The sequence below is a fragment of the Streptomyces sp. NPDC004838 genome (assembly GCF_053600955.1).
Map to the genome: position 1 here is coordinate 6,627 of NZ_JBSGAW010000009.1, position 57,671 is coordinate 64,297.

General features: G+C 71.5%; 39 protein-coding genes and 1 riboswitch (1 of these 40 only partly in view). Of the genes, 14 read left to right on the forward strand and 25 right to left on the reverse strand.

Annotated features, from left to right (window positions below; all coding sequences use genetic code 11):
* Window positions 1–724: 724 nt before the first annotated feature.
* A complete protein-coding gene (locus ACWEFL_RS12500) occupies window positions 725–1,417 on the forward strand; it encodes an RNA polymerase sigma factor (RefSeq protein WP_451710871.1) in 693 nt (230 codons plus the stop codon).
* Window positions 1,418–1,607: 190 nt separating this feature from the next.
* Here ACWEFL_RS12500 and sucD read toward each other — a convergent pair whose 3' ends face one another.
* The 5 genes from sucD to ACWEFL_RS12525 all read right to left on the reverse strand — a co-directional run bounded on the left by sucD (window position 1,608) and on the right by ACWEFL_RS12525 (window position 9,486).
* Entirely contained in the window at window positions 1,608–2,492 is an 885-nt protein-coding gene (gene sucD, locus ACWEFL_RS12505; protein ID WP_451710873.1) for a succinate--CoA ligase subunit alpha, read from the reverse strand.
* Window positions 2,493–2,507: 15 nt separating this feature from the next.
* The gene (gene sucC, locus ACWEFL_RS12510) at window positions 2,508–3,689 is read right to left on the reverse strand and encodes an ADP-forming succinate--CoA ligase subunit beta (RefSeq protein ID WP_451710875.1); all 1,182 of its coding nucleotides are present in this window, start codon (window positions 3,687–3,689) and stop codon (window positions 2,508–2,510) included.
* Window positions 3,690–4,124: 435 nt separating this feature from the next.
* Window positions 4,125–5,480, reverse strand: coding sequence for a VWA domain-containing protein (locus tag ACWEFL_RS12515; protein WP_451710877.1), 1,356 nt, complete (start codon window positions 5,478–5,480; stop codon window positions 4,125–4,127).
* Window positions 5,477–8,374 (reverse strand): DUF5682 family protein, encoded by a 2,898-nt coding sequence (locus ACWEFL_RS12520; RefSeq protein ID WP_451710879.1) that lies wholly within the window; start codon window positions 8,372–8,374, stop codon window positions 5,477–5,479. Before ACWEFL_RS12520 ends, ACWEFL_RS12515 begins: the two co-directional genes overlap by 4 nt.
* Window positions 8,371–9,486, reverse strand: coding sequence for an ATP-binding protein (locus ACWEFL_RS12525; RefSeq protein ID WP_451710881.1), 1,116 nt, complete (start codon window positions 9,484–9,486; stop codon window positions 8,371–8,373). The genes ACWEFL_RS12520 and ACWEFL_RS12525 overlap by 4 nt, the downstream gene beginning before the upstream one ends.
* A 117-nt stretch (window positions 9,487–9,603) precedes the next feature.
* On the opposite strand from ACWEFL_RS12525, the gene ACWEFL_RS12530 reads away from it, so the two are divergent.
* Genes ACWEFL_RS12530 through ACWEFL_RS12545 form a run of 4 tightly spaced genes read left to right on the forward strand, consistent with a single transcriptional unit; the run spans window position 9,604 to window position 13,792 of the window.
* Window positions 9,604–10,983 carry an SWIM zinc finger family protein gene (locus ACWEFL_RS12530; protein WP_451710883.1) on the forward strand — a complete coding sequence of 460 codons (1,380 nt, stop codon included), beginning with the start codon at window positions 9,604–9,606 and terminating at the stop codon, window positions 10,981–10,983.
* Between the two features lie 33 nt (window positions 10,984–11,016).
* Complete coding sequence (locus tag ACWEFL_RS12535; RefSeq protein WP_451710885.1) at window positions 11,017–12,645, forward strand: DUF5691 domain-containing protein; 1,629 nt, start codon at window positions 11,017–11,019, stop codon at window positions 12,643–12,645.
* On the forward strand, window positions 12,642–13,334 hold the full coding sequence (locus ACWEFL_RS12540; protein ID WP_451710887.1) for a hypothetical protein: 693 nt from the start codon (window positions 12,642–12,644) through the stop codon (window positions 13,332–13,334). Before ACWEFL_RS12535 ends, ACWEFL_RS12540 begins: the two co-directional genes overlap by 4 nt.
* Window positions 13,331–13,792 carry a MarR family winged helix-turn-helix transcriptional regulator gene (locus tag ACWEFL_RS12545; protein ID WP_451710888.1) on the forward strand — a complete coding sequence of 154 codons (462 nt, stop codon included), beginning with the start codon at window positions 13,331–13,333 and terminating at the stop codon, window positions 13,790–13,792. The genes ACWEFL_RS12540 and ACWEFL_RS12545 overlap by 4 nt, the downstream gene beginning before the upstream one ends.
* 260 nt (window positions 13,793–14,052) lie before the next feature.
* On the opposite strand, the gene ACWEFL_RS12550 is transcribed toward ACWEFL_RS12545, so the two are convergent.
* Window positions 14,053–14,466 carry a cobalamin B12-binding domain-containing protein gene (locus tag ACWEFL_RS12550; RefSeq protein ID WP_451711193.1) on the reverse strand — a complete coding sequence of 138 codons (414 nt, stop codon included), beginning with the start codon at window positions 14,464–14,466 and terminating at the stop codon, window positions 14,053–14,055.
* A 343-nt stretch (window positions 14,467–14,809) separates the two neighbouring features.
* On the opposite strand from ACWEFL_RS12550, the gene ACWEFL_RS12555 reads away from it, so the two are divergent.
* A complete protein-coding gene (locus ACWEFL_RS12555) occupies window positions 14,810–15,817 on the forward strand; it encodes an esterase/lipase family protein (RefSeq protein WP_451710890.1) in 1,008 nt (335 codons plus the stop codon).
* 252 nt (window positions 15,818–16,069) lie between these two features.
* Window positions 16,070–17,785, forward strand: coding sequence for a M23 family metallopeptidase (locus ACWEFL_RS12560; protein ID WP_451710892.1), 1,716 nt, complete (start codon window positions 16,070–16,072; stop codon window positions 17,783–17,785).
* A 157-nt stretch (window positions 17,786–17,942) separates the two neighbouring features.
* On the opposite strand, the gene pcrA is transcribed toward ACWEFL_RS12560, so the two are convergent.
* On the reverse strand, window positions 17,943–20,435 hold the full coding sequence (pcrA, locus tag ACWEFL_RS12565; RefSeq protein ID WP_451710893.1) for a DNA helicase PcrA: 2,493 nt from the start codon (window positions 20,433–20,435) through the stop codon (window positions 17,943–17,945).
* 272 nt (window positions 20,436–20,707) lie between these two features.
* Window positions 20,708–20,869, forward strand: a riboswitch (cyclic di-AMP (ydaO/yuaA leader).
* 10 nt (window positions 20,870–20,879) lie between these two features.
* Here pcrA and ACWEFL_RS12570 point away from each other — a divergent pair.
* Both ACWEFL_RS12570 and ACWEFL_RS12575 read left to right on the forward strand, forming a co-directional pair.
* Complete coding sequence (locus ACWEFL_RS12570; RefSeq protein WP_451710894.1) at window positions 20,880–22,085, forward strand: NlpC/P60 family protein; 1,206 nt, start codon at window positions 20,880–20,882, stop codon at window positions 22,083–22,085.
* 93 nt (window positions 22,086–22,178) lie between these two features.
* Window positions 22,179–22,553 carry a hypothetical protein gene (locus tag ACWEFL_RS12575; RefSeq protein ID WP_451710896.1) on the forward strand — a complete coding sequence of 125 codons (375 nt, stop codon included), beginning with the start codon at window positions 22,179–22,181 and terminating at the stop codon, window positions 22,551–22,553.
* A 257-nt stretch (window positions 22,554–22,810) separates the two neighbouring features.
* Here the strand turns inward: ACWEFL_RS12575 and ACWEFL_RS12580 are convergent, their stop codons facing one another.
* From ACWEFL_RS12580 to ACWEFL_RS12595, 4 genes are all read right to left on the reverse strand, one after another.
* Window positions 22,811–23,164, reverse strand: coding sequence for a hypothetical protein (locus ACWEFL_RS12580; protein ID WP_451710898.1), 354 nt, complete (start codon window positions 23,162–23,164; stop codon window positions 22,811–22,813).
* A 314-nt stretch (window positions 23,165–23,478) separates the two neighbouring features.
* Window positions 23,479–24,642: an alpha/beta hydrolase gene (locus ACWEFL_RS12585; RefSeq protein WP_451710900.1), complete on the reverse strand. Its 1,164-nt coding sequence runs from the start codon at window positions 24,640–24,642 to the stop codon at window positions 23,479–23,481.
* 166 nt (window positions 24,643–24,808) lie between these two features.
* On the reverse strand, window positions 24,809–25,513 hold the full coding sequence (locus ACWEFL_RS12590) for a LuxR C-terminal-related transcriptional regulator (protein ID WP_451710902.1): 705 nt from the start codon (window positions 25,511–25,513) through the stop codon (window positions 24,809–24,811).
* Window positions 25,510–26,805, reverse strand: coding sequence for a PspC domain-containing protein (locus tag ACWEFL_RS12595; protein WP_451710904.1), 1,296 nt, complete (start codon window positions 26,803–26,805; stop codon window positions 25,510–25,512). Before ACWEFL_RS12595 ends, ACWEFL_RS12590 begins: the two co-directional genes overlap by 4 nt.
* 163 nt (window positions 26,806–26,968) lie before the next feature.
* Between ACWEFL_RS12595 and ACWEFL_RS12600 the strand changes: the two genes are divergently transcribed.
* Window positions 26,969–28,459 carry a PspC domain-containing protein gene (locus ACWEFL_RS12600; protein WP_451711195.1) on the forward strand — a complete coding sequence of 497 codons (1,491 nt, stop codon included), beginning with the start codon at window positions 26,969–26,971 and terminating at the stop codon, window positions 28,457–28,459.
* A complete protein-coding gene (locus tag ACWEFL_RS12605) occupies window positions 28,446–28,769 on the forward strand; it encodes a hypothetical protein (RefSeq protein WP_451710906.1) in 324 nt (107 codons plus the stop codon). The genes ACWEFL_RS12600 and ACWEFL_RS12605 overlap by 14 nt, the downstream gene beginning before the upstream one ends.
* On the opposite strand, the gene ACWEFL_RS12610 is transcribed toward ACWEFL_RS12605, so the two are convergent.
* The 3 genes from ACWEFL_RS12610 to guaA form a co-directional block, all read right to left on the reverse strand.
* Window positions 28,676–29,206: a DoxX family protein gene (locus tag ACWEFL_RS12610; protein WP_451711197.1), complete on the reverse strand. Its 531-nt coding sequence runs from the start codon at window positions 29,204–29,206 to the stop codon at window positions 28,676–28,678. The two genes, ACWEFL_RS12605 and ACWEFL_RS12610, sit on opposite strands and share 94 nt — an antisense overlap.
* A 315-nt stretch (window positions 29,207–29,521) precedes the next feature.
* On the reverse strand, window positions 29,522–30,124 hold the full coding sequence (locus ACWEFL_RS12615; RefSeq protein ID WP_451710908.1) for a Uma2 family endonuclease: 603 nt from the start codon (window positions 30,122–30,124) through the stop codon (window positions 29,522–29,524).
* A 120-nt stretch (window positions 30,125–30,244) separates the two neighbouring features.
* On the reverse strand, window positions 30,245–31,831 hold the full coding sequence (gene guaA, locus ACWEFL_RS12620; RefSeq protein ID WP_451710910.1) for a glutamine-hydrolyzing GMP synthase: 1,587 nt from the start codon (window positions 31,829–31,831) through the stop codon (window positions 30,245–30,247).
* A 410-nt stretch (window positions 31,832–32,241) separates the two neighbouring features.
* Between guaA and ACWEFL_RS12625 the strand changes: the two genes are divergently transcribed.
* Window positions 32,242–32,628, forward strand: coding sequence for a chorismate mutase (locus ACWEFL_RS12625; protein ID WP_451710912.1), 387 nt, complete (start codon window positions 32,242–32,244; stop codon window positions 32,626–32,628).
* 909 nt (window positions 32,629–33,537) lie between these two features.
* Window positions 33,538–34,602: a hypothetical protein gene (locus tag ACWEFL_RS12630; protein ID WP_451710914.1), complete on the forward strand. Its 1,065-nt coding sequence runs from the start codon at window positions 33,538–33,540 to the stop codon at window positions 34,600–34,602.
* 297 nt (window positions 34,603–34,899) lie between these two features.
* Here the strand turns inward: ACWEFL_RS12630 and ACWEFL_RS12635 are convergent, their stop codons facing one another.
* The 7 genes from ACWEFL_RS12635 to ACWEFL_RS12665 all read right to left on the reverse strand — a co-directional run bounded on the left by ACWEFL_RS12635 (window position 34,900) and on the right by ACWEFL_RS12665 (window position 50,981).
* On the reverse strand, window positions 34,900–36,777 hold the full coding sequence (locus tag ACWEFL_RS12635; RefSeq protein WP_451710915.1) for a GMC family oxidoreductase N-terminal domain-containing protein: 1,878 nt from the start codon (window positions 36,775–36,777) through the stop codon (window positions 34,900–34,902).
* A 58-nt stretch (window positions 36,778–36,835) separates the two neighbouring features.
* The gene (locus ACWEFL_RS12640) at window positions 36,836–38,536 is read right to left on the reverse strand and encodes a succinic semialdehyde dehydrogenase (RefSeq protein ID WP_451710917.1); all 1,701 of its coding nucleotides are present in this window, start codon (window positions 38,534–38,536) and stop codon (window positions 36,836–36,838) included.
* Window positions 38,537–38,786: 250 nt separating this feature from the next.
* The gene (locus tag ACWEFL_RS12645; protein WP_451710919.1) at window positions 38,787–40,643 is read right to left on the reverse strand and encodes a serine/threonine-protein kinase; all 1,857 of its coding nucleotides are present in this window, start codon (window positions 40,641–40,643) and stop codon (window positions 38,787–38,789) included.
* Window positions 40,644–41,069: 426 nt separating this feature from the next.
* Window positions 41,070–42,875 (reverse strand): protein kinase domain-containing protein, encoded by a 1,806-nt coding sequence (locus ACWEFL_RS12650; protein ID WP_451710921.1) that lies wholly within the window; start codon window positions 42,873–42,875, stop codon window positions 41,070–41,072.
* Between the two features lie 134 nt (window positions 42,876–43,009).
* Window positions 43,010–46,066, reverse strand: a complete 3,057-nt coding sequence (locus ACWEFL_RS12655) for a protein kinase (protein WP_451710922.1) — start codon at window positions 46,064–46,066, stop codon at window positions 43,010–43,012.
* 192 nt (window positions 46,067–46,258) lie between these two features.
* The gene (locus tag ACWEFL_RS12660; protein ID WP_451710924.1) at window positions 46,259–49,024 is read right to left on the reverse strand and encodes a serine/threonine-protein kinase; all 2,766 of its coding nucleotides are present in this window, start codon (window positions 49,022–49,024) and stop codon (window positions 46,259–46,261) included.
* Between the two features lie 250 nt (window positions 49,025–49,274).
* Entirely contained in the window at window positions 49,275–50,981 is a 1,707-nt protein-coding gene (locus ACWEFL_RS12665; RefSeq protein WP_451710926.1) for a glycerol-3-phosphate dehydrogenase/oxidase, read from the reverse strand.
* Between the two features lie 416 nt (window positions 50,982–51,397).
* On the opposite strand from ACWEFL_RS12665, the gene ACWEFL_RS12670 reads away from it, so the two are divergent.
* Window positions 51,398–52,639, forward strand: a complete 1,242-nt coding sequence (locus ACWEFL_RS12670; protein WP_451710928.1) for a nucleotide sugar dehydrogenase — start codon at window positions 51,398–51,400, stop codon at window positions 52,637–52,639.
* Window positions 52,640–52,826: 187 nt separating this feature from the next.
* On the opposite strand, the gene ACWEFL_RS12675 is transcribed toward ACWEFL_RS12670, so the two are convergent.
* From ACWEFL_RS12675 to ACWEFL_RS12690, 4 genes are all read right to left on the reverse strand, one after another.
* On the reverse strand, window positions 52,827–53,951 hold the full coding sequence (locus ACWEFL_RS12675) for a GuaB3 family IMP dehydrogenase-related protein (protein ID WP_451710930.1): 1,125 nt from the start codon (window positions 53,949–53,951) through the stop codon (window positions 52,827–52,829).
* Between the two features lie 349 nt (window positions 53,952–54,300).
* Window positions 54,301–55,803, reverse strand: coding sequence for an IMP dehydrogenase (gene guaB / locus ACWEFL_RS12680; protein WP_451710932.1), 1,503 nt, complete (start codon window positions 55,801–55,803; stop codon window positions 54,301–54,303).
* A gap of 342 nt (window positions 55,804–56,145) precedes the next feature.
* Window positions 56,146–56,721: a sigma-70 family RNA polymerase sigma factor gene (locus ACWEFL_RS12685; protein ID WP_451710934.1), complete on the reverse strand. Its 576-nt coding sequence runs from the start codon at window positions 56,719–56,721 to the stop codon at window positions 56,146–56,148.
* Window positions 56,722–57,155: 434 nt separating this feature from the next.
* Window positions 57,156–57,671, reverse strand: the 3' portion of a protein-coding gene (locus ACWEFL_RS12690) for a response regulator transcription factor (RefSeq protein WP_003948568.1). It continues 96 nt past the right edge of the window; only the last 516 of its 612 coding nucleotides appear in the window; its start codon lies beyond the right edge, outside the window; the stop codon is at window positions 57,156–57,158.

A 57,671-nucleotide genomic window follows, 5' to 3' on the forward strand; every position in this document is an offset into this window, starting at 1 on the left:
GACGTCGGAGTCACAGACGTCGGAGTCACAGACGTCGGAGTCACAGACGTCGGAGTCACAGACGTCGGAGTCACAGACGTCGGAGTCACAGACGTCGGAGTCACAGACGTCGTCGGAGCGAGAGTCAGAGACAGAGGCCGGCGGGGACGCTGTCTCGGCCACTGCCACGGCCAAGGACGGCCGCCCCTCCGACGACGCGAACGACGCAGCCGACTCAGACGACGCGGACAGCCCGGCGAGTGCTGGTACACCTGCCCGCGCTGGTGCCGGAACCGGGGTCACGGCCCTGGCCAAGACCCCGGACCAAGCGCCGGACCAGCCGACGCGGCCCCGCGCGACCAGCGGCCCGGTCCCCGGCGTCAAGCCCGCGTCCCGCCCGGACCCGGACCCGGACCCGCAATCCCCTCCAGACTCACAGTCTCCCTCAGACTCACAGTCCCCTCCGGAGCCGCAGCAACCGCCGAAGACCGCCGTCCCGCTCGTACAATCCGCCGCCACCATCGAGCCCAAGTCCGGCTCCGGGCTCGCGGCCGGGTCGAGGTTCGGGTCGGGGCCGTACTCCGCATCCGTATCAGGGCCGTACTCCGGGTCCGCGCGCGCGTCCGCGCCGGGGCACGAACTCACCCCGGAAGAGGCGTTCGACGCCCTGTACGAGTTCGCCGCGCCCTCACTCGTACGACAGACCTATCTACTGACCGGTCGGCGCGGTCTCTCGCACGAGGCCATGGAACGCGCCTTCCACCACGCCTGGCAGCACTGGCCCGACGTCGCCTGTGACCGGGACCCGGTGGGGTGGGTGCGGGCCGCCGCGTACGAACACGCCATGTCCCCCTGGCAGCGGCTGCGCCCCGCCCACCGCCATCCCGACAGTCCGCCCCTGGACGAGGCCAACCGGCAGCTGCTCAACGTGCTGCTCCGGCTGCCGCCTCCCTACCGCCGTACGGTGCTCCTCTACGACGGGCTGGGCCTGAGTCTGCCCGACACGGCCGCCGAGACCGAGGCGAGCACCCCGGCGACGGCGAACCGGGTGGTGCACGCACGCCAGGCCATCGCCGAGCGGCTGCCGCATCTGGACACGCCAGAGGCCCTGCACGAACATCTGGTCGCCCTCGCGGCGGCCGGTCCCGTGCCGCAGCCGACCCCGGCCGCGTCCGTGCGGACGAGCAGTGAGCGCCGGGCCTGGTTCTGGACGCGGTTCGCGCTCAGCACGACCGCGCTGATCGTCGGCGCCGCGGGCATCACCCTGGCGGTCGCGCCGACGAAGTACGCCCCCGAAGCGGTGCCGAGCCACCAGGTCGGCGGCGTACCGGGGCACGCCGGGCCGCAACCGCTGACGCAGCAGGACAAGAAACTGCGCGAGCTGCTCCGGTCGGAGCCGGTGAAGGGGCCGGAACGACTGGTGCCCGTCGTCCGGTAGCACCATCGGCCAGCACCATTCGGGGCTCTCGTAAGGTGCGGCTTGTGCAGCGGCTCTTCTTGCGGCCGTGCTCGCGAGCGGTGCTCATGGCGGCCGTTCGGTTCGGCAGGCGGTCGTCACGCGGGTGGGCCCGCGCCTCGGTTCCGAGGCGCGGGCCCACCCGCGTGCGTGACGCTCTCAGGCCGCCGGATCAGCCGCCCAGGATCGCCCTGGCCAGCTCGGCCGTCTCGGTCGGCGTCTTGCCGACCTTGACGCCCGCGGCCTCAAGGGCCTCCTTCTTCGCCTGCGCCGTGCCGGACGAACCGGACACGATCGCACCGGCGTGGCCCATGGTCTTGCCCTCGGGGGCGGTGAAGCCCGCGACGTAGCCGACCACCGGCTTGGTGACATTGGCCTTGATGAAGTCGGCCGCGCGCTCCTCGGCGTCGCCGCCGATCTCGCCGATCATCACGATCAGCTCGGTCTCCGGGTCGGCCTCGAAGGCCGCGAGCGCGTCGATGTGCGTGGTGCCGATGACCGGGTCGCCACCGATGCCGACGGCCGAGGAGAAGCCGATGTCACGCAGCTCGTACATCATCTGGTAGGTCAGCGTGCCCGACTTGGACACCAGACCGATGCGGCCGGGCTTGGTGATGTCTCCCGGGATGATGCCGGCGTTGGACTGGCCGGGGGTGATCAGGCCGGGGCAGTTCGGACCGACGATGCGGGTCTTGTTGCCCTTGCTGATGGCGTACGCCCAGAAGGCGGCCGAGTCGTGGACGGCGATGCCCTCGGTGATGACGACGGCCAGCGGGATCTCGGCGTCGATGGCCTCGATGACGGCGGCCTTGGCGAAGGCCGGGGGCACGAAGAGGACGGAGACGTCGGCTCCGGTCTCCTTCATCGCCTCGGCGACCGAACCGAAGACGGGTACCTCCGTGCCGTCGAAGTCGACGCTCGTACCGGCCTTGCGGGGGTTCACACCGCCGACGATGTTGGTGCCGTCGGCCAGCATCAGCTTGGTGTGCTTCATGCCCGTGGCACCGGTCATGCCCTGGACGATGACCTTGCTGTCCTTGGTCAGAAAGATAGCCATGGTGGTCCGAATCCCTTACTTCGCAGCCGCGGCGAGCTCGGCGGCCTTGTCAGCCGCGCCGTCCATCGTGTCCACGCGCTGCACGAGCGGGTGGTTGGCGTCGGAAAGGATCTTGCGACCCAGCTCCGCGTTGTTGCCGTCGAGGCGGACGACCAGGGGCTTGGTGACGTCCTCGCCCTTGGACTTCAGCAGTTCGAGGGCCTGCACGATGCCGTTGGCGACCTCGTCGCAGGCGGTGATGCCGCCGAAGACGTTGACGAAGACGGACTTGACGTCCGGGTCGCCGAGGATGATCTCCAGGCCGTTCGCCATGACCTCGGCGGAGGCGCCGCCGCCGATGTCGAGGAAGTTGGCGGGCTTCACGCCGTCGTGGGCCTCACCGGCGTACGCGACGACGTCCAGCGTGGACATGACCAGGCCCGCGCCGTTGCCGATGATGCCGACCTCGCCGTCGAGCTTGACGTAGTTGAGGTCCTTGGCCTTGGCGGCGGCCTCCAGCGGGTCGGCCGCGGCCTTGTCCTCGAGCGCCTCGTGCTCCGGCTGGCGGAAGTCGGCGTTCTCGTCGAGGGAGACCTTGCCGTCGAGGGCGATGACCCGGCCGTCGGCGACCTTGGCCAGCGGGTTGACCTCGATGAGGAGCGCGTCCTCGGCGATGAAGGTCTCCCACAGGGTCACCATGATGTCGGCGACCTGGTCGGCGACGTCGGCCGGGAACTTCGCGGCGGCGACGATCTCGGCGGCCTTCTCACGGGAGACGCCTTCGTTGGCGTCGACCGGGATCTTCGCGAGGGCCTCGGGCTTGGTGGCCGCGACCTCCTCGATGTCCATGCCGCCCTCGACGGAGGCCATGGCCAGGAAGGTGCGGTTGGTCCGGTCGAGGAGGTACGAGACGTAGTACTCCTCGGCGATGTCGGGCGCGGTCTCCGCGAGCATGACCCGGTGGACCGTGTGGCCCTTGATGTCCATGCCCAGGATCTGGCCGGCCTTCTCGACCGCGTCATCCGGGGAGGAGGCGAGCTTCACGCCGCCGGCCTTGCCACGGCCGCCGACCTTCACCTGCGCCTTGACGACCGACTTGCCGCCCAGTCGCTCCGTCACCTCGCGCGCCGCCTCAGGCGTGTCGATGACTTCACCGGCCAGCACCGGTACACCGTGCTTGGCGAAGAGGTCCCTCGCCTGGTACTCGAACAGGTCCACGCGCGTCCGTCCCTTTTTCTGATGATCGCGGTTCGTTGTCTGCGTGGGCGTGCCGCGGAGGGCAACGTGACTGCGATGTCACAAGGGAGGCGCACACGGTGTCCGGGCACGCGGCATGTCCGTCTCGCAGGTTATCCCCGTGGAACGTGGCTCCCTAAATCCCAGCCCTTGCCCGGGTGGTGAGAACAGTCACAGATCGCACACCAGGCCATGTCGCGATGGGCTGCGGACCGCCCCCGCCCGCCCCGTGATCAGCACCCCCACCAGCGGCTTCTCTCATCTCCGGATCACGGAGTCACCGGTCCGGAGCCGTGGCCGGGTCATGGCCGGGCCGGGTCGGGGTCACGGCCGGGGTGGGGGTCGGGGCGGCTCCCGTCAGGGGCGGAGGCGGGTCCGGGGCGGCCGGGTCGGAAGGTCCGCTGAGGCCGGGCCGGGTCAGGACGTCGCCGGGTCGGGTATCGGCAGCGGACGCTTCTCGATCGCCGCCGCCATGACGTCCGGGAAGAGGTCCGGCGTACAGGCGAAGGCGGGCGCTCCCAGTGCGGCGAGCGCCGCGGCGTGCTCGCGGTCGTACGCCGGGGTGCCCTCGTCCGAGAGCGCCAGCAGCGCCACGAACTGCACGCCCGAAGCCTTCATCGCCGCCACCCGCTTGAGCATCTCGTCACGGATCCCGCCCTCGTACAGATCGCTGATCAGTACGACCACGGTGTCGGCGGGACGGGTGATCTGGGACTGGCAGTACGCCAGGGCCCGGTTGATGTCCGTACCGCCGCCGAGCTGGGTGCCGAAGAGGACGTCCACCGGGTCGTCGAGCTGGTCGGTGAGGTCGACCACGGCGGTGTCGAAGACGACGAGCCTGGTGGCGATGGAGCGCATGGAGGCGAGGACCGCGCCGAAGACGGAGGCGTAGACGACGGAAGCCGCCATGGACCCCGACTGGTCGATGCAGAGCACCACCTCCTTCTTCACCGACTGGGACGCACGCCCGTATCCGATGAGCCGCTCGGGGACGACGGTGTCGAACTCGGGGAGGTAGTTCTTGAGATTGGCCCGGATCGTGCGGTCCCAGTCGATGTCCCGATGGCGCGGGCGGCTGATCCTCGCCGAACGGTCGAGCGCCCCCGTCAGCGTCGACCTGGTCCGGGTGGCCAGCCGCTTCTCCAGATCGTCGACGACCTTCCGTACGACGGCCCTGGCCGTCTCCTTGGTGGTCTCGGGCATCGCCTTGTTGAGGGAGAGCAGGGTGCCGACCAGATGGACGTCCGCCTCGACGGCCTCCAGCATCTCCGGCTCCAGGAGCAGCGTCGACAGTCCGAGCCGGTCGATGGCGTCACGCTGCATGACCTGGACGACGGAGCTGGGGAAGTACGTGCGGATGTCACCGAGCCAGCGGGCGACGGAGGGCGCGGACGCGCCGAGCCCTGCCGAGCGGTTCTTCCTGGTGTTCCCGGCGCTGCCGCCGGGGCCCCGGCCGGTGCCTGAGCCGCCCTTGCCGTCGCCGTTTCCGTAGAGCGCGGCGAGCGCGCTGTCCATGGCCGCGTCCCTCCCGCCGAGGGAGCAGCCGGTGCCGTCGGCCGCCCCGCCGCCGAGGACGAGCCGCCACCGGCGCAGCCTCTCGTCGGCGCCTGTCCCCCCGTCCGCGCCCGTCCGCCCGGCCTGGGTCCGCTCGTCCCCGCCCGTCCGCCCGGCATCTGTCCGCTCGTCGTCGTGGCGCGGCCGGGGCCGGTCCCGCGTCTCCGTGCCGGCCGCCGTCCCGGTGCCGGGGCTCTCGTGTGCCGTCGTCGTGCTCATCGTCCCGCCCCCGCCAGATTGTTCGTACGGGCACTGTCGCCGCTGCGTGCACCGGTGTCGGTGCTTGTGCCCATGCCGTTGTGCGTGCCCATGCCGGTATCGGTGCGCTTGCCCGCGCGTATGCCCCCGCCCGCGTCTATGCCTGTGCTCGCGCCCGCGCCCGTGCCTGTGCCATCGGTGCCGAGGAGCAGCCGGAGTACCGGGAGCACGGCGTCCGCGCGCCGCTCGTCGAGGCCGGGGCCGAAACCGGGCAGCGCTCCCCCGATGGCCGCCCCGCCGCCCGGTGCCGCCACCGGGCCGCGCCGGACCAGCTCGCCCAGAGTGCGGCGCACCCCCGGTTCGTACGCGGAGAAGGTGCGGCGCAGCAGCGGCAGCACATCGGTGAACGCCTCCGGCGGCACGCCTGTCAGCCAGGCGTCGACCAGACCGAGCAGACGCTCGTCGTGGACCAGGAGCAGTCCGCCGCCGGACGCGCCGCCGACGAAGCCCTCGATCCACGCGGCCGACTCGGTGGGCGGGGTCCCGGGCGACAAGGCGAGGCTCATCAGCCGGGCGGCCCCGTCCTCCGTCAGCCGTCCGTCGTCGAGGAGGAGGCGGGCGGCCCGGCCCCGGATCACTCCGGCCACGGTGTCGCGGGCGGCGAGCCGGTGCAGTGCGGCTTCCCAGCGCCCGGCCAGCTCCCCGGCGGTCGGCAGCAGCCCTATAGCGGTGTGAACGGCGTCCAGGTGGCGGCGCATCGCGTCCGCCCCTTCGGCGTCGAGCCCGGTGCACGCGGGCGGCAGGCCGACGCAGACGCGCTCGGCGATACCGCTCGCGACCTCGGCGAGGGCGGCGGTGTCCGTGGATCTCACATCCCCGTACCGCAGGGAGCGGGCGAGGGCGGGCAGGGCCTCGGCGAGCCGGCCGACGTCCGTGTCGAGCGCGGCGCGGTCGGCGAGGGCGCGCATCACGACGGGGAGCGCGTCGGTCAGTCCGGCCGGCAGGCACTGCTCGGCGAGCGAGGTGACCTCGGCGAGGGCGGTGGCGGCGAGGGCCTGGTGCTCGGCCTTGGCCGTGGCGGCGGAGAGAACCGTGGTGCCCCACACCCCGGCTTCGGCGACCCGCACGAACAGCTCGGGCTCCCAGCGCAGCCGCCAGCTCTCCCGGAATGTGCCCGTGCTGCCGCGTCCCGCGACCGGCTCGCCCCAGCCGATGGAGAGCAGCCGCAGCCGGTGCAGCAGCCTGCTCTTCGCCGCGTCGGTCTCCTTGCGCAGATCCAGTTCCAGCTCGCGCTCCAGCGCCTCGGGCCTGAGCCGCAGGCCGCGCAGCGTGCGGTTCAGGTCCCGCTGCAACGGCACGGCGGGTGCCGTGTCGGGCACTTCACCGAGGACGTCCCCGACGACGAGCCGGTCGCGGACGAGATCCAGCGGCACATCGGAGCCGTCGCACATCACGGCCCGTACGGCGTCGGTCGTCTCGCTCAGCCCGGCGAGAGGGCGTCCGCGCATCACGGCCAGCGTCTCGGCGAGCCGGACGGCTTCGATGACGTGGGCCGACGACACGATCCGGTCCTCGTCCCGGAGCAGCCCCGCGACCTTGGTCATCCATCGTTCGATCGGCCGGTCCCGTGCCTGGAAGAGATGCCCGTACCAGCCGGGCGAGTCGATCCCCGCGCCGTATCCGCTGCGCCGGGCGAGCCTGCGGTGGGTCCAGGGCACCCAGGTCATCTCGACCTTGATCTTGGGCAATCCCTTGAGGAGCCCCTTGTCGGCGGAGACGGTGGCCTTCTCCGCCAGCGCGGGCACATGCCAGGCCCCGCAGACGACGGCGACATCGTCCCCGAACTCCTTGCGGGCGGCCCGCAGCTGGAGCCGCATATACGCCTCGCGGGCCAGATCCCGCTCATGCCCGCCGTGCCCGTACATCGCGCGGAGCGCGGTCATGGCTTCCCCGAGCGCGATGAACGGCTCGTACGCGTCGCTCCGGCCCCCGTCCTCCCCGCCGCCCTCGCCGTCCCCGTCGGCCGGGTCGCTCCGGTCGGTCGCCCGGCCCTGGCCGCCCAGGTCGCCACGGGTGTCCGTACCCCGGTGCTCGATGACGTCCTCCCACCATCGCTCGGGATCGTCGTAGCCGGCGATCCCGGCGAGCACGGCGATGGGGTCGATCCGCAGCTCCGCGCCACCGGAGGCGTCCACGTCGTGCGCGCCGTGCGGGAGGTCGGTGTCATCCGTTCCGTCCGCGCCGGTGTCAGGGTCTCGGGGCCGCGCGCCCGCGTCCGGACCCGGCTCCTGCGGGTGTCGCCCGGTCTCGGGCTCGACGGCGGCTCCGGGCGGCCGGGCGCCGGGGACCGCGTCCCACTCGGGATCGCCGACCGCGCTCGGGCCGGACGGCTCGGCGTCCGGCGGTCCGGGCGCCGCGTCGGGCCGATGTGTCCCCTCGGGCGCCGGACCCGTCGGCGGACCGTCCACCGCGGCACGGCCGGTCGGAGCGCGGTCGACGGGAGGATGGTCGGCCAGGGCACCGTCGGCCGGATGGGGATCGGCCGGCGCGCGGTCGGCCGCGTCCGGGGCCGCCACCGCCTCGTCCGCCGCCGCCCAGGCCAGCGAGTAGGCCGCGGGCAGGTCGATGAAACGCACGGGGACGCCCTGCCCCGACGCCCAGCGGATGGCCACCCACTCCGGGGAGAACTCGGCCAGCGGCCAGAACGCGGCCCGGCCGGGGTCGTCCACCGCGTGGGCCAGCAGGGCGACCGGTGGACGCATCTGCTCGTCCGAGGCGAGCGGGAGCAGCGCGTCGCCCTCGGGCGGGCCCTCGATCAGGACGATACGGGGCCGTGCCGCCTCCAGCGCGGCCAGGACCGCGCGCGCCGAACCCGGCCCGTGGTGGCGGATGCCGAGGAGCAGGGGGCCTGTCATGCGCTCACCTCACGGCAGGCGCGGTAGAAGTCCTTCCAGCCGTCGCGCTCGCGGACCACCGTCTCCAGATACTCCTGCCATACGACACGGTCGGCGGCCGGATCCCGGACGACCGCGCCGAGGATTCCCGCCGCGACGTCGCCGGGTCGGAGCACACCGTCGCCGAAGTGGGCGGCGAGGGCGAGCCCGCCCGTCACGACGGAGATCGCCTCGGCGGTCGAGAGCGTGCCGGACGGCGACTTGAGCTTGGTACGGCCGTCGGCCGAGACGCCTTCCCGCAGCTCCCGGAAGACCGTGACCACGCGGCGGATCTCCTCAAGGCCCTCGGGCGCGGCGGGCAGATCGAGCGAGCGCCCGATCTGGTCGACGCGCCGGGACACGATGCCGACCTCCGCTTCGGGTGTCGCGGGCAGCGGCAGCACCACGGTGTTGAACCGGCGGCGCAGCGCGCTGGAGAGGTCGTTGACCCCTCGGTCGCGGTCATTGGCCGTGGCGATGAGGTTGAAGCCGCGGACCGCCTGTACTTCCTGGCCCAGCTCCGGCACCGGGAGGGTCTTCTCGGAGAGGATCGTGATGAGCGAGTCCTGCACGTCCGCGGGGATACGGGTCAGCTCCTCGACCCTCGCCGTCATGCCGTCGGACATGGCGCGCATGACGGGGCTGGGGACGAGCGCGTCGCGGCTCGGGCCGTGGGCGAGCAACTGCGCGTAGTTCCACCCGTATCGGATCGCCTCCTCCGGGGTGCCGGCGGTGCCCTGCACGAGCAGGGTGGAGTCACCGCTGACGGCTGCGGCCAGATGCTCGGACACCCAGGTCTTGGCGGTGCCGGGGACGCCGAGCAGCAGGAGCGCGCGGTCGGTGGCGAGGGTGGTGACGGCGACCTCGACGATCCGGCGCGGTCCCACGTACTTCGGTGTGATCACCGTGTCCGTGCCCGGGAGCGGGCCGCCGAGGAGATAGAGGGCGACGGCCCACGGCGACAGCCGCCAGCCGGTCGGGCGCGGCCGGTCGTCGGCCGCGGCGAGTGCCTTCAGCTCGTCGGCGAAGGCGTCTTCCGCGTGCGGTCGCAGAGCCTCGGCGGGCGTCGCCGAGACCGATTCGGACATGGTCATGATTCCCCCTCCAGATCGTTCGACCCGATGTGGTTCCCACCCTGCACCACGCCACTGACAATGGGTCATCTCCGCAGGTCAGAGCGATTGTCAGTGGTGGCGCGTAACGTCGTCGGCATGAATCAGCAGGGGGTGCGCTGGTCGTCGGAACAGGTGCTGGCACTGGCTCCTGACGATGCGTCACGCAGAGCGGGAAGCAGACTCGGCACGGCGGCGCCGTGGGCCGAGGCGGGCAGCAGCGGCGCGGGCGCCGTGTGGGGTCTGTGCAAGGGCAGTGGGAGCAAGCCGTATCAGACGGTCGTCGACACGGCGGGCCCGGCGTACAAGTGCAGTTGCCCGAGCCGGAAGTTCCCGTGCAAGCACGCGCTGGGGCTGCTGTTGCTCTGGGCGGCGGACGAGGAAGCGGTGCGGGCGGGCACGGCGCCGGCCTGGGCCGACGAGTGGTTGGAGGGGCGTCGCAGGCGTACGGAGAACGAGCAGGGCGAGGCGGGCGGCGGACGGCCCGCGAAGACGGCCGACCCCGAGGCGGCCAGGCGCAGAGCGGAGCGAAGGTCAGGGCGGATCACCGCGGGGGCGACCGAGCTGGAGCAGCGGCTGAGGGATCTGGTGCGCGGCGGGCTGGCGACGGCAGAGCAGGCGGGGTACGGGCTGTGGGAGGAGACCGCGGCCCGCATGGTCGACGCGCAGGCGCCGGGACTGGCGGCGCGGGTACGGGAGTTGGGGGCGATTTGCGGGTCGGGTCCGGGCTGGCCGGTGCGGTTGCTGGAGGAGTGCGCGCTGATCCATCTGCTGGACTCGGCCTGGCTGGGGCTGGAGCGGCTTCCGGAGCCGCTGGCCGCGACCGTCCGGACCAGGGTCGGGTTCACCGTGCCCGTCGAGGGCCCGCCGGTGCGGGACCACTGGCTGATCCTCGCTCAGTACGACTCGTCCGAAGGGAAGATCGTCACACGCCGTATATGGCTGCACGGGCGGGAGTCCGGGCGGACCGCGCTGCTGCTGTCCTTCGGGGCCGCGGGCCGGGCACCGCAACTGGCGCTGCCCGTGGGGATGACGGTCGAGGCCGAGCTGACCCCCTATCCGGGCGCGGGGCAGCTCCGGGCGGACCTGGGTGAGCTGATGGGAGGGCCGGTTCCGATCGCCGGCCCGCCGCGCGGCAGGCCGGTCGCGGCGGCGCTCGACGCGTACGGGCGGGCCCTGCGCGACGATCCCTGGCTGGACTCCTGGCCGGTGACGCTGTCGGACGTGATACCCGTTCCCGTCCCGGACGGCACGGGCGGGACGGGCATGGGCGCGGGCGGATGGCAGTTGGCGGACGCCCGCGGCGGAGCCGCGCTGCCCATCGCGCCCGCCGCTCTCTCCCGCCCCGGACTGTGGAAGCTCGCGGCGGTGTCCGGGGGCGGGCCGGTCACCGTGTTCGGGGAGTGCGGGCATCAGGGTGTGACGCCGCTCGCCGTCTGGGCGGCCGGTGCCCGACCCGAGACGGTCCCCCTGATCTGAGCAATCTGATCTGCGAACGCGACGGAGGACGCCATGACCAGCATCACCAACGCCTCACTGTGGGAAGAGCTGATGACCTCGGCCCTTCTCGGCACGGACCGCCGCACACCGCCGGGCGCGGTCATGACACCGGGCGGGGACGCTCCCGGCGCGCTGTTGGACGCGGCGGCGCTCCACACCGTACGGCGCAGGGCCGGGGCGCTTCCCGCGCCCGCGGCGGCGCGGCCGGAGCCCGCGCCGCACGACGGCCGGCCGGGGCTGCCCGCGTCGGCGCGAGCGCGGCTGGCCCAGTTGCTGGCAGACCGGGCCGCCCCGGCGTCCAGTGGACGCCGGGGTTCGGCCCCCGATCTGACGGAGTTGCTGCCCCAGTGGCTGGCCGCGGCCAATGAGCACGCCTATCAGGCTCCGCCGTCCCTGCTGCCCGCGCTGCTGGACGCGGCGCGGGCGCGTACGGACCTCCGGCCGCAGGCGCTCGCCTTCGCCGGGGCGCGCGGACTGTGGCTCGCCCGGTTCAACCCCGAGTGGAAGTTCGCGCTGCGCGGCTCGGCGGGCGGCGGTGCGCTCCTTCCCGACCCGGCCGACGCGGAGGCGGTCCAGAGGCTGTGGGAGGAGGGGCTGTTCGCCGAGCGGGTCGCTCTGCTGGGCGCGGTCCGGGCGCGGGACGCCGGCCGGGCGCTGGCGCTCCTGTCGGGGACCTGGGCGACGGAGCGCGCCGAGGACCGGCTGATGTTCCTCGACTCCTTGCGCACGGGACTGTCCGCCGCGGACGAGCCCTTCCTGGAGCGGGCGCTCACCGACCGCAGCCGCAATGTCCGCGCGACGGCGGCGGAACTGCTCTCCGCGCTGCCCGGCTCGGCGCTCGCCGGACGGATGGCGGCTCGGGCGGCGGCCTGTCTGCGGCCGGAGCGGACCGCCGAGGGGACGGTGGCCGCCGTCCGCGCGCCCCGCGCATGCGATGAGGCCATGCAGCGGGACGGCGTCGTCCCGTCCCCTCCCACCGGCCGGGGCGAGCGTTCGTGGTGGCTGGGCCAGTTGGTGGAGGCGGCCCCGCTCTCCGTCTGGGCCGGCCGGTTCGGCGGGCGTACCGCCGGGGAGATCGTCGCGCTTCCGGTCGCGGACGGCTGGCGGGACGAACTCCACGCCGCCTGGTGCCGCGCGGCGGTGCGCCAGCGGAACGCCGAGTGGTCCCGCGCCCTGCTCGGCGCCCCCGGACTGCCGCCCGAGGTGGGCCCCGGCACCTCGTCGCTGGCCGAGCGCGCCAAGCTGCTCGCCACGCTCCCGGAGGAGGAGCGGGCGGTATGGGTCGCGGAGTTCATAGCGGCGCACGGCCTGTCGGAGGCGTTCCAGCTGCTGGGGGTCTGCGCGGTGCCCTGGGCGGAGCCTCTGGGCCGTTCCGTGGTCGACGCTCTCGACATAGCCCGCGAGGCGGGCAGCTACCCGTGGAGCTTCAGCGGCGTGATGGGACTCGCCGAACGCTGCCTGTCCCCCTCGGAGGCCAGGCGTCTCGACCTTCTGACGGCGACGCCCGACGAGGAGGAGGACGCCTCTCCCGGTGCGGGCGGCTACTGGTCGGAGGCGTTCCAGCGGCTGGTGTCGACACTGCGCCTGCGGGAGGCCATGTACCGCGAACTGGAGGAGCCCGCCACCGCGCCGGCGCCGTGACCCGAGCCCGACGGCTCGACACCGGGATCCCCAGGAACTTCGACGAGCCGCTCGACGGCTGGTTCACCCACCTGGCCTGGAGCATCGACCTGCGACTGTCGGGCCCCTTCGTCCGCGCCAGCGAGCGGCGCTCCGACTGCCAACGCCGACTGGCGAAGCTGGCGGCGCAGCTCACCGAGGATGGCAAGGCCGTGACAGCGCATGCCCTGGAAGTCACGGTGATCCCGCCGATCAAGGGTGGCCCTCAGTACGACTCGGCACTGCTCGTTCACTCCGGTGAGCCCTTGACGGACACGCTCATCGAGCGCGTCCGGGAGCTCGGCCTTCCCTCCCCGAAGCTCGCCCTGACCGCACGGAACTCGGGCAGGTTCGGCGACACCGAAGGGCGGGGCGGCGAGATCCTGCTGAACCACTTCGCCGGATCCACCACGCCCCCGAAGGCCGTGGACGCCTGGAAGTCAGTGTCGGAGTGGTACGCGAACAGGCTCGGCGTCGACAACTCGACGCTGCTCGAGTTCACGCCGGACGCGCCGTTCCTGATCATGAACTACGCCCGGCTGCCCGGAAAAGTTGTTCCGTTTCTCGCGGGCCAGCTCACCCGCCCGAGCTTCTACAGCGTCGTGCGCCGGCAATTGCACGAGGCGGGCATTTCCCCGTTCCCGCTGTTCGCCAGGAGGCTGGACGCATGACCACGTCCCCGCAGACCAGTGAGCTGCTTCTGCTGGCTCTCCGGCGACTCCGCACCGATCTGGCGAGCTACGACCGCGCCGTCGCCGACGCCGCGCGCCTCAAGGAGAGCGACCTCACCGTGCTGGAAGTGCTCCACCGTGAGGGGCCGCGGACGCCGACCGCGTTGGCACGGAGAACGAGCACCCATCTGGCGACGATGACCGGTGTGCTGACCCGGTTGGAGAAGGAGGGATGGATCGAACGACACCCCGACGCCACCGACCGTCGTTCGATCCGCATCCACGCCACCAGCGTCGAGCGGTTCAAGGCGCTCTACGCCGACGGCATCGAGCGCTTGGACGCACTGTTCCAGGGATGGACCGCTGAGCAGGCGCAGGCTTTCCTGAGCGCGGCCGACGACATCAGCCAGGCCATGGAGGCCCTGGCCACCACTCCGACGGACCAGCCCGATCGCTGAGACCGGAGCGGACGCGGGCCCCGGCCCGTCACCGCACACCAGTCACCGGCCGGGCTCGTCAGGACGGCGTCGCCCGGCCCCCTCACAGCCCGGACGCCCGGACGCACCCCGGCCGGAGGCCCGCTTACGCGGACGGCGCGAACGGCGAAGCCGCCGGGCCGCCAGGGACGGAAGCAGCCGGGCCCCTCAGCGCCCGGCGTCGCTTCCGTACAGGCATCCGCACAGGCATCCGCACAGGTGTCCGTACAGGTGGGTGAAGATCAGGCCCCGGCCGGCTGGCGCACGTTCGCGTTAACCCAGTCGACGATGGACGCCGTCGTCGCCCCCGGAGTGAAGATCTCCGCGACGCCCTTCTCCTTCAGGGGCGGGATGTCGGCCTCGGGGATGATGCCGCCGCCGAACACCTTGATGTCCTCCGCGTCCCGATCCCTGAGAAGTTCGAGGACCTTCGCGAAGAGGGTGTTGTGAGCACCCGAGAGGATGGAGAGGCCGATCGCGTCGGCGTCCTCCTGGATCGCGGTGTCGACGATCTGCTCCGGGGTCTGATGGAGACCGGTGTAGATGACCTCCATGCCCGCGTCCCGCAGAGCCCGCGCGATCACCTTGGCTCCGCGATCGTGCCCGTCGAGACCCGGCTTGGCCACCACTACGCGGATAGGACCGGTCACACCCATCTCTGCCTCCACACCACTGTCTCCGCCACGAGTGAACGATCGTTATCTACAGCATCCCGCACCCGGCCGTTTCGCGGTGGCCGGGGAGGGGGAAATCACACATGGGACAAGTTCGCTATGCGTCACCCCCGCATCATGTGGCACACCGGCCACAGCGGAGGTGATCGCGAGGGAGCCGCTTCGGGGCCGTTCCACCGGGCCGTGAGCCGCACGGCACGGGAGTGCGGTCCACTCTGATGGCCGGGCCGCCGCCGAGAGTCGGCAGCGGGCCGGAGGGCGAAGGGGCTCCGCAAGGGCACATGGGGACAGAGTCGTCGCCTGTGTGCCGTACGGAGGTCGGCCCATGAAGGTTCTGCCTTTCCTTCCCCCGAGTCTGAGCCCCGTGGGCATGCTCACCGCGAGTCTGCAGACCGTGCGACAGCTGCAAACCCTCTGTGATCTCCGCGTCGATCTCCGCGTACCGGCCGTGGTGCTGCGCGCCACGGCCCTTGAGCTGGCGATCCTCGCGGGACATCTGCTGCTCTACCCCTCCGGCCTCATCCAGGAGCGGCCCGCACCCGACCATCCGGACCCCGGACCGGACCTGGCCCCGGGCCTGGGGCGGACCATGGGCCCGGCCCTGCCCCCGGACGCACGCGCCGCAGAAGCGCCGGGCGCGGAGACATCCGGCGCTGAGGCTCCCGCCCCGCCCACCGCTCTGCCCCTCGGGAGCCCGGACCACCCGCCCGTCGTCCTCCTCCACGGCTTCGCCGACAACCGCTCCGTCTTCGTCCTGCTGCGCCGGTCCCTCGCCCGCAGCGGCTGGCACCATCTGGAGTGCCTGAACTACTCCCCGCTGACATGCGACATCCGAGCCGCCGCCGAGCTGCTGGGACGGCATATCGAGGAGATCTGCGCCCGCACCGGGCGGCGTGAGGTGGACATCGTCGGCCACAGCCTCGGCGGCCTGATCGCCCGCTACTACGCACAGTGCCTCGGCGGCGACCTACGGGTACGGACGCTCGTCACCCTCGGCACACCCCACTCCGGCACGACCGTCGCCCCGCTCGCGAGCGCGCACCCGATCGTGCGCCAGATGCGCCCCGGCTCGGACTTCATCGAGGAGCTGCGAGACCCCGCCCCCGGTTGCCGGACCCGCTTCGTCAGCTTCTGGAGCGATCTCGACCAGCTGATGACCCCGGTCGAGTCGGCACGGGTCGACCATCCGGATCTCCTCACGGAGAATGTGCGGGTCAGCGGGATCGGCCATCTCGCCCTGCCCGTGCACCCCGCTGTCGCCGCCCGCATCCGCGAGTCGCTGGAGGCCAGCGAGTTCCCGGCGAAGAGCGAGGGAGCCGTCTCGGTCGCTTGAACGACCGAATGCCTGGCCCAGAACCTCACGGCCGGTCACGAATCATCGAACGCGTTTCGAACATACGGCCAAAGCTCTGCCTCGGCTCCCCGAAAGACGCTCGAATGCCCGTTTCCTGAACGGGCAAAACCTGCGGAAGATTGTCGCCGTCGCATACCGCCGGGTACAGTCGCGCCACTGGTTCCCCTCTGGGACCCGTCTGCTCCATGGCCCCAGAATCCAGGTCCTGCTGCCGAGGCGAGAGAGAAGTTGGTGAACGACCAGCACGCCCACGCCGGGTACGTCGGCCACGACAGTTACCCCACAGGCAGCTTTGGCACCGATCCGCTCTTCGGTGCTCTCCCTGGCGACCAGGGGGGTTACGAGACCGGCCACAGCGGTCAGTACGACTCGACCCAGTGGGACACCGGAACTCACGGAACCACCGGCTACGACATGTACGGCGCGCCCGAGCCGGCACACCAGCCTCACGAGGTGCATGAGGCGCACGGAACTTTGCGGACCGAGCAGGCGCAGGGTTTCGCCCCGTACGACGCGACGGGCCAGTGGGACGCCTCCGCCTGGAACCAGTCGACCGAGACCGGCCGGTTCGAGACCGCGGCGGCCACCTTCTCGTACGACGCCACCGGGCAGTGGGCGGCGCCCGCCTTCGAGACCGGGACCTATGACGCCACGGCCTGGAACGCCGACGGCGCGGATCCCCTCCCCCTCGTACCTCAGCAGTACACGCCCGAGCAGGAGCTGGGCGGTTACGGCGGCGTGGCTGAGGCCGACGACTTCCCCGCCGAGTTCGCCTCGGGAACCCACTCGGGAACCCAGGAGTTCGGTCCCGAGCTGATGCGGGAACTCGACCAGCAGCTCGGCGCGGACACGCCCGAGTACACGGACGCTCACGAGTACGCGGAGACGCCCGAGTTCGCCGGGGCCTCCGAGTACCAGGTCCCCGACTTCGGCACCTCGGGTTACGGGACCGAGGAGCCTCACCACCAGGCGTACGGGACCGAGCCCGCCGACACCGGTACGACCGCCGAAGGGGTCGCCGAAGCCGCCGCGGCCCCGGCCCTCGGCTCGCCCGGCGAGCACGACGGATCCGGCGACCCCGACAGCCTCGGCGACCTCGACAACCTCACCGGTGCCGACGGTCTCGGGCCCGGCCGGGAACACGGGCTTCTCACCGGTGCCGCCCCCGTAGCCCCTCGCCCGGTCCGCCGTGCCGGCAGCGGCGGTGGCCGCGGCCGTCGCCGCACTCCCGCGAAGCGCTCCGCGCTCCTCACGGTCGCCGTGCCCTCCGCCTGTGTCATGGGCGTCGCGGGCATCGCCGCCGCCTCCGTCGGAGGTCTCGGCGGCGAGACCAAGCAGGAGACGACCAAGCTGGCCGCCGCCGACGCGCCCTCTGTGAAGGCTGCGTCGGCCAACAGCAAGCTGGACACCCAGCTCGCCGCGCTCAGCGCCGAGGCCCGTGACTTCGGCGATCGCGCCTCCCGCACCCAGGAGCGCATCGATCTGAAGGCGCGCCAGAAGGCGGAGCGCCAGAAGCGCGAGGAAGAGGCCAAACGGCGCGAGCTGCTGCGCCCCAAGTTCGCGCTGCCGGTGAAGCAGAAGGGCCTCAGCACCTACTACGGCCAGTCCGGCGTCAACTGGATGGCCCTCCACACCGGTATCGACTTCCCGGTGTCGTACGGCTCCGAGGTGATGGCGGCCACCGACGGCACCGTCCGTACGCAGTTCAACAGCGCCTACGGAAACATGGTCATCGTGACCGCGCCCGACGGCACCGAGACCTGGTACTGCCATCTGGCGAGCGCCAAGGTCCGCTCCGGCAAGGTCAAGGCCGGTGACGTCATCGCGTACTCCGGGAACTCCGGCAACTCCACCGGCCCCCACCTCCACTTCGAGGTCCGGCCGGGCGGCGGTTCGACGATCAACCCGCTGACCTGGCTCCAGAGCCACGGTCTCAGCCCGGTCTGATCACAGTCCCATCTGAATCACAGTCCTATCTGATCACAGCCCGGTCCGAACAGAACCCGGTCCGAACAGAACCCGGTCCGGTCGCAACCCGCCTACGTCGAGCCCGGTCGATCCACGACCGGGCCGGTCACGCTCCGTCCGGGGACGCCCGGCCCGGTCAGAGCTTCTGGACGGGCGCGTACCTCAGCAGCAGCCGCTTGGGCTTGGCGTCCCCGAAGTCGATCGTCGCCTGCGCGTCCGCGCCCAGCCCGTTCACCTCCACCACGGTCCCCAGACCGAACTGGTCGTGGGTGACCCGGTCGCCGACCGCCAGCGACACCACCGGCTTGTCGGTCACCGCCCCGCGCCGGGTGGCGAATCCGGACGCACCGGACGCACCGGAGGAGCGGCGTGTCGAGGAGGACGGCATCGAGGGCAGTCGTGAGCCGAGACCGGTCGTCGGGCCCGCGGGCGCGGCCATCGGCCCCGTACGCTTCCAGTCCAGATGCCGGCCCGGAATCTCCTCCAGGAACCGCGACGGCGGGTTGTACGCGGGCTGCCCCCAGGCGCTCCGCATGGTCGACCGCGTCAGATAGAGCCGCTCGCGGGCACGGGTGATGCCGACATACGCGAGCCGGCGCTCCTCCTCCAGCTCCTTCGTCTGGCCGAGTGCGCGCATATGCGGGAAGACGCCGTCCTCCATGCCGGTCAGGAACACCACCGGGAACTCAAGGCCCTTGGCGGTGTGGAGGGTCATCAGGGTGATGACCCCGGAGCCCTCCTCGTCCTCGTCCGGGATCTGGTCGGAGTCGGCGACGAGCGCGACCTGCTCCAGGAACTCGGCGAGCGTGCCCGCGCCTTCCTCCTCGCCCCGCGCCTGCTCGAACTCCAGGGCCACCGACGCCAGTTCCTGGAGGTTCTCGATACGGGTCTCGTCCTGCGGGTCGGTCGAAGCCTGCAACTCGGCGAGATAGCCGGTCCGCTCCAGGACCGCCTCCAGGACCACGGCGGGTCCCGCGCCGGAGTCGACGATCGTCCGCAGCTCCTCCATCAGCACGTTGAACCGCTTGACCGCGTTGGCGGAACGGGCCGCCATCCCGTACGCCTCGTCCACGCGCCGCAGCGCCTGCGGGAAGGTGATCTTCTCGCGCAGCGAGAGCGCGTCGATCATCGCTTCCGCGCGGTCGCCGATGCCGCGCTTGGGAACATTGAGGATGCGGCGCAGCGGGACGGTGTCCTCCGGGTTGGCCAGAACACGCAGATAGGCGAGGACGTCCCGGACCTCCTTGCGCTCGTAGAAGCGGACTCCGCCGACGACCTTGTACGGCAGGCCGACGCGGATGAAGATCTCCTCGAAGACACGGGACTGGGCGTTCGTCCGGTAGAAGACGGCGACGTCGCCGGCCTTCGCGTCGCCCTCGTCCGTGAGCCGGTCGATCTCGTCGGCGACGAACTGCGCCTCGTCGTGCTCGGTGTCGGCGACATAGCCGGTGATCTGCGCGCCCGTGCCCGCGTTCGTCCACAGGTTCTTGGGGCGGCGGCTCTCGTTCCGCTCGATGACGGCGTTGGCGGCGGAGAGGATCGTCTGGGTGGAGCGGTAGTTCTGCTCCAGCAGGATCGTCGTCGCGTCCGCGTAGTCCTCCTCGAACTGGAGGATGTTGCGGATGGTCGCGCCGCGGAAGGCGTAGATCGACTGGTCGGCGTCGCCGACGACGCAGAGTTCGGCGGGCGGCAGGTCCTCGTAGCCCGTGCCCACCAGTTCGCGTACGAGTGTGTACTGGGCGTGGTTGGTGTCCTGGTACTCGTCGACCATGACATGGCGGAAGCGCCGCCGGTAGTGCTCGGCGACGTCCGGGAACGCCTGGAGCAGATGGACGGCCGTCATGATGATGTCGTCGAAGTCCAGGGCGTTGGCCTCGCGCAGCCGCGCCTGGTACATCCGGTACGCCTCGGCGAGCGTCTTCTCGAACCCTCCCCCGGAACCGGCGGCCTGATCCGCGTAGCTCTCCTCGTCGATCAGCTCGTTCTTCAGATTGGAGACCTGGGCGCTGAAGGACTTCGGCGGGAACTTCTTCGGGTCGAGATCCAGATCGCGGCAGACGAGGGCCATCAGGCGCTTGGAGTCCGCCGCGTCGTAGATGGAGAACGAGGAGGTGAAGCCGAGTTTCTTGGACTCGCGGCGCAGGATGCGGACGCAGGCGCTGTGGAAGGTGGAGACCCACATGGCGCCCGCGCGCGGGCCGACCAGGTGCTCGACGCGCTCCTTCATCTCACCGGCGGCCTTGTTGGTGAAGGTGATCGCCAGTATCTGTCCGGGGTGGACGCGGCGGGTCGCCAGGAGGTGGGCGATCCGGTGGGTCAGCACACGGGTCTTGCCGGAACCGGCCCCGGCGACGATGAGCAGGGGCGATCCGGTGTGCACGACGGCGGCGCGCTGCTGTTCGTTCAGCCCGTCGAGCAGGGCTTCGGGGTCCACGACCGTACGCGGTGCTCCGTCGCGGTAGTACGCGTCACGGGCCGGAGGCACGTCGTAGGCGCCCTGGAAGAGATCGTCCGGGATCTCCTCCCGGGCTTCGTCCTCGGGACCCTGATGGTCCTCGGGCGGCGGCGGGGGCTCCTCCGGGGTGCGCTGGAGGTTCGCCAGGAAGTCTTCGTCAAAGAGGCTGCTCATCGCTCTCCGAGTTTATGCCTCGCCACCGACAGCCCGCCGCCGCATGGGCGTACGCGGGCTCAGGCACCGCCGCGGCCCGAGCGGCGGTCACGGGCCGAACCACCCGTGACCAGGCGAATCCTCTCCGTCACCCGCCGAGCCGGAGGCACCCTCCCGCCGAAAGGTCACGAAAATGTATCGGGCATATCGAACATCAACCTTCACAGCAGCCACACCGTTGGCTAGCGTGCTCGACCAGGCGGCCCGTTCCCTCGCGGCGATCCACGCCAAGCGGGCAGCCCACGCCGAATCCGGGCTTTCCTCACAGGAGTTCGGAACCGGGGACCCACCATGCACAACCGGGGTGAATCGGGCCTGTCGTACCGGTCCGTAGGGCGATCTTCCGTTCCGCCCGAACCCGACAGCTAACCCGGTAGGCGGTCAACGGAAGAGGAGACGCCGGTCTTGGTGTCGCATCGCAAGCCCCGAAGTCGTACCGCGAAACCCACTGCGGCCGTCGGCTTCACGACGGCGGCTCTCGCCTCCGTCGGTCTGCTGTCGGCGCAGAGCGCCGGCGCGGCCCCGGCCGCGCCGCCCGTGCCGAAGCCCTCCGTCGAGGAGGTGCAGAAGAAGGTCGACGATCTCTACCGGCAGGCCGGTACGGCGACCCAGGAGTTCAACAAGGCGAAGGAGACCACCGCCGGGAAGCGCGCCGAGGTCGACCGGCTGCTCGACGAGGCGGCGCGGCGTACGGAGAAGCTGAACGAGTCGCGCCGGGCGCTCGGCGGCTATGCGGCCGCGCAGTACCGCACTGGTGCGGTCGCTCCGACCGCCGCGCTGCTGTTCGCGGACAGCCCGCAGCAGTACTTCGACCAGACGCAGCTGATGGACCGGATGACGGACCGTCAGCGTGAGGCCGTCGCCGACTACGAGACCCAGCGGGCCGAGGCCGCCCGGCAGCGGGCCAGGGCGACCGAGAGCCTCGCGTCCCTCACCGAGTCGCAGGACGCCCTGCGCGCCGGAAAGCAGCGGGTGCAGTCCAAGCTCGCGGAGGCGCGCTCGCTCCTGTCGAAGCTGACGGCGCAGGAGAAGGCCCGGCTCGCGGCGATCGAGCGCGAGAAGGCGGCCGAGGCTCGGCGGCTGGCCGAGGCGAAGGCGAAGCAGGAGGAGGCGGCGCGGGCGCGACAGAAGGCCGAGGCCGAGGCCGAGCGCAAACGACTGGAGCAGCAGCGCGCGCGGGAGACGGCCCCCGGCGCGGGCAGCGATGCCGGCACTGGCGGCGGGACCGGAAGCGGCTCGAGCACGGGAGGCGGCACCTCGACCGCCAAGGCGGACAAGGTTCTCTCCTTCGCCCGCGCTCAGATCGGCAAGCCGTACGTCTGGGGCGCCGCCGGGCCCAGTTCGTACGACTGCTCCGGGCTGACCCAGGCGGCCTGGAAGGCGGCCGGCGTGAACCTCCCGCGTACCACCTGGGACCAGGTGAAGATCGGCACCCGAGTGGAGACGAAGGATCTGCGCCCCGGTGACCTGGTCTTCTTCTACGACGACATCAGCCATGTCGGGATCTATGTCGGCGGCGGCAAGATGATCCACGCGCCGAAGCCCGGTGCGAACGTGCGCGAGGAGTCGATCTACTACATGCCGATCTACGGCAGCGTGCGCCCCGCCTGAGCGGAGGCGGAACGCGGGTTCGGCACGCGGGTTCGGCATCCGCCCCGCCCGGAGGGCGGATGGTCCGCGTCACCGCGTGAGAGGGTCGTACCCATGTCAGAGACCTGGGCGTTCCGCGAGGGTGCTCCGCCGGTGACGGCCGATGAGGCCGTGGAGGAGATCGGCAGAAGGATGACGGCCGGGACCTGTGAGTCGTGGCTGACCAGTTCGACCGGGCGACGGCTCGCCGTCGTCACCAACACCGAGCGGGCGATGGTGATGCTGCTCGACGGTGAGGGCGACCCCGGCGAGCACGCGTCGGATCCGGGGGCCGAGGACTGGAGCGACGGCTTCGTGCTGGAGAACGGGCAGAACGACGAGTACCCCGACGAGGACACCGTGCCCCTGGGGGAGGCGTTCCGGATCGTCCGCCACATCGTCGCTCAGGGCACACCGCCCCCGGACGCCGCGTGGACGGTCGACCGCTGAACCAGGGTGTCGCGGCCGTTCGCGGTACGGCGGAATCGCCCGTTCCCACGGCCGGTACGGGGAGCTTCGGCGACCGCCCGTGAGCCGCCGTGTCACAGCCGCCGCGCCGCAGCCTCCGTCCGCCGCCCGACAGCGCTCCGCGAGGGTCCGCGCGCCGGGTCGGCTCTCAAGGGCGGGCGCTCATGACCGTCCCGCCGGGGGCTCGCCCGCGCTGGCGCTCCCCCGCACCTCCCCGCGGCCTCGGGTCCGGATCAGTCTCAGGTCCAGAGCGTCGCGATGAGGATGTTGGCCACCGTCAGCCCGCCCACCGCGCCGAAGAGCGCCTTGTCGACCGTCTCCTCGTCCCGCTTGACGTACACGAGCCCCAGGATCACCACCAGCACCGCCGTCTTGACGCCGATCTTGACGTGGTCGAGCGTCTGGTCGTCCGCCTGGTTCAGGCCCACCAGCGCCATGCCGGTGACGAGCATCGTCAGCGCGCCGTGCAGCATCCCCGGTGTGAAGCGCGCCGTCCCCTGCCCCATCGCCTTCATCTGGGCGAAGAAGCCGCCCAGCAGGGCCGCGATACCGATGATGTGCAGGGCCACGAAGACATTGATGAGTACGTCCATGCGGCGGAGCCTAGCCCGGCCCGTATCGGCCGTCCGAGGGCAGGTAAGCCTCATTCGCCGCAACGGTCACGGCGGCACGGCAGGGGTGAACCGGGGGCGATCTCCCGGTCACGGACTGTGCCGAGGGCTGTCGCCGGGCCCGGTGACGGATGGAGTCGTTCCCTCGGCAGGCTCGGACCCGCGGGTTCGGACCCGCAGGCCCCGGCCCGGCGGTCCCGGATCCCGGTCCCGGCCCGGACGCACCGGCCCAGCGTCCTCAGCCCAGCGCTCCCGTGGCCGTCACCACGCCAGTCACCATGCCAGTCACCACGCCGTCATCGCGCCGCCCCCGCGGCCGCGGACGCCTCACGTGCCGGGCCGCCGTCCCAGTCCGTCGGCTTCATCCGGTGGGTCAGCCACTCGAAGAGATACGGCACCTGTGCTCTCCACACCCAGGTGGCGTGCCCTCCCTTGGTGGCCCTCACATCCACCGTCGTCGGCGGCTCGGCCTCGGCCTGGAGCGCGAGGCCGGGCAGATAGCCGTCCGCGCCCTCACCCGTCGCCAGCAGGGCGACGCGCGGCGGGGTCTTCGCCGACCGGAGGATGTTCAGTACGTCGTTCTTCCGGCGCAGCTCCGGGTCCCGGCCGGTGATCGACGCCTTCTCGGCCGCCGGGTCGCTGTAGCCGGAGAGGCTGACGGCGGCGGAGTACCGGTCGGGGTGGGCGAGGGCCAGCTTGGCCGCTCCGTGGCCGCCCGCCGAGTAGCCCGCGACGGCCCAGTCGGCGGGGTCGAGGGAGACGCGGAAGTTGTCGGCGACCATCTTGCGCACATCGACGGTCAGCCAGCTGTCGGCGTTGATCCTGCCCGGAATGTTCGCGTACCCGTGGTCCTTCGCGCCCAGCAGCATCGTGCGCGGGGCGACGAGAATGAACGGGGCCACCCTGCCCGATCTGATCAGGGGTTCGATCCGGGCCGGGGCGTCCAGCTTGGTGAACCAGTTCTTCGCCGAGCCGGGGAAGCCGGGCAGCAGCTCGACGACGGGGAACTTCTTGTTCCGGTGGGCGGGGTCGTCGTACTGCGGCGGCAGCCAGACGTAGACCTCGCCCTCCACCCCCGAGATCCCGCCCTTCAGATGGGTGCGCAGCACTCCGGGGCTCATCCCGGCCCCCGTCACCTTCTCGAAGTTCTGACGGAGTGTCGGCAGGTCGGAGACGCGCCTGCCGCCGGTTCCGTCGGGCCCCAGATCGGCGGCCGTGTCGACATGGCCCGACGTGCCCAGCAGGTCGCCCCAGCTGTCGTACAGACCGTTGGAGTTGTTGACGGAGACGAAGACCAACAGCACGGCGGTCGCCTGCGCGAAGAGCACCATCGCCAGCCGTCCCGCACCCCGCACCACCGCGGGCCCGCGGATCCTGCTCCAGAACAGGAGCGGGAGCAGCACCGCGATCACGACCAGCGCGATCGTGACCGCGTAGAAAGTGTTCCCCGTCAGATTCATCACGCACGACAAGAGGTGAGCAGGGCATGGACGGTTGCCCGGACGGACGCCCAACCGGCTTACACCGTCACGTTCGAGCCATTTCGGAGGCAGGGCGTGACGGAGACCGGCAGGGATCCGGCGGACAACCGGACGGACGGTCCGAAGCGTCGGTCAATTCGGCGCGTCAGACCAGCCGACGCGCCGTCGCCCACCTGGTCAGCTCATGACGATTCGACAGCTGGAGCTTCCGCAGCACCGCCGACACATGCGATTCGACGGTCTTCACCGAGATGAAGAGCTGCTTGGCGATCTCCTTGTACGCGTACCCGCGGGCGATCAGCCGCAGCACCTCGCGCTCGCGCTGGGTGAGCCGGTCGAGGTCCTCGTCGACCGGCGGCGCGTCCGTGGAGGCGAAGGCGTCGAGGACGAAGCCCGCCAGCCGGGGCGAGAACACGGCGTCGCCGTCCTGCACCCGGAAGATCGAGTCCACCAGGTCCGTGCCCGTGATCGTCTTGGTGACATAGCCGCGGGCTCCTCCCCGGATCACCCCGATCACGTCCTCCGCCGCGTCCGACACGGACAGCGCCAGGAAGCGCACCGGGTCCTCGGAGGCCGCCATCAGCGAGGAGCAGCGCCGCAGCACCTCGACCCCGCCGCCGCCGGGGAGATGGACGTCCAGCAGGACCACCTCGGGCCGGGTCGCCGTGATCACGGTGATCGCCTGGTCGACGTCGGCGGCCTCGCCGACGACCTCCACCCCGGTGCGCTCGGTCTGGCCGATCTCCGCCTGGACGCCGGTGCGGAACATCCGGTGGTCGTCGACGAGCACGACCCGTACCCGCCGCTCGACGGCGCCGCTTTCCGCCCGTCCGCCCTCTTCGGTCGTCATCCGTCCGCCCTCTCCATCCTCAGCTCCACTTCCGTGCCCTCCCCGGGCACCGAGGTGAGCCGCGCCGTCCCGCCGTTGCGCTGCATGCGGCCGATGATCGATTCCCTGACGCCCATTCTGTCCTCGGGTACGGAGTCCGGATCGAAGCCCGGCCCCCGGTCCCGTACGGAGACGAAGACCGTGCGGCCCTCGACTTCCGCGAACACCTGGACCGCACCGCCCTCGCCACCGTACTTGGCCGCGTTCACCATCGCCTCACGCGCGGCCTGCATGCATGCGGCCAGTCTCTCGTCCAGCGGGCAGTCGCCGACGACGACGACCTCCAGCGGGACGCCGTGCTTGTCCTCGACCTCGGCGGCGGACTTCTTCACCGCGTCCGCGAGCGTGTCCGGCTCCTCGTCGTCCTCCTTGCCGGTGCCCTCCGGTCGGTACAGCCAGTTCCGCAACTCGCGCTCCTGGGCGCGGGCGAGGCGGCGCACCTCGCCGGCGTCGTCCGCGTTCCGCTGGATCAGGGTGAGGGTGTGGAGCACGGAGTCATGGACATGTGCGGCGACCTCCGCGCGCTCCTGCGCGCGGATCCGCATCGTGCGCTCCTCGGTGAGGTCCTGCGTCATCCGCACCAGCCAGGGTCCGGCGAGGAGCGCGACTCCGGCCATGACGGCGATCGCGGCGGTGAGGACGTTGCCGAGCTGGGCCGCCGAGCCCTGGACGACGATGAAGACGGTCAGTCCCATGCCGACGAGCGCCACCCCGGCGAGGGCCCGGCCCATCTGGAAGAGTCTGCGGCGGCGGCTGCCCTCCTCGGTCCAGCTGGCGTGCCTGGCGTTGTCCGCCTGCCGCCACACCAGGATGACGCCCGCGCCGACCAGGAGCATCGGCCAGACATAGCGGTTGGCGCTGCTGGAGGTGTCGAGGTCGCTGATGAAGATCGCGCCGCCCAGGAGCAGCGCGATCATCGCGACGAGTTGGCCCTTGTCGGGCTTGCGGAGTCTGCGTCTGCCGTCGTCGATGACCTCGACGAGGGAGCGCGGCTGGACGGCCCGGCCGCCGACGCCCAGCGGAATGACGACCCAGAACACCGCGTACAGCAGTATCCCGAGGCCGTCGGCCATCAGCAGCCCGAAGAAGACCAGTCGCACCCAGGCGACGGGCAGCCCCAGATGCCCGGCGAGCCCCCGCGCGACACCGCCGAGGAGCCGGCCGTCGGCGCTGCGGTAGAGCCTGCGCAGCGGTACGTCCTCGGGCGCGGGGGCGCGCGAGGGTGTGGCGGGGCGGGGCGGGGCAGCGGGCATGACTCGATCGTCACACGCCGGAGCGGACGGCGGTATCAGGGTCGCCCCCCAATCGGATATCAGGGAAGGGCCAGGGTCGGCTCGGGTGCCGTCCGGGTCCCGCGCCCGGCACCATGGACGCATGACTCAGCCGACCGCCACCGCACGCGGGGGGGAGGGACGTATGACCGGGCCGACGACTCCGTACGAACCGGTCGACGCGCACCGCCGTACCCAACCCTCCGGCCACTCGGATCACGTCGGCGACCCGGGCCGCCCGAGTCGCCCGGACGACTCCGGTGGTTCTGGCGGCCCCGGCGGCTCCAGCGGCTCCGGTGCTTCTGACGGCTCCGGTGGTTCTGGCGGTTCTGGCGGCTCCGGTCACGCGGGGCTCTCAGGTCGTCCGGATCGTCCGGTTTCCGATCGTCCACCGCTGCGCCGCGAGCCCCGCCACAAGGTGCTGGCCGGTGTCTGCGGCGGGCTCGGCCGGTACTGCGACGTCGACCCGGTGATCTTCCGGATCGTGATCGGCGTGCTCTCGGTGACCGGTGGCATCGGGCTGATCTTCTACGGCTTCGCCTGGCTTCTGATCCCCATGGAGGACGAGGAGGAGAGCGAGATCCGGCGGCTGCTGTCGGCACGGGTCGAGGGCGCGGGCCTCACCGCCGTCTTCCTGGCGCTCATCGGCTGCGGGCTGTTCCTGACCATGCTGAACAGCCGGGGGGCGCTCGCCTTCGCCGCACTGCTCACGCTGGCGACGGCGGGTGCGGGCGTCTGGTCGCAGCACTGTCGGGCCGTGCCGTCCGACGGTGTTCCGCTGGATCCGGCGATGGCGCACGCGGTCGCCGACGCCCCGCCCGAGGCGAAGGCGCCACCCGCCCCGGAAAGCCCGTCGTGGTGGCGGGATCCGATCGTCAAGGACGGCACGACGGGTCCGGTGCCGTCCGGATATCTGTGGGGTCCGGAGAGCGCGGCGGACGGGGCGGCCGCCGCCCCGAAGCCCTGGTACCGCACCGGCGCCACACAGCCCCGGCGGTCCCGGTGTCCGCGCGGCATCGGGAGTCCGGTCTTCACTCTCGCGGTTCTCGCCGCCGTCCTCGGCACCAAGCTGAGCTGGGACGGCAATCCGCTGGGGACCAGCCTGCAGATCGGGCTGGTCTGCGCCCTGGGCGTGTTCGGCCTCGGGCTGGTGGTCAGTTCGGTCCTGGGCCGCACCGGCTTCGGCACGGTCCTGATGACGATGGTCACGGCGGTGCTGCTGGCGGGCGCGGCGGCGCTCCCCAAGGACATCAGCACCCAGTGGGCGCGGATGGAGTGGAAGCCGGTCTCCGTCGCCACCGTCGAACCCCGGTACGAGCTGGGCACGGGCGTCGCGATTCTCGATCTGTCGGCCCTGGCCGTGCCGGCCGGGCAGTCGACGTCCACGAGGGTGGAGGTCGGGGCCGGTCAGCTCAAGATCGTCCTGCCGAAGGACGCGCCGGTCACCGTGCGAGCCGAGGTGGGCGTCGGGGACATCCGGTTCCCGGAAGACGCGGCGAACGACGTCGACGTCGCCCCCGGCCAGGAACGGAAGCAGACTCTGCCCGCGCCGAAGGGCGCGAAGCCCTCGGGCACCCTTGAACTACGGCTGGAAGTCGGCATCGGACAAGTGGCGGTGACCCGTGCGGCATCCTGAGACCGAGTCACGCACCGGTTCGGCGCGGCCCGCGCCCGCCCAGCGGAAGCTGGTGCACGGCTTCAAACCGGGCAAGGCGGTGGCGGGCCTGGCCGTGCTGACCACGGCGCTGCTGTACGCGGGCGACGCGAGCGACGCCTGGCAGACCCCGTGGTTCGTGGCGCTCCCGGTCGTCTTCGGCGGGCTGTTCCTGGCCGGGACGGTGAGCCTGGCCCACTACAGCGTTCGGCGCCGCCGGTCGGCGATGCGCGCGTCGACGGAGAGCACCGACGCCCCGCCGATCACCAGCGGCAGCCAGGCCATCAGATAGACGAGGTCGTTTCCGTAGTAGTACGGATCGGTCTGCCAGGTGACCGTCAGCCACAGGCTCAGCGAGATGAGCGCGCCGCCGAGCGCGGCGAGCCGGGTGAAGAGTCCGATGAGCGTGCCGATGCCGACGGCGATCTCGCCGAGGGCGATGGCGTAGCCGAAGCCCTCGGGGTTCTTGAGCGCGAGATCGACCAGTCCGGGGATCGCCGACGTGCCGCGTACCGCGCGCATCAGATCGCCGATGGAGCCCGCGCCGCTGCCGGCGAGGAACTGGGTGTCGGTGAGCTTGTCGATCCCCGCGTAGACGAAGGTCACGCCGAGGAAGAGCCTCAGCGGGAGCAGGGCGTACCGACTCGCCTTGTCCCGCCAGCCGTTCTCGGCCGGCTCACCGCCGTCGGCGGAGCCGTACCCGGCTGTCGTCCGATATGTGTGCTCCATCATGGTTTCAGCCTCCGTATCCGCGTCCGACCCGTCGACTGTCCATACGTACGGCAAAGGCGCACGGCTCACCAGTCCTGTGCGGCATCCCGCTCAACTCACGGGCCGGGCGGGTGACCTGACGGCCGGGGCGACCGGCCGGGCGGGTGGCCAGCCGACCGGGTGGCCGGAGGGGCGGCCGGGCGGGCGGGTGAGCCAGGTCGGCCGGGAGGGGCCGGTACGGGTGGCGACCGGAGCGTACGGCCGGGCGGACCGGGGACCGGCCGGGCATGCGGAACCAGGGCGCGCGGACCAAACCGCGCGGGACCGACCGCGCTACAGCCGGTCGATCTCGGTGAGGTCGATGTCGATGGTGAAGGGGACGGAGAGCTTCAGCCGGTCGTGATGGATGCCGGTGAGGGCGTACGTCTTGGTGGCGTCGGAACGCTCGAAGACCTGCACGACCGGGTGACCGTCCGTGCCGCCCATCTCCACCAGCCAGAAGTGCGGGATGCCGGCGGCGGCGTACTTGTGCGGCTTGGTGTCCCGGTCGCGGGACTCGGAGTCCGGGGAGACCATCTCGACGGCCAGCAGCACATCGGCCACGGGGAAGCTGGTCCGGCTCCGGCTGGTGATCGCCTGGGCGCGTACGACGGAGACGTCCGGCTCGGGGGCGTTGCGTCTGTCGAGAACCACCGTCATCTCACGGCGTACTCGCAGCTCCGGCGGCGCGGTACGGCGCAGACCACCCGTCAGCAGGTCGATCACGATGCTGTGGAAATCCCGTTGCGGGCTCACGAAGACGAGGCTCCCGTCGATCAGCTCCGTATGCGGAGGAAGATTCGGAAGCCGGTCGAGATCGTCCGCGGTCCAGCCACCCGGAGGCGGAACCGGATAGTTGTATCGCTCATCCAGCTCGTACTCGGGTGCGGAACTCATTATTGCTCCCATACGACGGAGTCTCGCCTGTACACCGAGCGTACCCAGCCCATACGCCGATGCCGCCACCCGGACGAATGAGCGACGGCATCGGTGTCGACCCGTTGGGGTCCCGTGGGGCTACTCCCACTCGATGGTGCCCGGGGGCTTGCTGGTCACGTCCAGGACGACCCGGTTCACATCGGCGACCTCGTTGGTGATCCGGGTCGAGATCTTCGCGAGGACGTCGTACGGCATCCGCGTCCAGTCCGCCGTCATCGCGTCCTCGGAGGAGACGGGGCGCAGCACGATCGGGTGTCCGTAGGTGCGGCCGTCGCCCTGGACGCCGACGCTGCGGACGTCGGCGAGGAGGACCACCGGGCACTGCCAGATCTCACGGTCGAGTCCGGCGGCGGTCAGTTCCTCGCGGGCGATGGCGTCGGCCTCGCGCAGGAGGTCGAGCCGGTCGCGGGTGACCTCGCCGACGATGCGGATGCCGAGCCCCGGTCCGGGGAAGGGCTGGCGCTGGACGATCTCGTCCGGGAGGCCCAGTTCCTGGCCGACCTTCCGGACCTCGTCCTTGAAGAGCTGGCGCAGCGGCTCGACGAGCTGGAATTCGAGGTCCTCGGGCAGGCCGCCCACATTGTGGTGCGACTTGATGTTGGCGGTGCCGGTGCCGCCGCCGGACTCGACGACGTCCGGGTAGAGCGTGCCCTGGACGAGGAAGGCCACGTCCTCGCCGTCGGCCGCGCCCTCCGCGACGATCTCCGCCTGGGCCTGTTCGAAGACCCGGATGAACTCCCGGCCGATGATCTTCCGCTTCTGCTCGGGGTCGGACACCCCGGCCAGCGCGTCCAGGAAGCGGTCGGCCGCGTCGACGACCTTGAGCTGGATGCCCGTGACCGCCACGAAGTCCTTCTCGACCTGCTCGGTCTCGCCCTTGCGCATCAGCCCGTGGTCGACGTAGACGCAGGTCAGCTGGGATCCGATGGCCTTCTGCACCAGCGCGGCGGCGACGGCGGAGTCCACGCCTCCGGAGAGGCCGCAGATGGCGCGCTTGGTGCCGACCTGCTCGCGGATGGCCGCGATCTGCTCCTCGATGACGTTGCCGGTGGTCCAGGTCGGCTCGATGCCGGCGCCCCGGTAGAGGAAGTGCTCCAGGACCTGCTGGCCGTAGGTGGAGTGGAGCACCTCGGGGTGGTGCTGGACGCCGTACAGCTTCTTCTCGTCGTTCTCGAAGGCCGCGACCGGCACGACGTCCGTGGACGCGGTGACGGTGAAGCCCTCGGGCGCGCCGGAGCAGGCGTCGCCGTGGGACATCCACACCTGCTGCTCGGCCGGGGTGCCCTCGAAGAGGGTGGAGCCGCTCTGGGAGACGTGCAGCTGAGTACGTCCGTACTCGCGCGCACCCGTGTTGTCGACCGTGCCGCCGAGGGTCGTCGCCATCAGCTGGAAGCCGTAGCACATGCCGAAGACGGGCACTCCGGCCTCGAAGATCTCCCGGTCGAGGCGGGGCGCTCCCTCGGCGTATACGGAGGAGGGGCCTCCGGAGAGGATGATCGCCCTCGGGTTCTTCGCCAGCATCTCGGCCACGGGCATCGTGGACGGGACGATCTCGCTGTAGACCCGGGCCTCGCGGACGCGTCGGGCGATGAGCTGGGCGTACTGCGCGCCGAAGTCGACTACGAGTACGACATCGGGCTCGGCAGCGGGGGACGCTGATGACACGGGCGGCCTTCCGGCGGGTCTGGGCGGGGGTCGGTTTTTCCGATTCTACTTGGGGCGGGAGGCGTGCTTCTCCGGATCCGGGAGGGACGTGCGCATGGGGGTCCGCACCAAGGGACGGGCGTACTGGGCGTACGGGGATGGGCGACGGGGATGGGCGTACGGATCCGGGGGGCGCGGTGTCTCATCATCCGAACCCGGTGTTGGCCGGGCGTGGGGCACGGTCCATACTGTCCGCATGCACAAGCAGCTGACCTTCGTCTTTACCTATGGCACCGGCCCGTCCGGCTGCCATGGTCGTGCTGCTTGAGTTACTTAAGCGACTTCCCAGGCGCCCCGGGCCGACAAGGTCCGGGGCGCTCTGTCGTTTCCGGGCCCTGCCGCTCCGGGGCAGCACCCCAAGGAGCCATTTGATGTCCAGCACGACCAGCACCGCCACGACCAGCACCGCCGCGGTCACATCTACGAACGTCACGACCGCCACGACCGCCACGACCGCCACCGCCGGGGCACGCGGCGCGGCGCGGCCGGAGAACACCGGGGCCCGTACGGAAGAAGCGGCGGACGTCATCACCTCCGCCCGTGAGCGGATCGACGCGCTCGACGACCGGATCATCGGTCTCGTTCAGGAGCGGATGGCCGTGTCCGCGGTCATCCAGGAGGCCCGTATCTCGTCCGGCGGCCGGCGCGTGAACCTCTCACGCGAAATGGAGGTGCTCGGCCACTTCCGCGACGCCCTCGGGAAGCCGGGGACGTCGCTGGCGATGACCCTGCTGGAGTTGTGCCGGGGGCGCGTCTGAGGCGGGCGCGTCTGTGCCGGGGGCGCGTCTGAGGACGCGTCCGGACAGGGGTCCGGACAGGGGTCCGGGGCGGGGTCGACGCCGGGCGGGGGTCCGGGGCCGTGTCCGGCGGGGGCCGCATCTGAGTTCGTATCCGCTCTCACCCGTACGGAGCGTGACCGCCCGCGACACGGCTTCGTTGGTACCCATGTCCGCGTCGGCCAGGGGCGGACCCCGAAGGAAAACCACGCGTGGCTCCGCTGGAGCGTGTGACGTACACACGTACGTCGTGGGACCTCGCCCCAGCGCATGTGACCGGACGGCAGGGGACAGCGGCCCGGTCACCCCAGGCGGTCGGTTCCGGGGACGCCCGGAACCGACCGCAATCCCGTCCAAACAGTTGCGCAAGCCACAACCCGTCCTTCACGATGCCAAGACAGCGCACCCCCTCGGCGCGATGGACCACTCAAGGTCGACACCACCCGTGCGCACTCTTCGCGCCGGGTCGCCGGCCCACCTCACGCGGCGCAACCCCCCGGTGCCGCGCCCAGGCACCGACGCTGCCCTGACGTCGGTGCCGACCACCAAGGGCCCCGCGGGATACCACCCCGCGGGGCCCTTGCCGGTCTCCCCGCCCGCGCCGCCGACGCACTCCTCGGCAGCCCGGCGCGCTCCCCGGCATCAGAGGCCCCTCGTCGGCGCGGCCGGAGGCCCCTGGCACATACAGCCGAAACCGTCGGCCCACGGTCCTGACACTCTGACAGTGACCGACACCACAGACGATTTTCGTCAGATCGGGTGCAACCCTTTGAGCCGCTCGCAGGTCAACCATTGCGTAACAACGGCCGCATCCGTGCACACAAGCCACGGGAGGGGCCACCTCGATCCGGCGCTGTGGTGACGTGGCGCCCCAGACTTCCCTGAGGTCCCATGAAGCTCCGCCGCTCGGTGGCAGTCGCAGCCGCGACCGCAGTGCTGACCCCTCTCGCGCTCCTGGCCGCTCCGGCCGCGTACGCGACGGAGTCCGCCTCCTCGACCACTCCGTCGACGAACTCGTCGTCCGGGACCTCGGAGTCGGAGACCGCGCCGTCGAACACGGACCCGGAGAAGCCCGCCGACGACACGGCTCAGAACGAGAAGCCCGAGAGCGAGAACAACCAGGGCGAGTCGTCGGGGAACACCACCGAGAAGACCGAGCCCGGCTCCCTGACCGATTCGGAGAAGAAGAAGGAAGAGGCGAAGCAGGAGGAGCCGAAGCAGGAGGGCGAGAAGGAGAAGGACGGGCCTCCCGCGGACGACGAGGAGGAGTGGACCCCCGACTTCTGTGAGGTCTCGAAGGCCGAGGTCACGATCGAAGGGCTGCCGGGCAAGATCGCGGCCGGCAGCGGCTGGCACAAGTTCAGCATGAAGGTCGTGAACACGTCGGAGAGCACGCTCCACGACCTGAACTACTTCGCCGCCGCGTCCGCGGACAAGAACGGTGAGGAACTGTTCTCGGCCCAGCAGGTCCGGCTTGAGGCGCTCAACGAAGAGACGGGCAAGTGGGAATTGCTCGCCGAGGGCGGCGAGAGCGTCGGTTACGTCGGCTGGTCCGAGGAACTGAAGGCCGAGCACGAGGTCGAGATCCCCATGCGGATCAAGGTGGCGGCCAACGCCCCGGTCGGCTCGGGCTTCTCGCTCGGCGCCAGCATCTACGCCGACTTCGACAGCGAGTGCCAGGGCGTCGCCGAGGTCGCCTACAAGTTCCAGATCGTGAAGGGCAACACGGACACCGGGGGCACCAAGCCGCAGGTAGGCGGCAAGGTCCCGCTCCCGACGAAGAAGCCCGCGAGCACCGGCTCCCAGACCACCGCCCAGCTTCAGGGCAGCCTCGCGGCGACCGGTTCCAGCGACACCCTGCCCACCATCGGGATCGTCGGCGGTATCGCCATCGTCGCCGGCGCCGGTGTCGTCTTCGCAATGAGGCGCCGCGGCAGCGGCAACGCCGCCGCGTAACCGGACGTCGTCACCACGCCACCACGCCACCACGCCGTCGCGAGACCCACACATCGCGACGGCACGTGGTGAGCACCACCCGCCCCGCGGGAACCACGGCCGCCCGAAACGCGGTCCACAAAGACACAGAGAGGCCGCTGCACTCGGAGGGGGGTGCAGCGGCCTCTCTGTCGTTTCCCTCAAGGGGAAGCCCCATGGGGATCCATGGGGATCCATGGGGATCCATGGGGAGGACGGTCAGGGATTCCCTCCGGGGAGACGGTCAAAGGTCAGGGGTCAGAGGTCAGGGGTCAGAGGTCAGGGGCGTTCACCGGGGAACGACGGCATCCCCAGGAACGGAAGCCGCAGCGCGCCGAACGCCTCCTCCGGCACCGCCGGATACTTCGGGGCCACCGGAGCGAGCCGTGCGTACGGCTCACCCTGCCGGGGACGCCGGTCGGGCTCACCACGATTCGGCCAGAGAGCCGTCGCGCGCTCCGCCTGCGCGGTGATCGTCAGGGACGGATTGACGCCGAGGTTCGCCGTGACGGCCGCACCGTCCACCACCGAGATGCCGGGATGGCCGAAGAGGCGGTGGTACGGATCGATCACCCCGGAACGGGCGGTCGCGCCGATGGGGCAGCCGCCCAAGAAGTGGGCGGTGAGCGGAGTGCCCACCAGTTCGCCGATGTTGGAGCCCGCGAAACCGTTGATCTCCTCGGCGAGCAGGGACGCGGCGCGCGTGGCCTCCGGGATCTGCGTCGGATTGGGCGCGCCATGCCCCTGGCGTGCGGTCAGCAGGCCCTTGCCGAGGCCGCGCGGTCTGCGGTAGGTGGTCAGGGAGTTGTCGAGCGACTGCATGACGAGGCCGATGATGGTCCGCTCCGACCAGCACCGGTTGGAGAGCGAGCGCAGAGCGAGCAGCGGGTGCCGGGCGATCTCGCCGAGCCAGCCCGCCACCCGGTGCCGGGTGCGGTAGGGGACCTGGAGGATCGTCAGTCCGCCCATCGCGTTGGAGCCCTTGCCGTAACGGACCGGTTCGATATGGGTGTCGGCGTCGGGGTGGATGGACGAGGTGATCGCGACCCCGCGGGTGAAGTCCACCCGGTCCGCGCCATGGCGCTTGCGGTAGCGGCGGTCGTGGGTCTGCGCGCCCACCAGCGCCTCGGAGTTCGTACGGGTCAGCTCACCGAGCCGGTCGGGTATCCGGGGCAGCAGACCGGTGTCCTTCATCCGGTGGAGCAGGGTCTGCGTGCCGTACGTCCCGGCCGCGACGACGACGTGGGCGGCCGTGAACGTACGCCCGCGCCCCTTGCGTCCGGCGTCGCTGGGCAGCGTCGCGACGGCGAAGCCTCCCCGGCTGTTCTCGGTGAGGGTGACGGCCGTGGTCATCGCGTGGACGACCGCGCCCGCCCGCTCCGCGAGATGGAGATAGTTCTCGTTGAGGGTGTTCTTCGCGCCGTGGCGGCAGCCGGTCATGCACTCGCCGCACTCGGTGCACGCGCGGCGGGCGGGGCCCGCACCGCCGAAGTAGGGGTCGGGGACCTCCTGACCGGGAGCGGCCCGGACACCGGTTCCATGGCCTGTGCCGTCGCGGCCGTCGCCGAAGAACACGCCCACCGGTGCCGGGTGGAAGGTGTCGCCGATGCCCATCGCCTCGGCCGTCGCCTTCAGATGGACGTCCGACGGCGTCGTCGTCGGGTTGAGCCGGACCCCGAGCATCCGTCGCGCCTGGTCGTAGTACGGCTTCAGCTCCTCCTGCCAGTCGGTGATGTCCTTCCACTGCGGGTCGTCGAAGAACGCCTTCGGCGGTACGTAGAGGGTGTTGGCGTAGTTCAGCGAACCGCCGCCCACTCCCGCGCCCGCCAGCACCATCACCTTGCCGAGCAGATGGATCCGCTGGATGCCTAAGAGACCGAGCGCCGGGGCCCATAGAAAGTTCCGCAGATCCCAGGAGTTCTTGGGCAGCGTCTCGCGCGTGAAGCGGCGGCCGGCCTCCAGCACACCGACCCGGTACCCCTTCTCGCTGAGCCTCAGCGCCGAGACCGAACCGCCGAAGCCCGAGCCGATGACGATGACGTCGTAGTCGTAGGCGCAGACGTCGGAGTCGGCGTCGGCGTCGGCGTCGGCGTCGGCGCGGTCGTCGTTGGCGCAGTCGTCAGCGCGGCCGTCGAGGGCAGGGGGGAACTCCGGCATGGCTCTCTCTCCTCAGTACGTGACGGACCGCACATGACGGATGGCTCTCATACGCCGGTCAGCGCAGCCGCAGCGCCTTCATCAGCCGCAGCGAACGGCTCATGAGCGCCGCGTACTTCTCGTCGTCCATCCCGAACGACGGCGCCAGCGGCAGCAGTCTCTGCTGAGCCACCGTCTGCGCCTCCGTGTACTTGAGGATCCCTTCCGAGCCGTGCCGTCGCCCCAGCCCGGAATCCCCCATCCCGCCCATCGGGGACCGCACGCTCCCGTACGCGGGCGCGTACCCCTCGTTGATGTTGACCGTGCCCGTGCGCAGCCGCGCCGCGATCCGGTGACCGCGTCCGCCGTCACGTGTCCAGACGCTCGCGTTCAGCCCGTACGGCGTGGCATTGGCCCGCTCGACAACCTCGTCCTCGTCCGAGAAGCGGTAGACGGAGACGACCGGGCCGAAGGTCTCCTCGGTGCAGACGGCCATCGGCGGCTCGACGCCGTCCAGGATGGTCGGCTCGTAGAAGAAGGGGCCGATGTCGGGGCGTGCCACGCCGCCCGCGACGACGGTCGCGCCCTTGGCGACGGCCTCCTCGACATGGCGGGTGACGGTCGCCAGTTGGCGCTCGCCCGCGAGGGAGCCCATATCGGCTCCGTACGCCAGCGAAGCGCCGAGGCGCATCGCCTTCGTACGCTCGGCGAAGCGCGCCACGAAGCGGTCGGCGACCGACTCGTGGACGTACAGCCGCTCGATGGAGACGCAGAGCTGCCCGGCGGAGGCGAAGCAGGCGCGGACCGCTCCGGCGGCGGCCTTCTCGATGTCGGCGTCGTGCAGGACGAGCATGGCGTTCTTGCCGCCGAGTTCGAGTGAGACGCCGACCAGCCGGGCCGCCGCGCCCTGGGCGACCTCACGGCCCGTGCGGGTGGAGCCGGTGAAGGAGACGTAGTCGGCGTGCCGGACGACCTCGGGGCCGACGACCGGGCCGTCGCCGATGACGACCTGGAAGACGTCTTCGGGCAGACCGGCCTCGATGAGGAGGTCACGGGCCCACAGGGCGGTCAGCGCGGTCTGGGTGTCCGGCTTCATCACGACGGCGTTGCCCGCCGCGAACGCGGGCAGCGCGTCGCTGACGGACAGTTCCAGCGGGTAGTTCCAGGGCGCGATCTGGCCGACGACTCCGCGCGGCTGACGCAGCTCGGTGGTCTTGGTGAGGACGGGGACGACGCCGGTGTGCCGCCTGGGCCGCAGATACGCGGGGGCGCCGCGGCCGTAGTGACGCGCTGCCATGGCCGCCGCCTGGACCTCTTCATGGGCGTGGAGGCGGGCCTTGCCCGTCTCCAGCTGGATCAGGTCGAGGACCTCCGCCTGCCGCTCCAGCAGCAGATCGTGGAAGCGGAGCAGTACGGCGGCCCGGCCGCGCACCGGGGTCGCGGCCCAGACGGGTTGCGCGGCGCGAGCCCTCTCGTACGCCTTGGCCACGTCGTCCGGGGTGGACTCGGGCAGGTCCGCCAGCTTCTTCCCGGTGAAAGGGGAGTGATGGGCGGTACGGCCGGAGCCGACGACGCCTCGGGTGAGCTGGGCCACCACCTCCGGAGTGACCACATCGGCGGCGGTGCGCGCACGGGCCGGAGCGGCGGCCGCCGGGTTGGTGCCGAGGGCGGAAGCCGAAGCTGCGGCGGCGGGGGCGGTGGCGGGGGCGGCCGTGGGCGCGGCGGCCGGAGCTGCGGCGGGGGCTTTCGCGTCGTCGGAGGAGTCCGGGGAGTCCGTCATACGGGCGAGACTAGGCTGGGATCGACGCTTTGGGTACCCGCCGGTAACAGCTTTCGCCGGCAGCGCACCGTCTCGCCAGCGATTGCTGGCACATAACCCCTGATCAGGGGCTTTTCGGTGTGGCGCGGGGAATGCGCCGGGAGTGCGCGGGGATAGCGCGGGGGCATCGGGCCCTGGCGGCTCGCCGCCCCACCGCGTACCCGCCGCCCCGCCCTGCGGCGTCGCCGCCCGGCGTGCCCCGCCCGGCGGCCTACAGGTTCTCGATCTTCAGATGCCGGACCACCTGGTCGAACAGTTTCTCGCCCTCGCCCGCGGCCCAGCCCTCCGCCGGTCCGGTCACCCGCAGCCGCCAGTACACCTGCTTCTCCCCCGTGCCGGTCGCGACCACACGCTCCTTCCAGCGGCTGCGGACCTTGTCCTTGTCGATGGACGACGAGTAGCTGTACGGCACGTGGTCGACGGTCGTGTCGAAGGCGGCCTTGCCCTGGTGCCGGGTCTCGGAGACCTCCACCTTCTGGTCCTGGATCTCCTTGCCCCTCTCGCCGCCCTGCTCGTAGTACTGCCGCCACGCATCCGCCGTCGGCGCCATCTCGCCCTCCTCGGCTGCCGTGTCGATCCGCTCCAGATAGACCTGGAAGACACCGCTGGGGTCCGTGTAGGTGACATTGGCGTCGTTGTCGTCCTGGGCCCGCCGGTAGTCGGAGGGCACGGCGACGCTCGCCGACACCACCTCACGGTCGTTGCGGACCTCCCACCCCTGCGGCAGCCCGCCGCCGCCGAAGGGGTCCGCGATGATCAGGACCAGCGCGACCGCCACGGCCAGCAGCCCGCCGCCGAGCCCGAACTGGGCCACCCGGTTGCCCTGGAGCACCGGCGGCACCCAGCGGCTGCCACCGACGGCGGCGACCGGTCCGGCGGCCTGTCCGGCTCCCCCGAACGCCGTCGTCGGATGGAACGCGGGCTGCGGCGGGCGCGCCACCGACTCCAGCGTCCGCCGGACCTCCGCCGCGTCCGGCCGCATCGCCGGGTCCTTGCGCAGCAGCCGCATCACCAGCGTGCCGAACGCACCCGATCCGCGCGCCGGCATCTGAGGCTCGGCGGAGATCACGGCCTGGAGGGTCGCGGGGGCGTTGGAGCGCCGGTACGGGGACATGCCCTCGACCGCCGCGTACAGCACCACTCCGAGCGACCACAGATCCGACGCGGGTCCGGGGCGCTGCCCCAGTACCCGCTCAGGGGCGACGAACTCGGGCGAGCCGACGAACCCCCCGGTCTCGGTGAGCCCCTGCTCGCCCTCGACCTGCGCGATGCCGAAGTCGGTGAGCACGACCCGGTCACCACGGCCCAGCAGTACGTTGTCGGGCTTGACGTCACGGTGCAGCACCCCGGCCTCGTGGGCCGCGGCGAGCGCACCGAGCACGGCGAGCCCGATCCTGGCCGCCTCCCGTACGTCGAGCGTCCCGTCCTGGAGCCGGGCGGCGAGGGACTGCCCGCGCACCAACTCCATGACGATCCACGGTTTGGCGTCCTCGATCACCACATCGTGCATGGTGACGACGGCCGGGTGCTCGATGCGGGCGGCGGCGCGCGCCTCGCGCCGCATCCGCGCGTAGACCTTCTCACGCTCACCGGCGCTCACATGGTCGGGTACGCGGGGTTCCTTGACCGCGACCTCCCGGTCCACGACCTCGTCGTGCGCCCGCCAGACCGTGCCCATGCCACCGTGTCCGAGCCGGCCGACCAGGCGGTACCGCCCGCCGATCAACCGCCCCGCGTCGGGGTCGCCCGCGATGACAGCACCAACGACACCAGGGGCACCAGGGGCGGGAGCCGGAGTGCCGCCGGGCCCGAAACCGGGCCCGAAACCGGGGGCGGGCACGGGGGCGGGCACGGGGGCGGATGCCGCGGCAGATGCGGCGGCGGGGGCGGACGCGGGCGGAAACGCGGGTGCGGAGGCAGCCGGGGAAGCAGCCCCCGAAGCGGGCGGGAAGCCGTACGCGGGTGCGGGCGCGGGAAGTTGGGTCGCTTGTGTGGGCACCTGCGGCGCGTTCGGGGGCCTGAGCTCGTAGCTGGTGGGCTCGTTCGCCCGTCCTCCGTCGTTCGTCATGCTCACATCCTGGCCAGATCGGGGTGGCAGAAGCTACCTGGGGCGGGTAGCGGATGCAGAGCCGTGACAGTCGCGGCAGCCTGCGCCGATCAGCAAGTGAGGTAGAGGGTTCCGGCTGTGCGAGGGTCCTGAATCAGCCATCGACGGCCCGTTGTTCCACCCGCCTCGGCGGTCTCGACGGTCTCGACGACGATCGAACCGCAACGCGCCCTCGACTGACGCACGTTCACGGTGCGCGCGGTGGCGGACCTTCGCCGTACGGGCCGACGCATGTTCACCGCGCGTTCACCGCACGGGCGACGGAGTGCGGCACCATACGAGGCAACGGACCACGGCACTGTTGGGCGCGATGGACCACGGCACAGCTCGGCGCGAAGAACCACGGCACCGCGCGGCGCGACGGACTGCGGGCCGGGGCCATGGGCCTCACCCCGTCGGCCGCCAGCTCTTGAGCATGATGTCGAACTTCTCCCGTGTCTCCGCCCAACCCTCGGCGGGTCCCGTCATATACAGCGCGTACTCCGTGCCGTCGTCCTCGAAGTAGAGCTGATCGACACCGCGCCGCGCGCCGGGGAACTTCGTCCTCTCGGTCCAGCCGAACTCCCACAGCACGGACTTGCTCTTGTCCCGGAAGCCGTTGCGCTCCAACTCCAGCCGCTGGTAGTCCGGCAGCCGCTGGAGTTGCCGTTCCAGGTCCAGCGCGTGCTCGTACGGGTCGTCGTAGTCCGGCTCGGGATCGATCCCGATGCGGAGCTGATGCAGACCGCCGTCCGGTGTGTAGTCGATCTGCCCGCCCTGGACCCGGCGCTCCCAGCCGTTGGGCACGAGGAGGCTGAAACCGGCCGGGTCCTGTACGCGACGCCAGCCGGCCGGTACGTCGCCCGACCCGTCAGGGGTACGGGAGGCGTCGGGGTTGCCGGGGGCGGCCGGGCCTCCTGGCGTGGGAGAGGCGTTGCCGGGGGTGTTCCGTGGAGCACTGGACGCGGTCTGGGAGGCGCCCGGTGAGGCCGACTTGTCGTCGCCGGTCCCGCCGAACATGTGCGGCAGGAGAGAGAAACCGGCCCAGATCCCGCCCGCGGCCACCACCGGGAGGATGATCGCCGCCAGAAGCAGCCGTCTCCGGCCGCGGAGTCCGGGCGCGGCAGGCACGCTGCCCCCGCCCGCCGTGCCCCCAGAGGCCCCCGTTGTCCCCTGCACCGCCGTGGCCTCCGGCGGCACCGGGAGAGCCGGGCCCGTGATGGCGGTCGGTGTCGTCACGGCGGTCGGTGCGGCCAGGGTGGCCGAGGAGGCGGGGGTGACCGGGGCGGTGTCCGGCCGCACGTCTTCCGGGCCCGGTTGTCGTCCGGTCGTCGGCTGCACGGGTATTCGCTGCCGCACGGTGGCCGGCAGATGGCCCTCCAGTTCCTCCCTCGCGCGCTGGAGCATCCGCTCCGCCTCATCGGCCGGCGGCCGGCGGTTGTGGTCCTTGCGCAGCAGGGCCATGATCACGTCGGCGAGCGGACCGGCTCGCTCCGGGTGCGGCGGCTCTTCGCTCACCACGGCCTGCATGCTCGCCACCGCCGACGAGCGCCGGAACGGCGACTGGCCCTCCACCGCCGTGTACAGCGTCGCTCCCAGTGACCAGAGGTCGGACGCGGGACCGGGATCGCCGCCGCGTACCCGCTCGGGTGCCAAGTAGTCGATGGAGCCGACGATCTCACCGGTGCGGGTGATGGTCGCGTCACCCTCGATGGCGGCGATCCCGAAGTCGGTGATCAGCACCCGGCCATCCCGGCTGAGCAGCACATTCGCGGGTTTGACGTCCCGGTGGAGCACTCCGGCCGCATGTGCCGCGCCCAGCGCGCGCAGGACGTGGAGCCCGACGCGGGCGCCTTCCAGCGGGGTGATCCGCCCGGACTCCTTCGCCGCGTCGGCGAGCGACGGCCCGTCGACGTACTGCATCACTATCCAGGGGCGCGCGTCGTGTTCGAGCACATCGTGAACGGTGACGACGCCCGGATGGCTGATCCGGGCGGCGGCCCGCGCCTCCTTCTGGGTGCGGGCGTGGAGCACGATCCGGTCGGCCTCGGACGCGAACATTCCGGCGGTCAGCTCCTTGACCGCGACGACCCGGTGCAGCACCTCGTCGTGTGCGCGCCACACCTTGCCCATGCCGCCTCTGCCGATCGACTCGCCCAGTCGGTAACGACCGGCGAGGAGCAGCCCCGCGCCCATGTTCTGAGTGTTTTCCATGTCCCCCGCCCATTCCTTGGGATCCCAGGTTACGGAAGGGACTCACGGGCAGGAACCTCGGCCGCCTCGCCAACGGCCTTGGTGACATGGAGTGTTGTCGCCGTGACGCGGACGACGAACGCCCAAAGGCGCGATCAGTCCGTCTTGCGATAGGTGTTGACGGCCTGTTCGTACGCCTCGGTCACCTTGTCCCGCCGGTCGCTCGGGCCGATGACCTGGACCACGTGGTACCGGCCGCCGATGACCAGCGCGCGGTTGCGGACGAACACCTCCCGGCCGTTGCTGTCCTGCCAGGTGAACTGGCCCTCGGCCATGACCTGCTGCCCGATCTCGATCCGGCGCAGCCCGGAGGACGTGGCCCAGGAGGAGTCCCGGAACGGCTGAAGCTCCCGCTCCCGGTCGCGCTGGTAGACCAGAGGGTCCTCGCCGTTCGATCCGACGGCGTCCCGGCCGGGGACGATGATCAAGGTGAAGTCGCCGTTGCTGTAGCGGACTTGGCCGGCGTCGTTGATGGGACGACGCTGCCAGGACTTGTCGACGGCGGTCCGGAAGCCCTCCGGGTCGCTGCGCAGTTCGTAGCCGTCCGCCAGATTTCCGCCCACCGGGGAGGAGGTCCGCGACTGCTGGGAGCCGGTGCCGGGCCCCGGCGGGGCGGAGGCCGTCCCACCGGGATCCGCGCCCTGTGTACCGCCCGGCTTCGCGTCGGTTGTTCCGGAGGCCGAGGGGATCGGGCCGCTGTCGCCCTGCGGGGCCGTGCGGTCCTGCTCGTCGGACTTCGGCATGAACATCACGGCGTACGCGACGGCCCCGGCCAGGAGCAGCAGTATCAGCAGCAGGAGCGTGCGGCCCAGCGACCTCGGGCGGCGCTCGCGCTTGGCCTTTCTCTGCCGGTGGCGGCCGTGGACGACCTCGGTCGAACCCGTACGCCGTCTGCGGACCAGCTCACCCCTGCGCCGGACGACGGGGAGCCTGCTGCCGTCCACCGCGCTCGACGGCAGCGGTACGACATCCATCCCGGCCTCGGGCTCGGGCGCGGACCGCACCAGGGAGCGCAGCCAGCCGCGCAGTTCCTCGACGTCGGGCCGCTCGGTGGGGTCCTGGCGCAGGAGGGACTCGACGACCGGGCGCAGCGGGCCGCACTCCTCGGCGAACGCGGGCGGTTCGGCGCAGACGAGCTGCACCAGTTCGGCCGCGTTCTCCTCGGGGTAGGGCGCGTGGCCCTGTACGGAGCGGTAGAGCAGCGCGCCGAGAGCCCAGAGGTCGGTGGCGGGTCCTACGGGGGCGGCGAGCTGCCAGTTCTCATGGACCGGTCCGGCCTGCTCGGGGGCCCAGCGCTCGGTGACCGCGCCGATGACGGCGATCCTCGCCTGGCGGGCACGCTCGGCGGCGAGCGGTGTGGTGGGGCCCCGGTACGCGGGGGCTTCGGGGCCGCCGACGGCCTCGTCCCACCCTGCGGCCGGGGCCTGCGTGACCGCGGGGAGGGGCCGGCGCTCGGCGTCGGCCCGCAGCGCCTCGCGTCCCGCGCCGCCGCGGTCCCAGCTCCCGGTGACCGGGGCGGGTGCGGTGAAGCCTCGGGTGTCGGCGCGGGGCGCGGAGGGGCGGTCGCGGTGGGGGTCGCCTCCGGGGCGGCCTCCTCGTGCCGAGGGGAGCACGGGGAGATCGCCGCCGTCTCGGGCCGGAGCGCCGCCGGGCCGGGCCGCGCCGGGCAGCCCGCCACCGCCGGGGCCATGACCCGCCGGCCCGTTCCCCGCCGGACGGTCTGCCGCGGGCTCGATTCCCACGCGTCCGGACCCCAGGGGTCCAGGGGCCGTGGGCCGCTCTCCCGCCGGACCGTCGCCGGGCGGCAGGGGTTCGCGGACGCCGTAGGGGTCGTTGTCGCGGTACGGGTGGTGCGGAGCGGGTTCGAAGCCGCCGCCCGCAGGAAGTGGAGGGGGACCGTCCTGGCGTGGGGACGGGCCCTCCTGCCGGATCCCGGTCCGCCGGCTCCGCGGCGCGGGGGCGAATCCGCCGCCCGCGGGGAGCGGAGGCGGACCGTCCTGGCCCGGCCGGGGGCCGTCGTGCCAGGCCCCGGCGAGTCGGGCGCGGCCGGGCCCGCCGGCCCCGTACCCGTCGTCGAACCTGTCGGGGTCCTCGTACCCGTCCGGGTCGTCGTCCCCTTGTTCGTCACGGTCGATGCGGTACGGAGGCTGGTGGCCGCCCCCGCCGGGTTTCCGCGCCCACCAGTCGGGATCCCGGCCCGTCTGCACCGGGCGGTCGCCCTGTCGCTGCTCCTCGCTGACTCGGGCCGCCGCCCGTGCGCCCGCGCGGTACGCGGCGATCGCGCCCGCCCTGGCGGCCCGTACATCGGGCACGCCGGTACCGGTGCCCGCACCGGACCGGGGCGGATACGGACCCTGGGCGTCCGGGACGTGGTCGCCGTACTCTTCCTGCTCTTCCCGCTCTTGCTGGCCGCCGTACTCTTCGTGGCCGTCATGCCCCGTGTGACCGTCCGGGCCCGCGTAGCCCTCCGGGCCCTCAGCACTCTCACGCCCCTCGCCGAAGCTCCCGAACTCGTCGAAGTCGACCTCGCCGAAGTCGCCCCGGCTCTCGTGCGGCGCGGGCACGGGCGCGTACCCGCACAGCGCCTCCTCCGCCGCCCCGGACGCGAGGCCGGTCAGCACGATCCGCCCGTCGTCGCAGACCAGGACCGTACGGGCGGTGATGTTCCGGTGAGTCCAGCCGTAGGTGTGCAGGGCGCGCAGCGCGGTCAGCACGTCGGAGGCGACCTCGGCGGCCCGGTACGGGGTGAGGGGCTGCTCCGCGAGGAGCGCGGCGAGCGGCCGTGCGGCGACGCGCTCGCTCACGATCCAGAGCGAGCCGTCCTCCGCGAAGACGTCGAAGACCTGGTCCAGCCGAGGATGGTCGGGGACCTGCGCGGCGGCCTGGGCGGCCTCGATGGCTCGGAGCACGGCGGGGTCGGTGAGGCTCCGTTCCGTACGTCCCTGGCCCCTCCGGTGCGCCGCCGGACCGGACCCGCCGTCCGCGTCGACGACCTCGGCCTCGATGATCTCCGGCAACGGAACCTGGCGGACCAGGACTTCCTGCGCGCTATAGGTGTCGAACGCCCGCGTCTCCGCGAATTCGTACTCGTCGGACGGGGGCAGCGGCAGACGATAGCGGTCGGCCAGCACCCTTCCCGCGTACTCGTCCACATCGCCTCCCCTCGTGCGGCGCTTGTGCTCCACCGGTCACCGCGACCGTCCCCTTGCATAGTCCGGCGACTGTATGGCCCGGCGACGCCGCGCCGAAACGTCATTGTCGCGCCATCGTGCGTCAACTCCGGTCGTTCAGCGGCCGTTTACGGCTGCGCACCGTCCACGACCTCTCACGATACGTGTCCCCGCTCAGTCCTTGGGCTTGAATGTGCCGAACGCTGTATTACGGAGGGTCTCGCACTCCTTTCCGTCCCACTCGCTCGCCTTGCAGGTGATCATGATCGAGTAGCCGCGCTTCCCGTCGACCTTGAAGCCGCGGTTGAGTACCCGGACCCTCTCGCCGCCCTGATCGCGCTCGAACTCCCAGTCGGCGACCGTCGGATAGCCGTTGTACTCCACCGGCCTTATGTCCCGGTGCTTGTAGTTGCTGCTGGTGGCGCTGGTCACGGCGACCGCCGCGGACCAGGCAGCGGCGGCGTCGTCCTTGGGGCTGTTGTTGAAGTCGACCTGAACCCGGGGGAACGCGCCCTGCCGGGCGTTGAAGATGCCGCCGGAACCCGCGCCCGCTATGCCCGTCATCCGGAAGCCTTCGGGCATCGCCATGGTGAACCGGAACCGGTCGTTGGACACTGCAGCGTATCCGGTCGGCAGGGCGCCGCCCGCCGGTGGATCGGCCTTCGGCGATCCGGTCGGCTTGCCGCCGGCGCCGGGGCTGCCGGTCTCCTTGCCCGCGTTCTTGGGCTGTTCCTGGCCGCTCTTCCCGTTGTCACCGGAGTCGGCGGTGTCGCCGCTCGGCTTCTCCTGACCGGCGCCGGCGGAGGCTCCGGCCGAAGAGGTGCCGTCGGTGCCGGACTTGCTCCGGTCCTTCTCGTCCCCGGAGTCACCGATCGTCAGGTACAGCACGGTGCCCAGTACCGCGAGCACCACCACGACCGCGGTGATCACGAGCGTACGGCGGTTGACCACGTCCGTCAGCGGCGCGCGCACCCGTGCCGCCCGCTGGACGGGCGGCACCGGCGGCACCGGCGGCTCCGAACGGCTGGGCGTGGTCCGGGAACCCGCGGTGGACGCGCCGGCCGCGGGTATGGGCGCCGCGTTCCTCGTGGACCGCAGCGGACCGCGATTACGGGTGGCGGCGGGGCTCTTCGGCGGTGCGACGGGCGGTGGGACCAGCGGCAGCGCCATGGCGCGGGTGGAGTCCGCCGGAGGTTCGGCCGTCTCGGGCGCGTGCACCACCCTGGTGAGCAGCGTCCGCGCTCCCGCGTCGTCGAGCCGCTGATCCGGGTCCTTGGAGAGCAGGCCGTAGATGACCTCCTCCAGCGGGCCCGCGTTCTTCGGCGGGTCGAGCGGCTCGGTCATCACTGCGGTCAGCGTCGCGATCGCCGAGCCCTTGTCGTACGGCGGCGAGCCCTCGACGCTCGCGTACAGCAGTCCGCCGAGCGACCACAAGTCGGCGGCGGGGCCGGGCCTGTGGCCACGGGCCCGCTCGGGCGAGATGTACGAAGGCGCGCCGACGAGCATGCCGGTGGAGGTGATCGAGGGGTCGCCCTCGACCTGCGCGATCCCGAAGTCGGTGAGGACGACGCGGCCGTCCTCCGAGATCAGCACATTGGACGGTTTCACGTCCCGGTGCAGGATCCCCTCGCGGTGCGCGGACCGCAGTACGTCGAGTATGGCGAGCCCGACCTCGGCGGCCCGGCGCGGCGTCAGTGTGCCGTCCTCGCGGATGACTTCGGCGAGTGACTTGCCCTCGACCAGTTCCATCACGATCCACGGCCGGTCGTCCTCGTCGACGACGTCGAAGACCGTCACCGCGCTGTTGTCGCGGATCCGGGCGATCGCCTTGGCCTCGCGCAGGGTACGGGTGATGAGCCGCCGCTTCTCCTCCTCGTCGATGCTGTTCGGAAAGCGCAGCTCCTTCACGGCGACGGTCCGGCTGAGGGTCTCGTCTTCGGCGCGCCAGACGGTCCCCATCCCGCCCCGGCCGAGCACCCCGCCCAGCCGGTACCGCCCGGCCAGCAGCCGTCCCTCGGCCTCCCGCCCCGAACTCGCCCCGGCGGAAGCCGAGCCGCCCCCGCGCCGGGAGACCCCGGGGCCCGTCTCGGCCGCCCGAGTGCCGGAGGCTCGGGACGCGCCGGGTCCGGAATCGGCCGCCGCTGCCTTGCCGTCCCGACCGGCGGCCACAGGCTCGTCGGCCGACCCGCCGGGGCCCGCCGTGGAACGGGAACCGGAACCGGAACTGCCCGGTCCGCCGTCCACGGGATCGGATCCCGCGTCGCTCCCGACGGCTGCGTCGACATCCGTGTCCCCATGCGAGCCGCCAGCGCCACCGGCACCAGCACCGGCGTGCGCGTCGGCAACGGTACGCACGTCAGAGCCAGCGGCAGAGTCAGCAGCAGCGGCCGTGGCGTCGGCACGCGCCTCGGCGTCAGCGGCGTCGGCGTGACGCACCTCGGCGTCGGCCGACTTTCCCGCGTCCACGTCCGTATCCACGTCCGTGTCAGTGTCCGTGTCTGCCGCTGCCGCTGCCGCTCGGTCGCCGCGCCCGGCAGACGCGGTGCCGCCCTTGGAGACCGCGCTGCCGTCCGCCCCGGCTCCGGCAGCCGCCGCGCTGTCCCCGGTCCGCCCGGCCGCCGTCGCCGCGGATTCGGCACCGGCGGCAGGTCGCGCGTCGTCCGCCCCGCCCGGCCGGGAGTCCGCGGGGGCCGCTTCGGCATCCGCTGGCGCCTTGGCCGAACTGCCCCCGGACGTCTTCGCCTTGACACCGGGCCTACGGCCCGCGGCCCCTCCGCGCGCGGACTTCTTGGCGGCTGTCTGCCGGGGCACTCCGGTACGGACGTCCGTGTCCGTCCGCGCCCCGGTCGCCGCGGGCTTGCGCGGATCCCGCGGCTCAGGGCCCGGGCGCTCCTCGGAGTTGTCCTGCTGGGGCTTTCGCGACTGCTCTGCCTCCGACATGCGTCCCCTCTGCGATCCCTGATCCTCGCCCGCGCCCGTCGCTCCCGCGCGATGCGGTAACACGCCCTGGCAGAGCTTTCATTGTCCCTCACTCCGGGACCGGCACCGCTTCCGGGTCCAGCCGCCCACCGGGGGTGGTCCGGAAGGTGATGACCCCCCACCATGCCACTACTCGCGGTGAGGCTCACCCCTCCGCCGGTCGGGACTCTGCCCATTCCCCAAGACCATCAGACCGCAGAGGAGCAAGGAATCACAACGGCACAATGTCCGGCGCGCCCAACCGCGCCGCGTCCGCCGTCAGGTCGTCCGGCTGACGCTGGGACTCCCGCTCGGCCTCCACGCGCTTCTCGTAGTGCGCGACCTCCTTCTCTATCTGCTCCTTCTCCCACCCCAGCACCGGGGCCATCAACTCCGCGCACTCACGCGCGCTCCGCGTGCCCCGGTCGAATGTCTCGATGGAGATCCGGGTGCGCCTGGTCAGTACGTCGTCGAGGTGCCGGGCGCCCTCGTGCGAGGCGGCGTAGACGACTTCGGCCCGCAGATAGTCGTCCGCCGAGGCGAGCGGTTCGCCGAGCGAGGGGTCGTCGGCGATGAGTGCGAGGACCTCCTCGGTCAACGAGCCGTATCGGTTGAGCAGATGCTCCACGCGCACGACATGGAGGCCCGTGCGGGCGGCGATCCTGGCCCGCGCGTTCCACAGGGCCGTGTAGCCCTCGGCGCCGACCAGCGGCACGTTCTCCGTGACACAGGCGGCGACCCGCTGGTCGAGTCCGTGCACCGCCTCGTCCACCGCGTCCTTCGCCATCACGCGGTACGTCGTGTACTTGCCGCCCGCGACGACCACGAGTCCCGGCACGGGATGGGCGACGGTGTGCTCGCGGGAGAGCTTGCTGGTGGCGTCCGACTCTCCGGCGAGCAGCGGGCGCAGTCCCGCGTAGACCCCCTGGACGTCATCGCGGGTCAGCGGCACCGCCAGCACCGAGTTGACATGCTCCAGCAGATAGTCGATATCGGCGCTGGAGGCGGCCGGGTGCGCCTTGTCGAGGTCCCAGTCGGTGTCGGTCGTCCCGACGATCCAGTGCCGCCCCCAGGGAATGACGAACAGCACCGACTTCTCGGTCCGCAGGATCAGCCCGGTCGTGGAGTGGATGCGGTCCTTGGGCACCACGAGATGAATGCCCTTGGAGGCCCGGACGTGGAACTGTCCGCGCTCGGCTATGAGCGCCTGGGTGTCGTCCGTCCACACCCCGGTCGCGTTGACGATCTGTCGGGCCCGGATCTCGTACTCCCCGCCGGCCTCGACGTCCTGGACCCGCGCGCCGACGACCCGCTCGCCCTCGCGCAGGAATCCGATGACCCTGGCCCGGCTGGCGACTTGGGCCCCATAACTCGCGGCCGTACGCACCAGGGTGGCGACGAAGCGGGCGTCGTCCATCTGGGCGTCGTAGTACTGCAAGGCGCCGACCAGCGCGTCCTTCCTCAGACAGGGAGCGACCCGCAGCGCCTGCCGCCGGGAGAGATGGCGGTGGACGGGCAGACCGCGGCCGTGCCCGGACGACACCGACATGGCGTCGTAGAGCGCGACGCCCGATCCGGCGTAGATCCGCTCCCACCCCTTGTGCTGCAAGGGGTAGAGGAACGGGACCGGCTTCACCAGATGCGGAGCCAGCCGCTCCAGGAGCAGTCCGCGCTCCTTCAGCGCCTCGCGGACGAGCGCGAAGTCCAGCATCTCCAGATAGCGCAACCCGCCGTGTATGAGCTTGCTGGAACGGCTCGACGTGCCCGACGCCCAGTCGCGGGCCTCCACGAGCCCGGTGGAGAGCCCTCTCGTCGCCGCGTCCAGCGCGGTGCCCGCGCCGACCACACCCGCGCCGACCACCAGTACGTCCAGCTCCCGCTCGGCCATTCCGGCGAGCGCCTGCGCGCGCTCCTCGGGTCCCAGTGTCACTGTCCTCACCGCGCTGCCTCCCGTCGCCCCCCGTGTGCCCCCTGATCGGGCCTTGCATCCGCCGCGGCCGGCCCCACACCGCCCCTGCCCGGAAGGACCGGGTTCATACGCCTTCCACCGGCACATGTCCCGGAGCCACGGGCGCACGTCCCGGAAGGTCACCAGGTCCGGCCGCATGCGCTCATGCGCCCCGCCACCGGGATCCACACCCCCGCGGCCGGGCTCACAACATCGATTCTGTCCGCAGTCGCCGACTTCAGCCACCGCCTGTGGATACCGCCTGTGGACAACACCCTGGCGACCATGGGCGCGCAATGCGACATATCGGTCATATTTACGCCTAGTCTGACATTGCGCCCGCCCCGTTCTGCCCACAGGGCTTGCGCCAGCACTCCCCTCCGGCTACGGGAAGGACGGCCAACGCCATGCCCGCAGATCTCGCTGTCATCGGACTCGGTCACTACGGCCTGCCCCTCGCCCAGGCCGCGGTCGCCGCCGGTATCGAGACCATCGGCTACGACACCGACCCACGGCAACTGAGCGAACCCGCAGCGGGCCGCACCCCCGCCGACATCCGCCGCATGGTCTCCGGCGGCTTCAGAACCGTCACCGACCCGGCCGAACTCGGCCGCGTCCGCACCACCGCCATCGCCGTCCCCACCCCGGTCGGCGCCGACGGCAACCTCGATCTCACCGACCTGGCCGAGGCCGCCCGCGCGCTGGCCTCCCGTATGCGCCCGCACACCACCGTGCTCCTCGAATCGGCCGTACAGCCCGGCACCACCGAGTCCTTTCTGCGCCCGATCCTCGAAGAGGGCTCCGGCCTGCGCGCGGGCCGCGACTTCCATCTCGCGTACTCCCCCGCCCGCGTGGACCCCGGCAGCCGTACGCACGACTACGCCAACACCCCCAAGGTCATCGGCGGCCTCACCCCCGCCTGCACCGAGTCCGCCGCCGCCTTCTACGGCCGTCTCACCGACAAGGTGGTCCGCGCCCGCGGCCCGCGCGAGGCCGAGACCGTCAAGGTGCTGGAGACGAACTTCCGCCACGTCAACATCGCCCTGGTCAACGAGATGGCGGTCCTCTGCCACGACCTCGGCGTCGATCTGTGGGACGTCATCCGCTGCGCCGAGACCAAGCCGTACGGCTTCCACGCCTTCCGCCCCGGACCCGGCGTCGGCGGCCACGGCGTGCCGCTGGACCCCAGCGTCCTCCCCCACCACGGCCGCACCCCCGGCCATCCGCTGCGGATGGCCGGCCTGGCCCAGGAGATCAACGCCCGGATGCCGCAGTACGTCATCCAGCGCTGCGCCACCCTCCTCAACGAGCACGGCAAATCGGCGCGCGGCGCGCGCGTCCTGCTCCTCGGCATCACCTACAAACCCGATATCGCCGATCTCCAGGGCTCACCGGCCACCGAGATCGCCCGCCGGCTGATGGATCTGGGCGCGGCCGTCAGCTACCACGACCCGCATGTCCCGGACTGGCGCGTCCACGGGCTGCCCGTCCCCCGAGCGGACTCCCTGTACGAGGCGGCGTCCGGAGCGGACCTCACCGTGCTGCTCCAGCACCACCGCACCTACGACCTCCAGGGCCTGGCCGTGAAGGCCCAGCTCCTCCTGGACACCCGCGGAGCCACCCCCGCGGGCGCGGCCCACCGGCTGTGAACGGCACGCCGGAGGCCCGGCGCCGAGAAGGAACGTCTCCGGCGCCGGGCCTCCGGCGTACTCCGCTGGCTCTGCGGGCTCTGCGGGCTCCGCTTGCTCTGCGGGCTCTGCGGGCTCCGCTTGCTCTGCGGGCTCTGTGTACGCCGCGCGCTCGGCGTACTCTGCGTACTCCGCGTGCTGTGCGGGGTCAGCGGCTGTGCTGCGTGTCCGCGACCGTGACCTCGACGCGCTGGAACTCCTTCAGCTCGCTGTAGCCCGTCGTCGCCATGGCCCGCCGCAGCGCGCCGAAGAAGTTCATCGACCCGTCGGGGGTGTGGGAGGGGCCGGTGAGGATCTCCTCCGTGGTTCCCACGATGCCCAGGTCGACCAGCTGGCCGCGCGGCACGTCCTCGTGGACGGCCTCCATGCCCCAGTGGCGGCCCCCGCCCGGCGCGTCCGTCGCACGGGCCAGCGGGGAGCCGATCATCACGGCGTCCGCGCCGCAGGCGATCGCCTTCGGGAGATCGCCGGACCAGCCCACACCGCCGTCGGCGATGACGTGGACGTAGCGACCGCCGGACTCGTCCATGTAGTCGCGGCGCGCCGCGGCCACATCGGCGACCGCCGTCGCCATCGGGACCTGGATGCCGAGGACGCTGCGCGTGGTGTGCGCGGCCCCGCCGCCGAAGCCGACGAGCACGCCCGCCGCGCCCGTGCGCATCAGATGCAGGGCCGCGGTGTAGGTGGCGCAGCCGCCGACGATGACCGGGACGTCCAGCTCGTAGATGAACTGCTTCAGGTTCAGCGGCTCGGCGGCGCCCGAGACATGCTCGGCGGAGACGGTGGTGCCCCGGATGACGAAGATGTCGACGCCCGCGTCCACGACGGCCTTGGAGAACTGCGCCGTCCGCTGCGGCGAGAGCGCCGCGGCCGTCACCACACCCGAGTCACGGACCTCCTTGAGGCGCTGCCCGATCAGCTCTTCCCTGATCGGCGCGGAGTAGATCTCCTGGAGGCGGCGGGTCGCGGTCTCGGCCGGCAGCTCGGCGATCTCGTCGAGCAGCGCCTGGGGGTCCTCGTAGCGAGTCCACAGACCCTCCAGGTTGAGGACGCCGAGGCCACCCATCTCACCGATGCGGATCGCGGTCCGCGGAGAGACCACGGAGTCCATGGGAGCGGCCAGGAAGGGCAGGTCGAAGCGGTAGGCGTCGATCTGCCAGGCGATCGAGACCTCCTTGGGGTCACGCGTACGCCGACTCGGTACGACGGCGATGTCATCGAACGCGTACGCCCGACGGCCGCGCTTGCCGCGCCCGATCTCGATCTCAGTCACCTGTATGGGCCTTTCCCTCTGTGTCAGCGCCTACCAGTATCCCCGACGCACGCCGGAGGGGCGGCCCGGGGAAGCCCTCGCGGAATCCCTGGTACCGCCCCGCTACGCGCGCGTGGCGCGTGCTCGCCGTGCTCGAACGGTGCTCTGTCCGGGTCACCGGCGCCACTCGCCGGCACGGCGCGTCGCCGCTTTCCGGTGCGTCGCCCCGGCACCACTTCCCGGCGGTACGGCCCAGCACCGCTCGGCGGCCGTACCCGTCTGTGCCGCCGCCCGGTGCACCGCTTCCCGGCGGTACGTTCCCGTGCCGCTACGTACCGCTCCGGGCCGCTCCGGACCGCTCTCGCCGGTGCTACTTCCTGCTGTAGTTGGGTGCCTCGACCGTCATCTGGATGTCGTGCGGGTGGCTCTCCTTGAGCCCCGCCGAGGTGATGCGGACGAACCGGCCGTTCGACTGGAGGTCGGGAACCGTCCGGCCGCCGACGTAGAACATCGACTGACGCAATCCGCCCACCAGCTGGTGGACGACCGCGGAGAGCGGTCCTCGGTAGGGAACCTGGCCCTCGATGCCCTCCGGCACCAGCTTCTCGTCGGAGGCGACGCCCTCCTGGAAGTAACGGTCCTTGGAGAAGGAGCGCTGCTCGCCCCTGGTCTGCATGGCGCCGAGCGAACCCATGCCGCGGTAGGACTTGAACTGCTTGCCGTTGATGAACAGCAGTTCGCCGGGCGACTCCTCGCAGCCGGCGAGCAGCGAGCCGAGCATCACCGTGTCCGCGCCCGCGACCAGGGCCTTCGCGATGTCTCCCGAGTACTGGAGGCCGCCGTCGCCGATGACCGGGACGCCTGCCTCCTTGGCGGCGAGAGCAGCCTCGTAGATCGCCGTGACCTGCGGTACGCCGATTCCGGCGACCACACGGGTGGTGCAGATGGAACCGGGTCCGACACCGACCTTGATGCCGTCCACACCGGCGTCGATCAGCGCCTGCGCGCCGTCGCGGGTGGCGATGTTGCCGCCGATGACGTCGACGCCCGCCGAATTCGACTTGATCTTGGAGACCATGTCGCCGACCAGCTTGGAGTGGCCGTGCGCGGTGTCGACGACGATGAAGTCGACGCCCGATTCGATCAGCGCCTGGGCGCGCTCGAAGGCGTCACCCGCGACGCCGACGGCCGCGCCGACGAGCAGGCGGCCGTTCTCGTCCTTGGCGGCGTTCGGGTACTGCTCGGCCTTGACGAAGTCCTTGACCGTGATCAGGCCCTTGAGGATGCCCGCGTCGTCGACCAGCGGAAGCTTCTCGATCTTGTGGCGGCGGAGCAGTTCCATGGCGTCCACGCCGGAGATCCCGACCTTGCCCGTGACCAGCGGCATCGGGGTCATGACCTCGCGCACCTGGCGGCTGCGGTCCGACTCGAAGGCCATGTCGCGGTTGGTGACGATGCCGAGCAGCTTGCCGGCCCGGTCGGTCACCGGGACGCCGCTGATGCGGAACTTCGCGCACAGCTTGTCGGCGTCGGCGAGGGTCGCGTCCGGGTGCACGGTGATCGGGTCGGTCACCATGCCCGACTCGGAGCGCTTGACCAGATCGACCTGATTGGCCTGGTCGGCGATGGAGAGATTGCGGTGCAGCACGCCCGCGCCGCCCTGGCGGGCCATCGCGATGGCCATCCGGGCCTCGGTGACCTTGTCCATGGCCGCGGACAGCAGCGGGATGTTCACCCGTACGTTCTTCGAGATGTACGAGGAGGTGTCGATCTGGTCGGGCGCCATGTCGGAGGCACCCGGCAGCAGCAGCACATCGTCGTAGGTCAGCCCGAGTGTCGCGAATTTCTCGGGCACTCCGTCGACGTTGGTCATGACACCTTCCCCAATGGCCTTGATCGGTGCGGATGTCCATGCTAACGGCCTCGGACACCGTCTCATTCCACGATCAAGATCACTCAGCAGCTTTATGTATGGACACATACGTCATACGAATGGCGTGTCCTTGGGGTTCACCGTTCAGGTTTCCTCGTTGGCACCGCTTTCGGGAACTCTCTCGGCAGCGGTTCGGACCGTTCGAGGCGGCGGTACGGAGACGGTACGGACGACGTGGCCCGGAAGGCGGGCGGTGGGCCGAGGGCGGCGGGCTGGGGGCCGCTGTGGCCGGGGCGGCGTGGACCGACATGGTCGCGCGACGGCTGGCCGGCTGGCTGTGGCTTACTGCTCCGCGAGTGCGCGCAGGCGGCTGAGCGCACGGTGCTGTGCCACACGCACCGCGCCCGGGGACATGCCGAGCATCTGCCCCGTCTCCTCCGCGGTCAGACCGACCGCGACCCGCAGCACCAGCAGTTCCCGCTGGTTCTCCGGAAGGTTGGCGAGGAGCCTCTTGGCCCACTCCGCGTCATCGCTGAGCAGGGCACGCTCCTCGGGTCCGAGGGAGTCGTCGGGGCGCTCCGGCATCTCGTCGGACGGTACGGCCGTCGAGCCCGGATGACGCATGGCCGCCCGCTGGAGATCGGCGACCTTGTGCGAGGCGATGGCGAACACGAACGCCTCGAAGGGCCTCCCGGTGTCCTGATAGCGCGGAAGCGCCATCAGGACCGCGACACAGACCTCCTGGGCGAGGTCCTCCACGAAGTGGCGCGCGTCGCCGGGCAGTCGGCTGAGCCGGGTCCGGCAGTACCGCAGCGCGAGTGGGTGAACATGCGCGAGGAGATCATGCGTGGCCTGCTTGTCTCCGTCGACGGCACGGTGAACGAGCGCACCGATCACCGTGCTCTTGTCGTCACGCATCGGTCCATGGTGCCTCGGCGGCCGTTGTTCCGTGGCACCGCGTCCCATGTTGTGCACCGAAGCGTTATGAGCGGGTGCGCCGGAACTCATCAGCTGCGCCCTCCCCTTCCGCTCGACCGACTCCCCGAGGAACTCCACATCTCAAGGATGCGTCATCGCGCGGGAAACGGGCGCCCGAGGGCCCGTCTTCTTCATTGGCTCGGTTCTCCCCCAGACTCCGTCCGGGGGGGACCCCGCTCCCTGAACCGGGCTGATCCGAACGACAGACCCTGGTGGTGTGACCGGAGAGATTTGCCGATGGGCCTGCGGCGACCGGTGCGGCGCGGCGCGAGGCGGAGGGTCGCCCTCGTACCAGACGTACTCGGGCGATTCCCACAACGCGGCCAAGCGCCGTGCCGGGCGTCGCAGGCCAGGCGGGACTTTCGCGACGCGTCCTAGCGGACCAGGCCCCAGCGGAATCCGAGCGCGACGGCGTGCGCCCGGTCCGAGGCTCCCAGCTTCTTGAACAGCCTGCGGGCGTGGGTCTTGACCGTGTCCTCGGAGAGGAACAGCTCACGGCCGATCTCGGCGTTGGAGCGGCCGTGGCTCATGCCCTCCAGCACCTGGATCTCCCGCGCGGTGAGCGTGGGAGCCGCGCCCATCTCGGCCGAGCGCAGCCTCCTGGGGGCGAGCCGCCAGGTCGGGTCGGCGAGCGCCTGGGTGACCGTCGCGCGCAGCTCGGCGCGTGAGGCGTCCTTGTGGAGATAGCCCCGGGCTCCCGCGGCGACCGCGAGCGCGACGCCGTCGAGATCCTCGGCGACGGTGAGCATGATGATCCGGGCGCCCGGATCGGCGGAGAGCAGCCGCCGCACTGTCTCGACGCCGCCCAAGCCGGGCATGCGTACATCCATCAGAATCAGGTCCGAGCGGTCCGCGCCCCAGCGGCGGAGGACTTCCTCGCCGTTGGCCGC

Excerpts from the sequence above, each read along its gene's own strand:
- ACWEFL_RS12685 (WP_451710934.1), bottom strand. The coding sequence starts at position 56,721 with ATGCGTGACGACAAGAGCACGGTGATCGGTGCGCTCGTTCACCGTGCC.
- guaB (WP_451710932.1), bottom strand. The coding sequence starts at position 55,803 with ATGACCAACGTCGACGGAGTGCCCGAGAAATTCGCGACACTCGGGCTG.
- ACWEFL_RS12515 (WP_451710877.1), bottom strand. The coding sequence starts at position 5,480 with ATGAGCACGACGACGGCACACGAGAGCCCCGGCACCGGGACGGCGGCC.
- ACWEFL_RS12670 (WP_451710928.1), top strand. The coding sequence starts at position 51,398 with ATGCCCGCAGATCTCGCTGTCATCGGACTCGGTCACTACGGCCTGCCC.
- ACWEFL_RS12525 (WP_451710881.1), bottom strand. The coding sequence starts at position 9,486 with ATGACCATGTCCGAATCGGTCTCGGCGACGCCCGCCGAGGCTCTGCGA.
- ACWEFL_RS12660 (WP_451710924.1), bottom strand. The coding sequence starts at position 49,024 with ATGTCGGAGGCAGAGCAGTCGCGAAAGCCCCAGCAGGACAACTCCGAG.
- ACWEFL_RS12615 (WP_451710908.1), bottom strand. The coding sequence starts at position 30,124 with ATGAGTTCCGCACCCGAGTACGAGCTGGATGAGCGATACAACTATCCG.
- pcrA (WP_451710893.1), bottom strand. The coding sequence starts at position 20,435 with ATGAGCAGCCTCTTTGACGAAGACTTCCTGGCGAACCTCCAGCGCACC.
- ACWEFL_RS12590 (WP_451710902.1), bottom strand. The coding sequence starts at position 25,513 with ATGACGACCGAAGAGGGCGGACGGGCGGAAAGCGGCGCCGTCGAGCGG.
- ACWEFL_RS12580 (WP_451710898.1), bottom strand. The coding sequence starts at position 23,164 with ATGGACGTACTCATCAATGTCTTCGTGGCCCTGCACATCATCGGTATC.
- ACWEFL_RS12635 (WP_451710915.1), bottom strand. The coding sequence starts at position 36,777 with ATGCCGGAGTTCCCCCCTGCCCTCGACGGCCGCGCTGACGACTGCGCC.
- ACWEFL_RS12650 (WP_451710921.1), bottom strand. The coding sequence starts at position 42,875 with ATGGAAAACACTCAGAACATGGGCGCGGGGCTGCTCCTCGCCGGTCGT.
- ACWEFL_RS12630 (WP_451710914.1), top strand. The coding sequence starts at position 33,538 with ATGAAGCTCCGCCGCTCGGTGGCAGTCGCAGCCGCGACCGCAGTGCTG.
- ACWEFL_RS12595 (WP_451710904.1), bottom strand. The coding sequence starts at position 26,805 with ATGCCCGCTGCCCCGCCCCGCCCCGCCACACCCTCGCGCGCCCCCGCG.
- ACWEFL_RS12545 (WP_451710888.1), top strand. The coding sequence starts at position 13,331 with ATGACCACGTCCCCGCAGACCAGTGAGCTGCTTCTGCTGGCTCTCCGG.
- ACWEFL_RS12585 (WP_451710900.1), bottom strand. The coding sequence starts at position 24,642 with ATGAATCTGACGGGGAACACTTTCTACGCGGTCACGATCGCGCTGGTC.
- ACWEFL_RS12610 (WP_451711197.1), bottom strand. The coding sequence starts at position 29,206 with ATGGAGCACACATATCGGACGACAGCCGGGTACGGCTCCGCCGACGGC.
- ACWEFL_RS12575 (WP_451710896.1), top strand. The coding sequence starts at position 22,179 with ATGTCAGAGACCTGGGCGTTCCGCGAGGGTGCTCCGCCGGTGACGGCC.
- ACWEFL_RS12500 (WP_451710871.1), top strand. The coding sequence starts at position 725 with ATGGAACGCGCCTTCCACCACGCCTGGCAGCACTGGCCCGACGTCGCC.
- ACWEFL_RS12550 (WP_451711193.1), bottom strand. The coding sequence starts at position 14,466 with ATGGGTGTGACCGGTCCTATCCGCGTAGTGGTGGCCAAGCCGGGTCTC.
- ACWEFL_RS12600 (WP_451711195.1), top strand. The coding sequence starts at position 26,969 with ATGACCGGGCCGACGACTCCGTACGAACCGGTCGACGCGCACCGCCGT.
- ACWEFL_RS12530 (WP_451710883.1), top strand. The coding sequence starts at position 9,604 with ATGAATCAGCAGGGGGTGCGCTGGTCGTCGGAACAGGTGCTGGCACTG.
- ACWEFL_RS12645 (WP_451710919.1), bottom strand. The coding sequence starts at position 40,643 with ATGACGAACGACGGAGGACGGGCGAACGAGCCCACCAGCTACGAGCTC.
- ACWEFL_RS12535 (WP_451710885.1), top strand. The coding sequence starts at position 11,017 with ATGACCAGCATCACCAACGCCTCACTGTGGGAAGAGCTGATGACCTCG.
- ACWEFL_RS12555 (WP_451710890.1), top strand. The coding sequence starts at position 14,810 with ATGAAGGTTCTGCCTTTCCTTCCCCCGAGTCTGAGCCCCGTGGGCATG.
- ACWEFL_RS12625 (WP_451710912.1), top strand. The coding sequence starts at position 32,242 with ATGTCCAGCACGACCAGCACCGCCACGACCAGCACCGCCGCGGTCACA.
- ACWEFL_RS12640 (WP_451710917.1), bottom strand. The coding sequence starts at position 38,536 with ATGACGGACTCCCCGGACTCCTCCGACGACGCGAAAGCCCCCGCCGCA.
- sucD (WP_451710873.1), bottom strand. The coding sequence starts at position 2,492 with ATGGCTATCTTTCTGACCAAGGACAGCAAGGTCATCGTCCAGGGCATG.
- ACWEFL_RS12520 (WP_451710879.1), bottom strand. The coding sequence starts at position 8,374 with ATGACAGGCCCCCTGCTCCTCGGCATCCGCCACCACGGGCCGGGTTCG.